Source organism: Serratia sp. PL17 (genome assembly GCF_017832355.1).
Classification (GTDB): Bacteria; Pseudomonadota; Gammaproteobacteria; order Enterobacterales; family Enterobacteriaceae; genus Serratia.
This window is the reverse complement of sequence record NZ_JAFIBY010000003.1, coordinates 399186-456856: the sequence shown is the minus strand read 5'-3', so window position 1 is coordinate 456856 and position 57671 is coordinate 399186. Positions and strand designations below refer to the sequence as shown.

At 53.1% G+C, this 57671-nt stretch carries 52 protein-coding genes and 2 tRNA genes (2 of these 54 cut by a window edge); 38 read left to right on the top strand and 16 right to left on the bottom strand.

Annotated features, from left to right (window positions below; all coding sequences use genetic code 11):
- Together JOE25_RS13755 and JOE25_RS13750 are read left to right on the top strand one after the other, a co-directional pair.
- Positions 1-199, top strand: partial view of a restriction endonuclease gene (locus JOE25_RS13755; protein WP_209636003.1) — the 3' portion only. Its footprint begins 692 nt before the window's first position; 199 of the gene's 891 nt are visible here — the last part of the coding sequence; its start codon lies off the left edge, out of view; it ends in the stop codon at positions 197-199.
- Between the two features lie 283 nt (positions 200-482).
- Positions 483-2096 (top strand): restriction endonuclease, encoded by a 1614-nt coding sequence (locus tag JOE25_RS13750; protein WP_209636000.1) that lies wholly within the window; start codon positions 483-485, stop codon positions 2094-2096.
- 279 nt (positions 2097-2375) lie between these two features.
- On the opposite strand, the gene JOE25_RS13745 is transcribed toward JOE25_RS13750, so the two are convergent.
- Entirely contained in the window at positions 2376-2783 is a 408-nt protein-coding gene (locus tag JOE25_RS13745; RefSeq protein ID WP_209635998.1) for a RidA family protein, read from the bottom strand.
- A 158-nt stretch (positions 2784-2941) separates the two neighbouring features.
- On the opposite strand from JOE25_RS13745, the gene JOE25_RS13740 reads away from it, so the two are divergent.
- Positions 2942-3544, top strand: a complete 603-nt coding sequence (locus tag JOE25_RS13740) for a TetR/AcrR family transcriptional regulator (RefSeq protein WP_209635996.1) — start codon at positions 2942-2944, stop codon at positions 3542-3544.
- A 449-nt stretch (positions 3545-3993) separates the two neighbouring features.
- Here JOE25_RS13740 and JOE25_RS13730 read toward each other — a convergent pair whose 3' ends face one another.
- Complete coding sequence (locus tag JOE25_RS13730; protein ID WP_209635992.1) at positions 3994-5202, bottom strand: MFS transporter; 1209 nt, start codon at positions 5200-5202, stop codon at positions 3994-3996.
- A gap of 103 nt (positions 5203-5305) precedes the next feature.
- Here JOE25_RS13730 and JOE25_RS13725 point away from each other — a divergent pair, with 103 nt between their 5' ends.
- Entirely contained in the window at positions 5306-6223 is a 918-nt protein-coding gene (locus JOE25_RS13725; protein ID WP_209635990.1) for a LysR family transcriptional regulator, read from the top strand.
- A 113-nt stretch (positions 6224-6336) separates the two neighbouring features.
- Here JOE25_RS13725 and JOE25_RS13720 read toward each other — a convergent pair whose 3' ends face one another.
- Positions 6337-6918 carry a TetR/AcrR family transcriptional regulator gene (locus JOE25_RS13720; RefSeq protein ID WP_209636143.1) on the bottom strand — a complete coding sequence of 194 codons (582 nt, stop codon included), beginning with the start codon at positions 6916-6918 and terminating at the stop codon, positions 6337-6339.
- A gap of 91 nt (positions 6919-7009) precedes the next feature.
- Here JOE25_RS13720 and JOE25_RS13715 point away from each other — a divergent pair, with 91 nt between their 5' ends.
- Positions 7010-8038 (top strand): NADP-dependent oxidoreductase, encoded by a 1029-nt coding sequence (locus tag JOE25_RS13715; RefSeq protein WP_209635988.1) that lies wholly within the window; start codon positions 7010-7012, stop codon positions 8036-8038.
- 216 nt (positions 8039-8254) lie between these two features.
- A complete protein-coding gene (locus tag JOE25_RS13710) occupies positions 8255-8917 on the top strand; it encodes a dTMP kinase (protein ID WP_209635987.1) in 663 nt (220 codons plus the stop codon).
- 507 nt (positions 8918-9424) lie between these two features.
- Here JOE25_RS13710 and JOE25_RS13705 read toward each other — a convergent pair.
- Positions 9425-9500 (bottom strand) — tRNA-Asn (locus tag JOE25_RS13705).
- Positions 9501-10046: 546 nt separating this feature from the next.
- On the opposite strand from JOE25_RS13705, the gene JOE25_RS13700 reads away from it, so the two are divergent.
- The 5 genes from JOE25_RS13700 to JOE25_RS13680 all read left to right on the top strand — a co-directional run bounded on the left by JOE25_RS13700 (position 10047) and on the right by JOE25_RS13680 (position 15181).
- On the top strand, positions 10047-11165 hold the full coding sequence (locus JOE25_RS13700; RefSeq protein ID WP_209635985.1) for a branched-chain amino acid ABC transporter substrate-binding protein: 1119 nt from the start codon (positions 10047-10049) through the stop codon (positions 11163-11165).
- 219 nt (positions 11166-11384) lie between these two features.
- Positions 11385-12299 (top strand): branched-chain amino acid ABC transporter permease, encoded by a 915-nt coding sequence (locus tag JOE25_RS13695; protein WP_044552474.1) that lies wholly within the window; start codon positions 11385-11387, stop codon positions 12297-12299.
- Between the two features lie 10 nt (positions 12300-12309).
- Positions 12310-13596 (top strand): high-affinity branched-chain amino acid ABC transporter permease LivM, encoded by a 1287-nt coding sequence (gene livM / locus JOE25_RS13690; RefSeq protein ID WP_209635982.1) that lies wholly within the window; start codon positions 12310-12312, stop codon positions 13594-13596.
- Positions 13593-14468 carry an ATP-binding cassette domain-containing protein gene (locus tag JOE25_RS13685; protein WP_209635980.1) on the top strand — a complete coding sequence of 292 codons (876 nt, stop codon included), beginning with the start codon at positions 13593-13595 and terminating at the stop codon, positions 14466-14468. Before livM ends, JOE25_RS13685 begins: the two co-directional genes overlap by 4 nt.
- A complete protein-coding gene (locus JOE25_RS13680; RefSeq protein ID WP_209635978.1) occupies positions 14465-15181 on the top strand; it encodes an ABC transporter ATP-binding protein in 717 nt (238 codons plus the stop codon). Before JOE25_RS13685 ends, JOE25_RS13680 begins: the two co-directional genes overlap by 4 nt.
- Here JOE25_RS13680 and JOE25_RS13675 read toward each other — a convergent pair.
- The gene (locus tag JOE25_RS13675) at positions 15178-15864 is read right to left on the bottom strand and encodes an aspartyl/asparaginyl beta-hydroxylase domain-containing protein (protein ID WP_209635976.1); all 687 of its coding nucleotides are present in this window, start codon (positions 15862-15864) and stop codon (positions 15178-15180) included. The two genes, JOE25_RS13680 and JOE25_RS13675, sit on opposite strands and share 4 nt — an antisense overlap.
- A gap of 249 nt (positions 15865-16113) precedes the next feature.
- Between JOE25_RS13675 and JOE25_RS13670 the strand changes: the two genes are divergently transcribed.
- The 3 genes from JOE25_RS13670 (at position 16114) to JOE25_RS13660 (ending at position 19637) form a co-directional block, all read left to right on the top strand.
- Positions 16114-17304: a sugar transporter gene (locus tag JOE25_RS13670; protein WP_209635974.1), complete on the top strand. Its 1191-nt coding sequence runs from the start codon at positions 16114-16116 to the stop codon at positions 17302-17304.
- A 289-nt stretch (positions 17305-17593) separates the two neighbouring features.
- Positions 17594-18022, top strand: coding sequence for a DoxX family protein (locus JOE25_RS13665; protein ID WP_209635972.1), 429 nt, complete (start codon positions 17594-17596; stop codon positions 18020-18022).
- A complete protein-coding gene (locus JOE25_RS13660) occupies positions 18015-19637 on the top strand; it encodes an MFS transporter (RefSeq protein WP_209635970.1) in 1623 nt (540 codons plus the stop codon). Before JOE25_RS13665 ends, JOE25_RS13660 begins: the two co-directional genes overlap by 8 nt.
- A gap of 23 nt (positions 19638-19660) precedes the next feature.
- Here JOE25_RS13660 and JOE25_RS13655 read toward each other — a convergent pair whose 3' ends face one another.
- The gene (locus JOE25_RS13655) at positions 19661-21190 is read right to left on the bottom strand and encodes an MFS transporter (RefSeq protein WP_209635969.1); all 1530 of its coding nucleotides are present in this window, start codon (positions 21188-21190) and stop codon (positions 19661-19663) included.
- A gap of 174 nt (positions 21191-21364) precedes the next feature.
- Here JOE25_RS13655 and JOE25_RS13650 point away from each other — a divergent pair, with 174 nt between their 5' ends.
- Positions 21365-22252 (top strand): LysR family transcriptional regulator, encoded by an 888-nt coding sequence (locus tag JOE25_RS13650; RefSeq protein ID WP_209635966.1) that lies wholly within the window; start codon positions 21365-21367, stop codon positions 22250-22252.
- 49 nt (positions 22253-22301) lie between these two features.
- Here JOE25_RS13650 and katG read toward each other — a convergent pair whose 3' ends face one another.
- From katG to amiA, 3 genes are all read right to left on the bottom strand, one after another.
- Positions 22302-24500 (bottom strand): catalase/peroxidase HPI, encoded by a 2199-nt coding sequence (gene katG / locus JOE25_RS13645; RefSeq protein WP_209635964.1) that lies wholly within the window; start codon positions 24498-24500, stop codon positions 22302-22304.
- Positions 24501-24821: 321 nt separating this feature from the next.
- Complete coding sequence (locus tag JOE25_RS13640; protein WP_209635962.1) at positions 24822-25874, bottom strand: porin; 1053 nt, start codon at positions 25872-25874, stop codon at positions 24822-24824.
- Between the two features lie 169 nt (positions 25875-26043).
- Positions 26044-26892, bottom strand: a complete 849-nt coding sequence (gene amiA / locus JOE25_RS13635; RefSeq protein ID WP_209635960.1) for an N-acetylmuramoyl-L-alanine amidase AmiA — start codon at positions 26890-26892, stop codon at positions 26044-26046.
- 340 nt (positions 26893-27232) lie between these two features.
- On the opposite strand from amiA, the gene JOE25_RS13630 reads away from it, so the two are divergent.
- The 8 genes from JOE25_RS13630 to JOE25_RS13595 all read left to right on the top strand — a co-directional run bounded on the left by JOE25_RS13630 (position 27233) and on the right by JOE25_RS13595 (position 34302).
- Positions 27233-28588, top strand: a complete 1356-nt coding sequence (locus JOE25_RS13630; RefSeq protein WP_209635958.1) for an MFS transporter — start codon at positions 27233-27235, stop codon at positions 28586-28588.
- A gap of 27 nt (positions 28589-28615) precedes the next feature.
- Entirely contained in the window at positions 28616-29017 is a 402-nt protein-coding gene (locus JOE25_RS13625; RefSeq protein WP_245209872.1) for a hypothetical protein, read from the top strand.
- 55 nt (positions 29018-29072) lie between these two features.
- Positions 29073-30152 carry an ABC transporter substrate-binding protein gene (locus JOE25_RS13620; protein ID WP_245209871.1) on the top strand — a complete coding sequence of 360 codons (1080 nt, stop codon included), beginning with the start codon at positions 29073-29075 and terminating at the stop codon, positions 30150-30152.
- 63 nt (positions 30153-30215) lie between these two features.
- Positions 30216-31226, top strand: a complete 1011-nt coding sequence (locus JOE25_RS13615; RefSeq protein ID WP_209635955.1) for an iron ABC transporter permease — start codon at positions 30216-30218, stop codon at positions 31224-31226.
- Positions 31213-31980, top strand: a complete 768-nt coding sequence (locus JOE25_RS13610; protein ID WP_209635953.1) for an ABC transporter ATP-binding protein — start codon at positions 31213-31215, stop codon at positions 31978-31980. The genes JOE25_RS13615 and JOE25_RS13610 overlap by 14 nt, the downstream gene beginning before the upstream one ends.
- 115 nt (positions 31981-32095) lie before the next feature.
- Entirely contained in the window at positions 32096-32971 is an 876-nt protein-coding gene (gene hchA / locus JOE25_RS13605; protein ID WP_209635952.1) for a glyoxalase III HchA, read from the top strand.
- Positions 32968-33687 (top strand): PA1136 family autoinducer-binding transcriptional regulator, encoded by a 720-nt coding sequence (locus tag JOE25_RS13600; protein WP_209635951.1) that lies wholly within the window; start codon positions 32968-32970, stop codon positions 33685-33687. Before hchA ends, JOE25_RS13600 begins: the two co-directional genes overlap by 4 nt.
- A 168-nt stretch (positions 33688-33855) precedes the next feature.
- Entirely contained in the window at positions 33856-34302 is a 447-nt protein-coding gene (locus JOE25_RS13595; RefSeq protein WP_209635950.1) for a universal stress protein, read from the top strand.
- A gap of 275 nt (positions 34303-34577) precedes the next feature.
- Here JOE25_RS13595 and JOE25_RS13590 read toward each other — a convergent pair whose 3' ends face one another.
- From JOE25_RS13590 to dpiA, 4 genes are all read right to left on the bottom strand, one after another.
- A complete protein-coding gene (locus tag JOE25_RS13590; RefSeq protein WP_209635949.1) occupies positions 34578-35351 on the bottom strand; it encodes a nucleotidyltransferase domain-containing protein in 774 nt (257 codons plus the stop codon).
- Positions 35352-35520: 169 nt separating this feature from the next.
- A tRNA-Asn gene (locus tag JOE25_RS13585) sits at positions 35521-35596 on the bottom strand.
- A 119-nt stretch (positions 35597-35715) separates the two neighbouring features.
- Positions 35716-38799, bottom strand: coding sequence for a beta-galactosidase (locus tag JOE25_RS13580; protein ID WP_209635948.1), 3084 nt, complete (start codon positions 38797-38799; stop codon positions 35716-35718).
- Positions 38800-38912: 113 nt separating this feature from the next.
- Positions 38913-39599: a two-component response regulator DpiA gene (gene dpiA / locus JOE25_RS13575; RefSeq protein WP_209635947.1), complete on the bottom strand. Its 687-nt coding sequence runs from the start codon at positions 39597-39599 to the stop codon at positions 38913-38915.
- 313 nt (positions 39600-39912) lie between these two features.
- On the opposite strand from dpiA, the gene citC reads away from it, so the two are divergent.
- From citC to JOE25_RS13530, 9 genes are all read left to right on the top strand, one after another.
- Entirely contained in the window at positions 39913-40986 is a 1074-nt protein-coding gene (gene citC, locus JOE25_RS13570) for a [citrate (pro-3S)-lyase] ligase (RefSeq protein ID WP_209635946.1), read from the top strand.
- Positions 40983-41291, top strand: a complete 309-nt coding sequence (citD, locus tag JOE25_RS13565; protein WP_209635944.1) for a citrate lyase acyl carrier protein — start codon at positions 40983-40985, stop codon at positions 41289-41291. The genes citC and citD overlap by 4 nt, the downstream gene beginning before the upstream one ends.
- Positions 41275-42195 carry a citrate (pro-3S)-lyase subunit beta gene (citE, locus tag JOE25_RS13560; protein ID WP_209635942.1) on the top strand — a complete coding sequence of 307 codons (921 nt, stop codon included), beginning with the start codon at positions 41275-41277 and terminating at the stop codon, positions 42193-42195. The genes citD and citE overlap by 17 nt, the downstream gene beginning before the upstream one ends.
- On the top strand, positions 42195-43700 hold the full coding sequence (gene citF, locus JOE25_RS13555) for a citrate lyase subunit alpha (RefSeq protein WP_209635940.1): 1506 nt from the start codon (positions 42195-42197) through the stop codon (positions 43698-43700). Before citE ends, citF begins: the two co-directional genes overlap by 1 nt.
- 4 nt (positions 43701-43704) lie before the next feature.
- Entirely contained in the window at positions 43705-44253 is a 549-nt protein-coding gene (gene citX, locus JOE25_RS13550; RefSeq protein WP_209635938.1) for a citrate lyase holo-[acyl-carrier protein] synthase, read from the top strand.
- Positions 44234-45130, top strand: a complete 897-nt coding sequence (citG, locus tag JOE25_RS13545) for a triphosphoribosyl-dephospho-CoA synthase CitG (protein WP_209636137.1) — start codon at positions 44234-44236, stop codon at positions 45128-45130. Before citX ends, citG begins: the two co-directional genes overlap by 20 nt.
- A 138-nt stretch (positions 45131-45268) precedes the next feature.
- The gene (locus tag JOE25_RS13540; protein ID WP_209635936.1) at positions 45269-46732 is read left to right on the top strand and encodes an anion permease; all 1464 of its coding nucleotides are present in this window, start codon (positions 45269-45271) and stop codon (positions 46730-46732) included.
- 150 nt (positions 46733-46882) lie between these two features.
- Positions 46883-48112 (top strand): bifunctional glucose-1-phosphatase/inositol phosphatase, encoded by a 1230-nt coding sequence (gene agp, locus JOE25_RS13535; protein ID WP_209635934.1) that lies wholly within the window; start codon positions 46883-46885, stop codon positions 48110-48112.
- A 104-nt stretch (positions 48113-48216) separates the two neighbouring features.
- Entirely contained in the window at positions 48217-48912 is a 696-nt protein-coding gene (locus JOE25_RS13530) for a 4'-phosphopantetheinyl transferase superfamily protein (protein WP_209635932.1), read from the top strand.
- A 49-nt stretch (positions 48913-48961) separates the two neighbouring features.
- On the opposite strand, the gene rarD is transcribed toward JOE25_RS13530, so the two are convergent.
- Entirely contained in the window at positions 48962-49843 is an 882-nt protein-coding gene (gene rarD, locus JOE25_RS13525; RefSeq protein WP_209635930.1) for an EamA family transporter RarD, read from the bottom strand.
- A 138-nt stretch (positions 49844-49981) separates the two neighbouring features.
- On the opposite strand from rarD, the gene alkB reads away from it, so the two are divergent.
- Complete coding sequence (gene alkB / locus JOE25_RS13520; protein ID WP_209635927.1) at positions 49982-50629, top strand: DNA oxidative demethylase AlkB; 648 nt, start codon at positions 49982-49984, stop codon at positions 50627-50629.
- Here alkB and JOE25_RS13515 read toward each other — a convergent pair.
- Entirely contained in the window at positions 50612-51547 is a 936-nt protein-coding gene (locus tag JOE25_RS13515) for a LysR family transcriptional regulator (RefSeq protein WP_209635925.1), read from the bottom strand. The genes alkB and JOE25_RS13515 overlap by 18 nt on opposite strands.
- Positions 51548-51631: 84 nt before the next feature.
- Between JOE25_RS13515 and JOE25_RS13510 the strand changes: the two genes are divergently transcribed.
- On the top strand, positions 51632-52261 hold the full coding sequence (locus JOE25_RS13510) for an alanyl-tRNA editing protein (protein WP_209635923.1): 630 nt from the start codon (positions 51632-51634) through the stop codon (positions 52259-52261).
- A gap of 16 nt (positions 52262-52277) precedes the next feature.
- Here JOE25_RS13510 and JOE25_RS13505 read toward each other — a convergent pair whose 3' ends face one another.
- A complete protein-coding gene (locus JOE25_RS13505; protein WP_209635921.1) occupies positions 52278-52526 on the bottom strand; it encodes a hypothetical protein in 249 nt (82 codons plus the stop codon).
- A 175-nt stretch (positions 52527-52701) separates the two neighbouring features.
- Between JOE25_RS13505 and JOE25_RS13500 the strand changes: the two genes are divergently transcribed.
- The 4 genes in view from JOE25_RS13500 to JOE25_RS13485 are tightly spaced (at most 10 nt apart) and all read left to right on the top strand, a layout consistent with a single transcriptional unit that may run on beyond the window.
- Complete coding sequence (locus tag JOE25_RS13500; RefSeq protein ID WP_209635919.1) at positions 52702-54327, top strand: TIGR04028 family ABC transporter substrate-binding protein; 1626 nt, start codon at positions 52702-52704, stop codon at positions 54325-54327.
- Positions 54328-54337: 10 nt separating this feature from the next.
- Complete coding sequence (locus JOE25_RS13495; protein ID WP_209635917.1) at positions 54338-55282, top strand: ABC transporter permease; 945 nt, start codon at positions 54338-54340, stop codon at positions 55280-55282.
- Positions 55279-56169 (top strand): ABC transporter permease, encoded by an 891-nt coding sequence (locus tag JOE25_RS13490; protein ID WP_209635915.1) that lies wholly within the window; start codon positions 55279-55281, stop codon positions 56167-56169. The genes JOE25_RS13495 and JOE25_RS13490 overlap by 4 nt, the downstream gene beginning before the upstream one ends.
- Positions 56166-57671, top strand: partial view of an ABC transporter ATP-binding protein gene (locus tag JOE25_RS13485; RefSeq protein ID WP_209635913.1) — the 5' portion only. 153 nt of this gene lie beyond the right edge of the window; only the first 1506 of its 1659 coding nucleotides appear in the window; its start codon is at positions 56166-56168; its stop codon lies beyond the right edge, outside the window. The genes JOE25_RS13490 and JOE25_RS13485 overlap by 4 nt, the downstream gene beginning before the upstream one ends.

Genomic DNA, 57671 nt, shown 5'->3' with positions numbered 1-57671 from the left:
TAAGGGTTTTTTAATTGAATTAACTGAATTAAAGAAAAGATATCTATTATCAGAAATATTACCTGAGGAATATCAAGAGTTTTACGTTGAAAGGAAGTCACGATACGAGAATGAACTTACTCTTTTTAAAATATTAAAAACAATGAAAGGTAAAATTGGAAAAGAATTGGCGGAAAAAATTTTGAAAAGAAAACAATAGGTAATAAAAATAATGAAGCGTGATCTTAGAGAAATCTAACGTCAGCTCCTCGCGCGTAAAAACCATAATGTGGCTCGGGCACTTCAGTAATAAAAATCTATTCACTTTGTTAATTAATTGAAAGCTAACCAATCACTGGTGGTAGATAGTTTTACTGATTTTCTGGGGCGTGTGAATATCAATGAAGTAAATTGAGAACAACTTAAAGAAAATCTATGCTTGCCTGTAGCAACCTTGCTAAAGTCATAGACTGATTTTCAGTGGGAGACTCTTGAGGACTGAGATGGGACGCAGATCGGGATTTGAAGGTTTTATTCGCGCGACAGCTAGAGCGGTAGCAGCAGCAGAGCGTGAGCGGAAGAGGTCAGAAAGAAATCATTTTGTTGAGGTACGGCGTTTAGAACGTGAGGCTATAAGAGAAAATGCACATATATTACGCGTACATAAAGCGGCTGAAAAAGCAGCTAAAGTCGCGTATTTAGAAGGGCGAGTGGATGAGGTGTCCGACCTGAATGCTGATTTGGAAGAGGTTATCATTGCCCTTTCAACTTTACTTGAACATACACTCGAGTTTGATGATTCGATAGATTTCTCAGCTTTAAAAAAAACGTCTCAGTTCGAAGATTTCAAAACGCCTAGGCACTTATTACCTGAGGCAGAGCCTGAGCTGAAAATTGTGAATGTTCCTCCTGCATGGAAAATGATTTTCCCGTGGGTGCAAAAAAATTATCAACGAGAATTGCAAAGTTCCGAAGAGGTTTTCGCTAGAAGAAAAGAAGAATATCTGCGAAAGGCTTCTAACCAGAAGACCGAGTTGGATTCGTTGGTCGAAGAATATCAAAAGCATAGAACTGCCTATTTCGAAGAAATTGAAAGGCAGCATGAGGAAGTTAATCAGTTTGAACTAGACTATCTGGCATGTGTCCCTGAAAGTGTACAGGCTTATTGTGAAATGGTTCTGACACGCTCTGAATATCCAGAGGTTGGTTTTCCTCAATCATTTAGACTTGCATACTTACCTGAGAATAAAGAATTAGTAGTTGAATACAGTTTGCCAGAGATATCTATTGTCCCAAGTCAGCTTGAGTATAAGTACGTTAAGACAAGAGATACCATCGAGGCAAAGGCTAGAAAAGCTAACGAAATAAAAGAACTTTATCAAAATATAATTGCAGCAATTACACTTCGAACTTTGCATGAGCTGTTCGAAGCAGATAAGGCCTCAGCCTTAAACACCGTTCTTTTTAACGGTGTTATCGAGACCGTTGATCCGACCAGCGGCCATGACATCGTCGTTACGTTGGTTTCCGCTCGAGCGCACAAAGATGATTTTATACAAATCAAACTTGAACGAGTTGAAAAAATTGCATGTCTCCGGAGTCTGGGGGCTAAAGTTTCAGGACGACCTGATGAGCTCCAAGCAGTCAAGCCCATTCTTGAGTTTGATATGGTTGATAAACGCTTCATTGATCAAGGTGACGCACTTTCAGGCCTTGAAACTCGTCCAAACCTTATGGAGCTTTCTCCATCTGAGTTCGAAGTATTGGTCTCAAACCTATTTACGCAAATGGGATTAGATACGAAACTTACCAGGGGCACAAAAGACGGTGGTGTTGATGCGGTTGCATTTGATACACGCCCAATTCTGGGAGGTAAAGTTGTTATTCAAGCCAAAAGATATAAAGACACGGTCGGTGTCAGCTCCGTCAGAGACCTGTACGGTACAATGATGAATGAGGGTGCCAACAAAGGGATTTTGGTCTGTACCAGTCAGTATGGCAAAGACGCTTATCGGTTTTGTGAGGATAAACCAATAGAACTCATTGATGGCGGAGGTCTTCTTTATCTCTTAAAGGAGCACGCTGGCGTATTTGCCCGTATTAATCCAAATTTTTAAGTAATTTTAAGGATGTCATGAAGGTAGCACATTCGTTAAGTTCATTACTTTATCTGAGCCGTTGCAAATCCATTAGTATGAAGAACTGTTAGTGTAGTAATTCCTAATGGTCCTTAGCCATAAGCGGACTGGCAAGTCCGCTTTCTCTTGGCAGACGTAGCGACCCCTTCAGTCCGACCGTTATGTGCCAGAAGCAGACGTTATGCCGGTTCTGAAACAACGCTTTTTATGGTGACGTCCTCATCCCGTTGATGAAGACGTCACTAACATTGCGGCCTGTCAATCTGCAGAGGTTGATGTTGGAATTCGGGCAATGACCTTAATTTCAAAATCGAATCCCGCAAGCCAGGTCACTCCAACGGCTGTCCAGTTTGGGTAAGGGGGCTGCGGGAAAATTGACTGTTTCACCTGCATAATTGTCGGAAATTGATTTTCCGGGTCGGTATGAAAGGTGGTGACATCAAGCAGGTCGTCAAACGTACAACCCGCTGCTGCAAGAGTCGCTGCCAGGTTATCAAACGCAAGTCGTACCTGCGCGGCAAAATCCGGCTCCGGCGTACCGTCGGCGCGGCTGCCAACCTGGCCGGAAACGAACAACATATCGCCAGAGCGGATCGCGGCAGAATACCCGTGTTCTTCATAGAGGGCATGGCGGTTAGCAGGAAAAATAGGCTCACGCTGGATCATGGAATTTCCTTTCTTAAGTCAATGTGTGATGCGGGATGCGGGATGCGGGATGCGCGGTATGCAAAATTGATTTAATATACGCGGCGTATGTTGAATTAATCACACATACGCCGCGTATGTCAAATGACATCCGTTCTGTATGTCTAAAAGGAGATCGTATGGCCACCAAACGCCGCGCCGAAACAATGGAAGAGAACCGAGCCAAATTGATTACGGCAGCGCGGAAGTCCTTTGCCGAAAATGGTTTTGCTGCCGTATCGATGGATGAACTAACCGCCAGCGTTGGCCTGACACGGGGGGCGCTATACCACAACTTTGGTGATAAAAAGGGGGTGCTTGCCGCTGTTGTTGCTCAAGTAGACGGCGAAATGGCACAGCGAGCCAAAGCCGCTGCCGCGAATGCCGGTGACGACTGGGAAAGGCTGCTGGCTGAAGGGATTGCCTATATTAAGATGGCGCTGGACACAGAAGTAAGGCGTATCGTTCTGCTTGATGGCCCGGCTTTCCTTGGGGATCCCGCGCAATGGCCGAGCCAGAATAGTTGCCTCGAGTCTACCCGACAGATCGTCATAAATTTGATCGAACGCGGCGTGCTTAAATCGGTTGACGCGGATGCTGCTGCACATCTGTTAAACAGTGCCGCGCTGAATTCCGCACTTTGGATTGCTGCGAGCGACGATCCGCAGCGGGCGCTGCCAAAAATTATAGAGGTGTTTACTCAACTGGCAAGCGGCTTACGGAATAGCTCCAATAAACTATGATGAGACGTTTATAGGGGGGAGTGAACTAAAATATTTCAGTACGCATGGGGAGTTTAAAGCCACGACTTCTTCATCTCATCAGACAAAATACTAAACAACGAAGGCGTCAGGAAACAGATCTCTTCTATCGCTCATCAGAATGGCGTTCATTAAGAAACCTGCATGCTGCGCTTGTTGTGGTCGCTCACCTAGAGCGCATGGAATTGTATTATCTGTTGATCATATTTTTCCTCATTCAAAGTTTCCGCATTTTGCATTAGACAAATCAAAGTTGCAGGTACTGTGTGATGACTGCAACTTGGCGATATCGAATGCCACTTTTGATGATTGGCGAGAATGAACGCTATCCTGAATCAGGATAGCGTTGCATCGGCCCGTTGAACGCATAGCTTAAAGCGTTCCTTAAGCTCAGTGAGCCTGTGTACCTCGTGCCAAGGGCGGACGCTATGCTAATCAATGGCGAGGTAGTCAGGCTGGATAGGACGTTTAGCCAGTTTCTTTTGAAGTATTATGACCATTACGGGAAATCCAAATGCGGCTAATGCACTTACAACCAGCAGTATGTTTAGATTTTGCGTTGTTATTCCAAGGCCAGGGAGTAATAAGGAAGACAGAAAGAATGCGAGAGTTGTTACCAGGTGCATAATTGCTGTCTGTAGTGAAGAAAAACTGGCTCGTTGTTCATCTTTAGGATAGTGGATAATAACCGACGAAGCGGACACAAGTCGGCTATATGAGGTTCCAAGAAATAAGGTTATAAATAAAAATGTATTATGATAGCCGATCGCAGGAATCAGTAGGCTTGCTACGAATAACAGCGTTGAAATTGTTGCCAGCATCAGGGCAGATAAACGTGATGTCAGGATGCCTGTTATTTTTGTAGACAGATAACCTACAACCCCTCCACTTAAAAATAATAAGGGTAAAAGGTTTTGTTGTGTTCCCATATACTGCGTCATTAACGGAGTCAAAATGGGAATAATGAGCATTGGACTAAATTGAACCAGTGCAGTACAAGAGGCGAAAAGTAAGGTTTGCATGTCAATAGACAGATTGACCTTTACGCGTGATGGGGCCGTATCCTTTGGAAGGAAAAATACTATCAACGGTAAAGACACCAGACAAAGGGAACTGATTAACCACAGCGCAGTATGCCAACCATAGTGTGTGCACAAAAATAATATAGCGGGCATTCCGACGATACTGACCATCGAAAATGATGCAATCACCGTTGCCAGTATTTTTCCACGTAAGTTTGCTGGGGCATAATTTATCAAAATACTCATACCCACGCCCATTGTCGTACCACCAACCAATCCTGCGCAAAATCGTAGTGCCAGAAGAGTGTGAAAATGAGTAGTGAGTGTTGACAAAAAGGTGAGTGCTCCGAGCAGTAACATATTCTTGATTAAGAATTGTTTTTTATTAAACAGGTCGATCCAATAAAACGCAGCAACTCCAGAGAGAACAGCACCCAGTGTGTACATACCCGAGACATAGCCAGAAAATGATACAGGAACCGCGAATCCGTCTGCCATAAAAGCAAAAACAGGCATTAACGCCATATATTCCAATGCATTAGTGAACTGGACAAAAGCGATTACAATAGCTATCCGCATGAGGGATTTATGATTAAACGTCGGTGTGACCAGTGGCATAGCAGGCAACCTATGGATGAAAGATATCCGAGTTTAACCGCTATCAATGGTGTGCATTAGATGGTAAAAATGGCACTTATTATTATCATATATGGGATAGTTGATGCGTCCGGCTCTTGATTTTAATACCCTGAAAGTGTTCATTGCAGTGGTTGAAAACGAAAGCTTTGTTGGGGCATCGAAAGTCCTTGAAATGCCGACATCAAATGTTAGTCGTTGTATTTCTCAGTTAGAAGACAGGCTGAATCTTCAGCTCATCGAGCGCAGTACCCGACATATGAAGCTCACCCAGGCGGGGCAGCTACTCTATACCCGAGTGAAGCCATTACTGGAGGCGCTTGAGCAAACTGAGACAGAATTAACGTTGCGGCAAATGCAGCTCAAGGGCCCATTACGTATCTGTATTCCCAATGAAATAGGCCCTGCATTGCTGGGTTCTGTTGTTGCCGATTTCGCCTGTCAGCACCCGGATCTGGAGATAAGCTGTGTCACAAATTTGTCAGGTTTCGAATCCTTGCGGGACGATCTGGATTTAGCTGTCATTATTACCCGTGGTCAGATGGATGACAGTGACTACATCGCCCGCCATCTGGTGACTATCCCATGTACTATTGTTGCAGCCCCCTCCGTTATTCAGCGTTATGGCACCCCTTCGCATATCCAACAATTTGAAAAACTACCCTGTATTACAACGGTAAGCGCACTGAAAGGTGCTCCCTGGCAGTTTGTCAATACAAAGGGGAGATTCGAGACGGTCAAGGTTAAAGGGCATTACCGGGTAAACAGCGGAGAGATGGCAGGGCGAGCTGCGGTAGCAGGCGTCGGTTTTGCAATTCTGTCGAAACAAGCCTGCCAACCCTACATTAACGATGGACGGTTAATCGAGGTTGAATTTGAACAATCGCCAGCCCCATTGCAATTGTTTGCACTTTATTCAGATCGGCGTTACCTACCCGCTAAAACAAGAGCACTCATTGATTTCATGCATCAGAAATTGAGCAATATATCCTTCGCAACCTAAAGCAGCGTTGAATCATCGCAGAGAGTCCAGTTGGCACAATGAATCTCTACAGCGTCCGCTTCTCGCTGTGAGTTAAACGGGTCGATGCAACGCAATCCTAAATCAAGGTGAAATTAACCCGTCAGATAACGGGTCACCAACAAAATCAATTCACATTTTATATCTGATGACATTAATTGACCGCGCCGCGATGCATCGTGTACGACACCTTCAATTGCTGAAGCCAGCACATGGCTGGCGACCTGTGCCCGCGCCGAACCTAACTGACGGGCAGTAAAAGCGGCATAATATTCAGCATAGCGACGTTCAAACTCCTGATGTGCATCACGTCCGGAGAGCGGCACTTCATCAAGCAAAACGCGATGCAAACGCGGATTAATTAAATGCGCAGCGATGATGCCATCAATCATTCGCTCAACCTCCACTGTTAATGAGTCAGCCTGCGTCGACCCGTTAGCATTGACGGTTTCAAAAACCCGCAATATCGACTCGAGATGTTGCTGGCGTATCGCTTCTGCCAGAGCCAACTTATTGGGAAAATACTGGTAAAGCGAACCAATACTGACCCCGGCGATGCGCGCCACTTCATTGGTATTAAATTTTGCCCATCCTTTTTCAGCCAATATGCGAGTAGCAACATCCAGGATGATGCCGACCAAAAATCGTGAGCGGCTTTGCTGCGGCTTTTTACGCATGTCTCGCTTTGCATCTGGAACACGAGTATTCACGTGGGGGCTCTCCGATTGATAATGCGAGCATTAACTCACATATCAAAAAGGAAATAAAATGGTCCTTACAGCGCAGTACAACAGAAAAATTAATTTGCTTAAACGCTCTTCTGGCATGCCAGGACCCGCTAATTTTGAGATTGTTGAGCATCCTGATATGGCGTGCAGCGACAATGAGGTATTGGTTCGCAATTGTTGGTTTCGGGTCTCAATTTCTACCCGCCTGATGATGAGTGAAGAGGCCGGAAGTGTAAAAGGCATTCCGTTTCCTCCCATCAACGTTGGCGATACGCTGGCAGATGCGGCCATAGGCCAGATTGTGTCTGCGCCTGCGGCTAGCGGTTTGCAACCGGGTGAATTCGTACTTCATCCGTTTGGATGGCGAGAATATGCTGTTGTCGGCATAGAACTCTGTACGCGATTAGGCGACAAGCTGTTGAATCCAGCCGCCTATTTGGGACATGGCTGGACGGCGTATGCCGCTCTGACGCGTGCGACTCAGGTTAAACCTGACGATGTGGTTTTTGTTTCGAGCGGAGCGGGGGCGATTGGCTCCATGGCAGGACAAATTGCCCGTAAGCTTGGCGCCAAACGAATCATTGGCAGTACTGGAACGCCAGAAAAAGCGTCTTGGATGAAGCGGGAATTGGGTTATGACGAGGTCATCATTCGCGGTGACGGTAATATCAGCGAGCAACTGCACCGCTATGCCCCCGACGGCATTGACTTATTTATTGATATTGTGGGCGGTGAGCAATTGGAGGCCGCAGTTTCTCACTCTCGGGAAGGGGCGAGGCTTGTTCTGCTTGGGGCATTATCCGCCGAACTTGCAGATGCAAAGTCGACCAAATATGCCCCTGTGGAAATAGATGCTTTCGCTATTATCGTCAAGGGCGTTAGGATACGCGGATACAGCGCTGACGAAAATCCGGAAGTATTTGCCGAATGGCTTTCCTGTTTGTCACAACCTTTATGGGCAGACATCGCGTTTCCCATGACCCGGTTTAAAGGACTGGAATCAGCACCATTGGCACTGAAAGAAACGTGTTCCGGTAAGGCGCGTGGTCTGGTACTCGTTGAGCTTTAAACAATATTTAAGGCCAGATTGTATTGGCTTAAAAGCTGACGCGAGTTTAACCGAAATCTAGAGGTCACAAGAGAAAAGACGGCTATATTCGGTTCGCGCTGGTGTGCCAAGCGGCCCCAACGAACGAAGCGCGGGCAGTTATTCATACGAAGGAAGTAAGATGCTTTTGCCAGATTCAAGCTTTATAAAAACCCTTTATCAATCGTCATGTGAAGAATGAGTCGTCCGCTATTTGTTTCTCTGGATGGGCCCAAGGGAGCCGGTAAAACCACACTGTTGGAAGCCATCACGAAAGTACTAAGGGCAGAGAACAAGAAGGTGATCCGGCTTTGCGAGAAGAAAAGCGATCCCTACAGGGGGGAAACAATGGCCCTTGTTAACAAACTCGTCAGAAACCCCACCCTGGAGTTGGAACTGGAGGTTTGTGAGCGCTTTGCTGATAGCCGTGCTTGGATTTCCCAGCACGTGCTGACTAAACAGCCACCGGACAGCATTATCTTGATGGATCGCTGGTACCCGTCGGATGCCGCATTTCGCCGGATGGTTCCATTTGCAGAGATTTTACAGCTTAACATTGCACGAAACGTGCGAACGCCAGACCTGCATGTCGGGGTTGTTACAGCGCCTGATATTTCATGGGCGAGGGCTGCGGCCCGATCGCGTGGGCTAAGTAGTACTGTGATTCATAAGCTGGAAGAACATGTCGCTTGTACCAAAGCGTTCGAGCGAGAAATTGCAAATCACGGCTGGGTTCTATGCCGCAATGAAGGAACCATCGAAGACGCAACGATGCAGGTGATTTCTGAGATCTACAGAGTGCTTGCATGCCCCATAGGCATCGATTTTGCGGACAGAACCTCCGCTGCAGGCCGCCAGTAATTACGGTAACCTTATTGTGTCACTCTCTACCCAGTGTGAACCTCCGATGGGTGTTGCGTCTAGAGAATCGAAACCACTCAGTATTTTCAGTCTTTGACACGGAGAAAATATTGTCGGTGAGCCCAGCTTTTTGTGACAAAAAGGGTTAGCCGGCATTTTCTTTGGGGCAAGTTCAGGAGGTTGCGTTATGTTTTTGGGCAGCCAGTAGCAGGAACACCGACGTCATCAGCAGAGGTAAAGTCACCTTGGTCGATGTTGGGAGCACTAAAATCCCTTCGTTATTATTGTGTCAGGCAGTATCCATGCTGCCCGTATTGATCCTCTGCGGCAACATTGTTCAGGTTTGAAATAAAAACCTCACTCTGCCTGGATTGATTGAGTCTCCACGTTCGATCCGCTGAGACCAGGAATGAGTTTTTTTGTTCTAACTGCTGATCCTCGTCACCGTCCAACAAACCGAAAAAGCAAAACGCCCGCTTAAGTTTCCTTAAGCGGGCGTCTCTAATATGGCTCCTCTGACTGGACTCGAACCAGTGACATACGGATTAACAGTCCGCCGTTCTACCGACTGAACTACAGAGGAATCGTGTGAACGGGGCGAATAATAACGGGGTGGTGCGGCTTTGTCAAAGCACTAAACTGCGAAAAAAGTGCGTTTGCTGTCGTAATGAGCATGTTGCGTTGTTTTTCGGCACTCATCTTGTTTATTCGCGCGGTTTATCATCCAACATTGCTGTCGTCGTTATTGCACCGATCATTGCACGTTTAAGGTGCGAGAGGCGGTATATGCGTGAACGCGCGGTGAAAACGATAGCGATTTTTACCCTGAAATCCCCACTGGAAACCTCCTGAGGGTGCTGAAACCTCGCATTTTCCCTCCGATATGTAGGATGAATGAACAGAAAATATGTATTGGCCGTCACAATGGCTAGATTTTTGCTTGTTTAAATGCGTGGAATGCGACTGCGCTCTCGCGCAAATTATTTTCGCCGTCTACACATAAAGTGACTGGTGCACGCCCCTGGGCGTTCCGCTATACCCGTCAGACTTGAAGCCGTATCGGTGTTATCGCCGCTTTGATACAGCGCCAATTATTTGGGGTCTAAAAACAGTGCTGAGGAAAACAACAATGTCATCTAAATTGATTAAAAGTCCGCTCGCTGCTCTGCTTATCGGTTGTTTAGGTTCTGCTTTTTATGCTCAGGCCGATATCGTTATCGGCGTCGCCGGGCCGTTCTCTGGGCCGAATGCGACCTATGGCGATCAGTACTGGCGTGGTGCTTCGCAAGCGGCAGCGGATATTAACGCCGCCGGCGGGATTAAAGGGGAAAAAATCAAACTGGTTCAGGGGGATGATGCCTGCGAACCCAAACAGGCGGTCGCCGTTGCCAACCGCTTGGTGGATCAGGACAAGGTCGCTGCGGTAGTGGGCCACTTCTGCTCATCCTCCACCATGCCCGCCTCCGAGGTGTATGACGAGGCCGGCATTATCGCCATCACGCCCGGGTCCACCAACCCGCAAATTACCGAACGCGGCATGGCCAACATGTTCCGCATGTGCGGGCGTGACGATCAGCAAGGGGTGATCGCCACCAACTACATGCTGAACACCCTGAAGGCCAAACGCATTGCGGTCATCCACGACAAAGACACCTACGGCCAGGGGCTGGCGGATGCCGCCAGGGCGGAGATGAATAAGCGCGGCGTGAAGGAAGTGCTGTATGAGGGGTTGTCGCGCGGCGAAAAAGACTTCAACGCGCTGGTGACCAAGATTGCGTCGGTCAAACCTGACGTGGTCTATTTTGGCGGTTGCCACCCAGAGGCAGGGCCATTGGTGCGCCAGATGCGTGAACAGGGGGTGACCGCCAAGTTCTTCTCCGGTGACTGCATCGTGACTGAAGAACTGGTGACCGCTGCCGGCGGGCCGCAGTACACCAACGGTGTGCTGATGACCTTCGGTAACGATCCGCGTCTGATCCCGGAAGGCAAAACGGTGATCGCCAAGTTCCGCGCCAGCGGTTTTGAACCTGAAGGTTACACCCTCTACTCCTACGCTTCTATTCAGGCGATCGCTGCGGCGTTCAACGCGACCGGGGGCAAAGACAGCGCCAAGGCCAGTGAATGGCTGAAGTCGCATGATGTGGATACCGTGATGGGTAAAAAGGCCTGGGACAAGAAGGGCGACCTGAAGGTATCGGATTACGTGGTCTATCAGTGGGATGATAAAGGCAAATATCACCAACTTTAAAATCCTCTGCGTCTTTCAAGCCACAGCGTTGTTGGCTGCATACGTTCACCCCAGTCACTTAGTGGACCTAAGTTTCTGGGGACTCACGTACTTGTCGCCTAACTGTAACTTGAAATCCATTGAGGATTAACGCATAAGCGGATCCGCGGATCCGCGCCGATACTTCCCTTGGGCCGCGTCTGCATGTGCTTGCGGTCCCACCAGGCGAGACTGCTCATTATGGATGTTTTCTTTCTGCAACAGTTGATCAACGGCCTGACGCTCGGCGCAGTTTACGGCCTGATCGCCATCGGCTACACCATGGTTTACGGCATTATCGGCATGATTAACTTCGCCCACGGCGAGGTCTATATGATCTCCGCCTATCTGTGTGCCATCGGGCTGGCACTGTTGTCATTCTTTGGTCTGCAATCCTTCCCATTACTGATCCTCGGCACGCTGGTGTTTACCATTGTGATCACCGGGGTATATGGCTGGGTGATCGAGCGTATCGCCTACAAACCTTTGCGCAACTCTACGCGTCTGGCGCCGTTGATCTCCGCTATCGGTATGTCGCTGATCCTGCAAAACTACGCGCAAATCAGCCAAGGGCCACGCCAGCAGGGGATTCCGACATTGCTGGATGGCGTATTCCGCCTCAACTTTGACGGCGGGGTGATCCAAATCACCTACACCAAGGTGTTTATCCTGGTCGCCTCACTGTTGGGCATGGCCATCCTCACGTACATCATTCAGCACACCCGCCTGGGGCGTATTTGCCGTGCGACCCAGCAGGATCGCAAGATGGCGTCCATTTTGGGTATCAATACCGATCGGGTCATCTCCCTGGTGTTCGTGATTGGCGCTGCGATGGCCGGTTTGGCCGGGGTGCTGATTACCATGAACTACGGCACCTTTGACTTCTACGTCGGCTTTATCATCGGTATTAAAGCCTTTACCGCCGCAGTGTTGGGAGGTATCGGTTCGCTGCCCGGCGCCATGCTGGGGGGCTTGCTGCTGGGCGTCGCGGAGGCGCAATTTGCCGGCATGGTGAACTCAGATTACAAAGACGTATTTTCCTTCGGCCTGCTGGTGGTGATCCTGATTTTCCGCCCTCAGGGCCTGCTCGGACGCCCCATGGTTGCTAAGGTTTGAGGGATAAATTATGTCGCAATCTAGGGTTCACCAAGGGCTGAACGTTAAACGCAGCCTGCTGGATGCCGTATTGGCCGGGCTGATCGCCCTGATCGTGTTCGGGCCGATCGTCGGTATTGTTCTGAACGGTTACAGCTTCAACTTTGAGCCACGCCGGCTGGTGTGGATTATCGCGGCGGTGATGGCTGGGCGGCTGTTGCTCAGCCTGTTTTTGCAAACCGCGCCGGGGCGCAAGCTATTAACGCGCTTTGACGGCGGTAATGACGGTGTCTATGTCCGGCCGATTGGGGCCAAAACTAGCCTGCGTTGGATCATCCCGTTAATGGCGGTGATCGCGCTGTTGTTCCCGTTTGTGGCCACTAAATATCTGCTGACGGTAGCGATACTGGGACTGATTTACGTGTTGCTTGGGCTGGGGTTGAACATCGTTGTTGGCCTGGCTGGGCTGCTTGATCTGGGCTATGTGGCATTCTACGCCATTGGCGCCTATGGATTGGCGCTGGGCTACCAGTATCTCGGGTTGGGGTTCTGGGCGATGTTGCCGCTGGGGGCATTGATGGCGGCGTTGGCCGGTGCGCTGCTGGGGTTCCCGGTATTGCGCATGCACGGCGACTACCTGGCGATCGTCACGCTGGGATTCGGGGAAATTATCCGCCTGGTGCTGAATAACTGGATGTCGTTGACCGGTGGGCCAAACGGTGTCTCGGTACCGGCTCCAACGATTTTTGGTCTGGAGTTTGGGCGGCGGGCGAAGGACGGCGGCGTGCCGATCCACGAATTCCTCGGCATTGCCTATAACCCTAATCTGAAGTTTATTTTTATCTATGCCGTGCTGTTCCTTGTGGTGCTGTTGGTGCTGTACATCAAGCACCGGCTCACGCGCATGCCGATCGGTCGCGCCTGGGAGGCATTGCGCGAGGATGAAATTGCCTGTCGATCGCTCGGGCTCAACCACGTATTGGTGAAGCTGTCGGCCTTTATGATGGGGGCGTCCACCGCCGGGCTGGCCGGGGTATTTTTCGCCACCTATCAGGGCTTCGTTAACCCAACTTCATTCACCTTCTTTGAATCGGCGTTGATTCTGGCAATCGTGGTGCTGGGGGGCATGGGATCGACGATCGGTGTGGTGCTGGCCGCGTTCGTGCTCACGGTGGCGCCGGAGCTGTTGCGGAGCTTCGCCGAATACCGGGTACTACTGTTTGGCGTGCTGATGGTGGCGATGATGATCTGGCGGCCGCGTGGGTTGGTGCGTATCAGCCGTACCAGCTTTGCACCGCGCAAGGGGGTGGAGCCATGAGCGATCCTATCTTGCAGGTTGAGCATCTGATGATGCATTTCGGCGGCATAAAGGCGCTGAACGACGTGAATCTGGCGGTGGAGCGCGGTTCGATTACCGCATTGATCGGCCCTAACGGCGCGGGTAAAACCACGGTGTTCAACTGCCTGACCGGTTTTTACCGCGCGACCGGCGGGGCGATTCTGCTTAATACGCACAAGCGGCCGACCGACGTGATCCAGGTGCTGGGGCAGAAATTCCATGCGGGTGATTGGATTAACCCGAAGCGGCTGGGCTCGCGTGTGTACTACAAAATGTTCGGCGGCACCCATTTGGTCAACCGCGCCGGGCTGGCACGCACCTTCCAAAACATCCGCTTGTTCCGCGAAATGTCGGTGGTCGAGAACCTGCTTGTCGCGCAGCACATGTTGAGCAACCGCAACCTGATCGCCGGTGTGCTCAATACGCCGGGTTACCGCCGGGCGGAAAGCCAGGCACTGGATCGTGCCTTTTATTGGCTGGAGGTGGTGGAGCTGGTGGACTGCGCCAACCGGCTGGCGGGCGAGATGTCCTACGGCCAGCAGCGGCGGCTGGAGATTGCCCGGGCAATGTGCACCACGCCGGAAATGATCTGCCTTGACGAGCCTGCCGCCGGGTTGAACCCGGTAGAGACGGCAACGCTGAGCCGCATTATCCGTTTTCTGCGTCAGCATCACGGCATCACGGTGCTGTTGATCGAACATGATATGGGCATGGTGATGGAGATCTCAGATCGGGTGATCGTGCTCGATCACGGCGATGTGATCGCCGAAGGTACGCCGAAAGAGATCCAGCATAACGATTCGGTGATCGCCGCTTACCTTGGTGCGGATGAAGAGGAGCTGGCGGGATGAGCAATGTGATGTTGGAGTTTCGCAACGTGGACGTGTTTTACGGCCCGATCCAGGCGTTGCAGCAGGTCTCGTTACAGGTGAACGAAGGGGAAACGGTGGCGCTTATTGGCGCCAACGGGGCGGGTAAGTCGACGTTGCTGATGTCGATCTTCGGCCAGCCACGTATCAGCGGCGGGCAGATCCTGTTCCGTGGCGAAGATATCAGCCAGCGCTCTACCCACTACGTTGCCAGCAGCGGTATTGCTCAGGCACCCGAGGGGCGACGAATTTTCCCGGACATGAGCGTGGAGGAAAACCTGCTGATGGGTACCATCACCATTGGCAATCGCTATGTGGACGAAGATTTGCTCCGTATGTTCGATCTGTTCCCCCGCCTGAAAGAGCGGCGTAACCAGCGGGCGATGACCATGTCCGGTGGCGAGCAGCAAATGCTGGCGATTGCCCGGGCTCTGATGAGCCGGCCAAAACTGCTGTTGCTGGACGAACCGAGCCTGGGGTTGGCACCGATCATCGTTAAACAGATTTTCAGCATTTTGCAGGAATTAACCCGCGGCGGCATGACCCTGTTTCTGGTGGAACAGAATGCCAACCATGCGCTGAAGCTGTCCGATCGCGGCTATGTGATGGTCAACGGGCAAATCCGCCTGACCGGCAGCGGCGCAGAGCTGTTAAACGACCCTGAGGTGAGGAAAGCCTACCTGGGCGGTGCTTAGAACTGGCGCTGGATCCAGCGCACGTTCAGCCGCACCAGTGCAATGATGCCACTGGACAGGATCCGCAGCCCGGTGGATAAATCGCGGCGGCGGATATCCAGCAGCAGCACGGTACGCACCTTATCGCTGTCGTTCCATACCTCGTGTTCGAAGGTATCGTCCCACAGCATAAATTCTCCTTCGTTCAGCCGGTATTCTTGCCCGTCCACTTTTAACACGGCGGCAGGCAGGCCATCGGCACCTTTAGGCATCGATAACACCAGATAGCCACGCAGAATGCCCCGGAACGGGCCACGGTGTGCCGGCACCTGTTTGCCGGGCGCCAGGAAGGACAGCGAAGCGGAAAGAACGTCGGGGGATGAGGCAATCAGACCCGCCAGCGTTGGGCAGCGTGCAAGATTACGCGTAATCGGCTGGCCATAGGCTTTCATGATAAACATCCGCCAGTCGCGTGCATCGTTGTCGGAGATCGACGCCTGTTCGATCATAATCTCGTGAAATCGCGGGATATTACGCAGATCTTCCGCCACGGTCAGCGCCTCTTCACGGATCTGTGGCCACTGGTCGGTAAAGCGTTGTGCATCAGGAAACAGGCGTGTGCTGTCGAGCACGGGAGCGCCCTTGATGCGGCGATCGTAAATACGGCGTAATGACAACACGGACCAATCATAGATAGCTGACATAGTGACCTCAATAGAGTAACCAGATTTCTCGCCGTCTCTTGATATTATTATTGTTTAATATGCGCCTGCCGGACGATTAATTCTTCGGTATAACACGTTTGTCCGCTAAAGGCTTGCCGACCAATAGGCCATAAGTGGCAAAAAGCAGTTGAAAAAAACACCCCAATAAAAGTGTGACGCGTATCGCATTTACCCCACCAATTGGTTAAAATATCGCTACTTCCCGCACCTGCCCGGATCCCGTTTAACATGGAACACACTCAGGTCTCTCGCTCAACCGCCTGGTTGCGCGTGGTCATTCTTGCCGTGTCGGCCTTTATCTTCAATACCACCGAGTTTATTCCGGTAGGGTTACTGAGCGATATCGCCCAAAGCTTTTCGATGCAGACCGAGCAGGTGGGGTTGATCATCACGATTTATGCCTGGATTGTTGCTGCCTTCTCACTGGTGTGCATGCTGCTGACCAGCAAGATTGAACGGCGCAAGCTGTTGATCGGCGTGTTCATTCTGTTTATCGCCAGCCATGTGTTGACCGCCGTTGCATGGAACTTCACCACGCTGGTGATCTCCCGTGCCGGTGTCGCCTTGGCCCACGCCGTATTCTGGTCGATCACCGCTTCACTGGCGATCCGCGTCGCACCCGCAGGCAAGAAAGCACAGGCGCTGAGCTTGCTGGCGGGCGGTACCGCACTGGCGATGGTACTTGGCCTGCCATTGGGGCGTATCGTTGGCCAGATCTTGGGCTGGCGTATGACTTTTATCGGTATCGCCGTTTGTGCCACCCTGGCGTTGGTGCTGTTGTGGCGTCTGTTGCCGGTGCTGAAGAGCGAACATTCTGGCTCACTGGCCAGCGTCCCCATGTTGTTTAAGCGCCCGGCGCTGGTCAGCCTGTATATGTTGACCATTATTGTGGTGACGGCGAATTTCACCGCTTACAGCTATATCGAACCCTTTATTCAGACCGTGGCTGGGCTGTCAGAAAACTTCACGACGCTGATGCTGCTACTGTTCGGTGCCGCCGGTATCATCGGCAGCCTGCTGTTTAGCCGCTTTAGCGAACGTTTCCCGTCGGGCTTTTTCATCGGTGCCATCGCGTTGCTGATGTTAAGTCTGCTGTTGCTGTTACCGGCCTCCGGCAATGAAAACCATCTGACGCTGCTGTTTGCCGTGTGGGGTATGGCAATAATGGCGATTGGCCTGTCGATGCAGGCCAAGGTATTGAACCTGGCACCGGATGCCACTGACGTAGCAATGTCGATCTACTCCGGGCTGTACAACTTCGGTATCGGCGGCGGCGCGCTGCTGGGTAACCAGGTCAGCCTGCATCTGGGTATGGGCAATATTGGTTTTGTCGCAGCCCCGCTGGCGTTGATTGCCCTGGGCTGGTGTCTGCTAAACTTCTATCGCAGTGAGCGGTTCCAACACCATCACATCCGTTAATGGCCTTCTTGCTGATAGTGGCCCTGTGACGCTTTATCGCATTGCTGGCGCTTATCGTTGCCAGCATGCAGATTGTGATGGTGCTCATTGGGGTATTCGGTCCCCAAACACGCAGCAGCGATCTGGAAAATATCTGACGGGCTTAACCGGCGTTGTGCACTGAGACAAGGCCGGTATCTTCAGTAAAAAAACTGGCGATCATGCGAAAATAATTCCGTTATCACGGCTTTCTCTCCTGCCTTAATCTTGACCCGGAAAATGTACTCATACCACGACTGGGAGACGATCTATGAGCCCGCCGACCACGCAAGATGGCACCCGAATTTCCTTTCTTAATACCCCCTTTATCCGCGGCTTAATACTCGCGGCAATTTGTGCCGCCTACATTCAGGGCGGTTTGGTCAAAGTGCTGGATTTTAACGGGGCGATGGCGGAGATGGCCCATTTTGGCCTGCAGCCGGCGGCGTTGTTTGCCAGCCTGGTGATTGTGCTTGAATTGGGGGCCTCGGCACTGATCCTGACGGGGTTTTACCGCTGGCTGGGCGCGTTGGCGCTGGCCGGATTCACCTTGGCCGCCACGCTGATGGCCAATCGTTTTTGGGAAATGAGCCCGCCGGAGCGCTTTACCGGAATGAACGGATTTTTTGAACACATTGGGCTGGCGGGCGCATTGCTGCTGGTGGCACTTTACGACCTCAAGGAGCATAACGATGGCTGAACCGGTTGAGAGCAAAGCAGCACCCGGCGGTTTCGCGCCGCTGAAGATCCCGGTATTTGCGGTGCTATGGGGGGCCACGGTATTGGGCAACGTTGGCAGCTTTATGCGTGACGTCGCCAGTTCCTGGCTGGTGACGGATTTATCCTCTAATCCGTCGGCAGTAGCGTTGATGCAAACGGCTGCCACGCTGCCCGTGTTCCTGCTGGCGATCCCGGCTGGGGTGCTATCAGACATTCTCGACCGTCGTCGTTTCCTTATTTTTGTCCAGATTCTACTGGCCTGCGTCAGTGGCACCTTGTTACTGCTGTCGCAAAGTGGTGCGCTGACCGTTGAGTATTTGTTGGTGCTGACCTTTATCGGCGGTATTGGTGGGGCACTGATGGGGCCGACCTGGCAATCTATCGTGCCCGAGCTGGTGCCGCGTGCCGATCTCAGAAATGCGGTTGCACTGAACTCGCTCGGGATTAACATCGCCCGTGCCATTGGTCCGGCGGCGGGGGGCTTGTTGCTGGCGAGCTTTGGCGCTGGCGCGGCCTACGGCGCGGACGTGCTTAGCTATGTGTTTGTCGTCGCTGCCCTGTTGTGGTGGCGCAGACCCAAGGTCGAAGATAACGGCCTTTCCGAGCATTTCTTTGGCGCTTTCCGCGCCGGCATACGTTATGCGCGCGCCAGCCGTGAGCTGCATGTGGTGCTGTTACGGGCGGCGGTGTTCTTTGTGTTCTCCAGTTCGGTTTGGGCGCTGTTGCCATTAGTGGCGCGCCAGATGCTGGGTGGTACCGCCGGTTTCTACGGCATCCTGTTGGGTGCCGTGGGGGCCGGTGCGATAGGCGGTGCGGTGTTGTTGCCGCGGCTGCGCCAGCGGTTGAATGCCGATGGCTTGGTGCTGTTGGCGGCGGTGATTACTGCGGCGGTGATGGCACTGTTGTCATTGGCCCCACCGCAGTGGCTGGCGGTCTTGCTGCTGTTGGCGTTGGGCGCGGGCTGGATTATCGCGTTGACCTCACTGAATGGGGCCGCGCAGGGGGTATTGCCAAACTGGGTACGTGGGCGTGGGCTGGCGATTTATCTGATGGTGTTTAACGGTGCGATGGCTGCCGGTAGTTTGCTGTGGGGGTTAATTGCTCAAGAGATCGGCGTGGCCGCCACGCTGCTGACGGGCGGCATTGGGTTGTTGGTGATTTCAGTGGCATTTCACCGTATTCGTTTGCCGGAGGGCGAAGCCGATCTGCAACCGTCCAACCATTGGCCGGAACCCTTGCTCAACACGCCGGTAGAGAACGATCGCGGGCCAGTGATGATCCAGATAGAGTACCGCGTGCGGGTGGAAGATCGTCCACAGTTCCTGCGGACGCTACAGCAGCTTTCACGTGTGCGCCGTCGCGACGGTGCCTATGCCTGGGGCTTGACCGAGCATACCGCCGATCCTCTGTGTGTTATGGAGTGGTTTATGGTGGAGTCCTGGGCTGAGCACCTGCGTCAGCATCAGCGGGTTTCACATGCTGATGCTGATTTACAACAAGCGGCATTACAGTTCCATATCGGTCCGGAAAAACCGCAGGTCCATCATTTCTTGTCACTCGACTTGCGGCACCTGGCGCAGCAAACGGCGAAGTAATCAACGGCTGCGGCGGGGGCTATTTACTCCGCCGCACCGTCGTGGGCATGTAAGCGCCCCAGGAGCATAAAGATCAAGAGTGCCGTTGCGGCAGAGGCGATCGCCAGTATATACAGCAAGTGACGGAAGGCCTGATCGTAGATTTGCAGCGTTAATTGGCGCTGTCCAGGTAGCAGGGTGGCTGCGCTGTTCAAGTCGCCGAGGGCGGCGCGGTTAGCCGCCTCTATCATCTGTTGGGTGTCGGTAACGCCGGGGAGTGCAGCAAACAAGCCGCCCTGAATAAGTATGGCAAGCACCGCGCCGGTGATTGCAATGGCGATGCCGTCAGCCGAAACCCGCACTGCGTTGAAAATGCCGGTCGCCATACCTGCCCGTTCTTTTTCCACCACGCTGACGGCCATTGCGTCCATCAATCCCCAGGGCAGGCCAATACCGATACCAATCAACAGCATTGGTGCTATCAAGTCATGGCTGCCATTTGCCGCCAACGCATGGCCCAACCAGCCCAGCCCGGCAGCGGCCAGCAGCAGTCCAATCCCTGAAAGTACGCCGGAAGTAAAACGGTGTGCCAGTAGTGCGGCAAGGAAGGGCACGAACAGCAGGGGAGCCGCCAGCGCAATCATGTTTTTACCGGCTTCGAGGGCACTCTGCCCATCAATGCCAATAAAACGCCCGGGCAACAGGACGATCAACACCACAAAAAAGAAGGCCGGTGTGGTTGCCAGCACCTGAACCCCAATAAAGCGGGTACTGCGGAACAACGTCAGATCGAGCATCGGCCGTGCGACTCGCCGTTCAATCAACACAAAAGCGATAAAAATCCCCAGCGACAGCAACAGTGAACCGGCCACCGACAGGCTGCCCCAACCGTTTTCAGGGGCGAGCAGGATCGCGTAGGTGAACAAGGCCAAGGCAGCGGTAAAACTGACGGCACCGGGCCAGTCCAGCCCTGCCGCATTGGGATCGCGGGACTCTGTTGCACTGAATGCCACTAATACCAACCCCGCCACAGCAATCAGTGCCGTGGCGAAAAACACCCATTGCCAGCCTGCCGTCACCACTAACCAACCCGATGCTAACGGCCCGAAAGCCAGACCAATGCCGAATGTGGTGCCCAACAGGCTGAAGACCCGGGTGCGCACCGCGCCATGAAACGTCTGCGCCAGTGACGACATCGCCCCGGCAAAAGCCCCCGCGCCTGCCAGACCTTGCGCCAGCCGTAAAATATCGATTCCCACCACCGAAGGGGCTAGGGGGATCATCATCGTCAGAAGGCCGAATGCAGCCAACCCGAAGAGCCAGACGCGTTTACGGCCATAAATGTCGGTCAGGCTGCCGGCGGCCATCATTGCGCTGCCATAAGTGAGGATATAACCATTTACGACCCAGCTCAGCTGCACGGCGCTACCACCCAGTGAATGACTGATGGAGGGCAACACCACGGCGGGGCCGGTGAAGCTCAGGGGAATAAGGATACCTGTCAGGCAGGCGGCCAATAATTGTAGCCATGCCCGAATCTCAGTGTGCTCTGCGGTGGAGGTTATTTGCGTCATGGTGCTCATCTGCATGGAGTAGGAAAGCCCGCAAGCGGGAGTTGTGCAGTGTCAGGGGCCGTGTCACGGCGGTGACTGCGTTGCCATCAAGGTAATCTCTCCCACATCGAAGAAAAATAGGCTAAATTTCCATAGATATCGGACAAAAATGTCCTGAATAAGGAAGCGTATGTGATGGACAGTCTTAATGGCATTCAGGCGTTTGTGCAGGTCGCAGAAACGCGCAGTTTTTCCGATGCAGGGCGGCAGTTAGGCGTATCGTCATCCGCGGTGGGTAAGAGTGTGGCGCGTATGGAGCAACGGCTGGCGGTGCGTCTTTTCCACCGGAGTACACGTAGCGTGACGCTGACGGCAGAAGGCGCGCTGTTTCTTGAGCGTTGCCGCCGGATCCTGGCAGAGATGGCCGCAGCCGAACTCGAACTGGCCGACAGCCGTGGCACACCCAGCGGCAAGCTGCGTGTCAGTTTGCCGCTGGTCAGTGGGCTGATGATGCCGGTGCTGACCGATTTTATGCACCAGTACCCGGACATTGCGCTGGATGTCGACTTTTCCGATCGCATGGTGGATATCGTTGAAGAAGGATTTGACGCGGTAGTACGTACCGGTGAGCCGACGGATTCGCGGTTGGTGTCGCGGCGGCTTGGCGGCTTTCAGTTAGTGCTTGTGGCGTCGCCAGCGTATTTAAAACAACGCGGTCAGCCGGAGAAGCCGGCAGATTTGCTCAATCATGCCTGCTTGCAGCACAAGTTCCCTACTACAGGGCGGCTTGAGCCCTGGCCACTGCGGGATCTTGCCTTGTCTGAGCTGCCGGCGACCATGATCTGCAATACCTCAGAAGCGTTGCTGCCGGTGGTGCAAGCCGGGTTGGGCATCGCTTGCCTGCCGGATTTTATGGTGAAGGTGGCGTTGCAACGTGGTGAACTGCAAAAGGTGTTGGAAGGTTTCGTTGAGCATCAGGGATCTTTCCGGGTCATCTGGCCCTCCAGCAAATACCTGGCCCCCAAACTGCGCGTTTTTATCGATTTTCTTAGTGAACGGTTATTCCCGGTAAAAAAGGAATAAAAAGCCCGCCTAAGTGACCTTAAGCGGGCGACGTTACTGCGGTGTGAGCTTAGGCGAGGTCGAAACGATCGAGGTTCATCACCTTATTCCAGGCGGCAACAAAGTCCCGAACAAAACTCGCTTGGGCATCTGCGCTGCCATAGACTTCCGCCAGTGCTCTCAGTTGAGAGTGCGAACCGAAGATCAGGTCTGCGCGGGTTGCCGTCCACTTGAGCGCTCCCGTTTTGCTGTCGCGGCCTTCGAATACGCCTTCCTCGCCCACCGGTTTCCAGGTGGTGTTCATATCGAGCAGGTTGACGAAGAAATCGTTAGTCAGCGCCTGTGGCCGTTGGGTGAATACGCCATGCTGGCTTTGGCTCACGTTGGCATTCAAGACCCGCAGGCCGCCCAGCAGTACCGACATCTCCGGTGCCGTTAGCGTCAGCAGCTGCGCTTTATCGACCAGTAATGCTTCGGCCGGCACGTTGAATTGACGCTGCAGATAGTTACGGAACCCATCTGCGACGGGTTCCATCGCTTCAAAGGAGTCGACATCGGTCTGTTCCTGCGTGGCATCCATACGGCCCGGCGTGAAGGGCACGCTGACAGGATGGCCGGCGTTGATCGCCGCCTGTTCCACGCCTGCCACACCGGCCAGTACGATCAGATCCGCCAGAGAAACACGTTTATTGTCCGACTGTGCGTGATTAAACGCCTGCTGGATCCCTTCCAGCTTGGCCAGCGTTTGCGCCAGTTGAGCGGGTTGGTTGATGGCCCAGTCTTTCTGCGGTGCCAGACGAATGCGTGCACCGTTGGCTCCGCCGCGCTTGTCGGAACCGCGGAAAGTGGACGCTGAAGCCCAGGCGGTGGATACCAGCACGGAGATCGGCAAACCGGAAGCCAGAATCTGGGTTTTGAGCGCGGCGATATCCTGATCGTTGATCAACGGATGATCGACTTCGGGGATGGGATCTTGCCAAATCAGCTCTTCTGCCGGCACTTCTGGACCGAGATAACGCGCACGCGGCCCCATGTCGCGGTGGGTCAATTTATACCAGGCGCGAGCGAACGCATCGGCCAGCTGCTCCGGGTGTTCATAGAAGCGGCGTGAGATCTTCTCGTACGCGGGATCGAAGCGCAGCGAGAGGTCGGTCGTCAGCATGGTCGGGCGCTGTTTTTTGGCGGGATCAAACGCATCGGGAATGGTGTCCCCGACGTCTTTGGCTACCCATTGATGGGCGCCAGCCGGGCTTTGCGTCAGCTCCCATTCGTATTCAAACAGGTGTCTAAAGAAGTCGTGGTTCCACTGGGTAGGGGTGGTTGTCCAGGTCACTTCCAAACCGCTGGTGATCGCGTCTTTCCCCTTGCCGGTGCCGAAGCTGCTCTGCCAGCCGAGCCCTTGCAGCTCTAAGCCCGCAGATTCTGGATCGTCGCCGACATGTGATGCCGGGCCTGCGCCATGGGTCTTGCCGAAGGTGTGACCACCGGCGATCAATGCCACGGTTTCTTCGTCGTTCATCGCCATACGGGCGAAGGTTTCGCGGATATCGTGGGCGGCGGCAACGGGATCAGGGTTGCCGTCCGGTCCTTCTGGGTTGACGTAGATCAGACCCATCTGCACGGCTGCCAGCGGGTTTTCAAGGTCGCGATCGCCTGAATAACGGCTGTTAGCGCCGCCGCTCAGTTCCAGCCAGATTTTTTCCGATCCCCAATAAACGTCATCCGGTTCCCAGGTGTCAGCGCGTCCCCCCGCATAGCCAAAGGTTTTAAAGCCCATGGATTCGAGAGCCACATTACCCGTCAGGATGATCAGATCAGCCCAGGAGATTTTGCGTCCGTATTTCTGTTTGATGGGCCACAGTAAGCGACGGGCTTTGTCGAGACTGACGTTGTCAGGCCAGCTGTTGAGTGGTGCGAAGCGTTGCTGACCTTCACCTGCGCCGCCCCGGCCGTCACCGATACGGTAAGTCCCGGCGCTGTGCCAAGCCATACGGATGAACAGGCCGCCATAGTGGCCAAAGTCTGCCGGCCACCAGTCTTGCGAATCGGTCATAAGGGCATGCAAATCTTGTTTGACGGCGGCCAAATCCAGGCTGTTGAAGGCGTTGGCGTAATCGAAGTCAGGGTCCATCGGATCGGAAAGGGGGGAATGCTGGTGCAGTGGCTTTAGGCTAAGTTGGTTTGGCCACCAGTCCTGATTGGAAGGGCCGCGGCGTGGTGCATTCAGTTTACCGCCGCCGGAAAACGGGCATTTACTTTCAGTTGTCATGGTGCGCTCTCTGCTTCTGTAGGTTCGCTCGTCAGGCCCTGTCTGTCCTATACCTGAGGAGCGGTTAACGTGACATCGCGGGCCAATGCACGCGTCGGGTGTTGTGCTAAATAACATAACCTCATTGAATACATTGGGTTTTCATCTTCTGAGCCGGTAAAGAGCGAAGAAACACTCATGGATAAGCTTAGTCAGCGGCTGCGGATAGATAAAATAGGTATAGTTGAATGTTGTGATAGTCCCTGACTATTCATTACCCGAGCATTGATAGCCATGAATGCGTTTGAAACAGGACGCTGACCCTAAGCTGTTGTTCTTCACTTACCAGTGATAGCTTATGCCCACCTCGAGTTTGTCAGACACATCGACGTCGGCGCCGTTTTTACTCATGTTATTGAACTCATAATTGATAAATGCCTGCATGTTCTTATTAAAGAGCCAACTGAAACCGATTTCTTCGTAATTCAATACACTCTCGTGTTTTCCCGAGGAGTTTTGTATAAGGCGCGTATAGCCAACGTTGGGCTGGAACTTGTCCGTCAGCCGGTATTTAGCGAGGATTTCATAGCTGGAAGATGAGCCACAATTATCGGATGTTTGTGGTTTTATGGCGCTATCGCTTTGTGTAAACACGGCAGCGAGATAGGTTCTTTTTTTTGCATATTTCACCCCTTCTGCCAGAGTATTTATTTTTCTTCCGTAATCGGCATTATTATTCTGCTGCTGAGTAGATAAGGATGATGATGCTGCAAAAATAGTGGTGATCGCCGGCGTCAGTGCGTAACTGAAAGAGGCGGCGATACCATTACCATTCTGCTTACTTATTGTCTGTTCATCACTATTGCTTTTGAATTGATACTGGAGTGCGATAGCGGCGTTACGCTGTAAAATTTTTAATTTTTTACGGTAAGTCAGTAGGTTGAGTGCTCGGCCACGCATAAAATTATCTATATAGTTGTAAGACATTTCTCTGAATAATGGTGAACGGTCAGTAAGGGAGGTTACGTCATATAAGGCGCCCCAATTCCTACCTATATTTATACTGCCCAATGCTGGGTTTTCCATACCTAAGTAGGCGAGTCTGGTGCTGTTCCTGCTGGCGTCGGCAAAACTGACGGTATATTCCCAGTGCGCATAGGCTCTCCAGTGCTGGCCGAGATTTCTTTTTCCTAACAGACCAAAGTAGATATAACTACGGTCACCATCGTTGCGAACATTACTGCTGGAATAACGTCTGGCAATAATGGTGCCGTAAAAATCCAACCGCTCCTGACCATTGTCTTTGAGTGTAATCGCAAAGGTGTTTGAGCAAAAAAATATCGATAGTGCACAAAGGCACTCGGCTAACTGGCGGGGATAAATGCGTACTAACATCAGCGGAAAAATCCTTTATCTTCAGAAGTTGAAGTGAGGAAATTGAGTGAATAGCATTTTTTGCTATCGTAAGTGAACGCTCAATTCCCCTCTTATTTTTTTGCTCAACATATTGCTTCTGAAAGTAAAAGTATTTTAGGGTGGGGTGATATTTTATTATTGTATTTTATCAAGCATTTTGTATATGAGTGAAGTAACTCAAGATGCCGTTGGTAATCGCTGTGGCGATTTTATGTCTGAATACCGCCGTTCCAAGCAGTTTTTCCTCTTGAGGATTGGTAATGAACGAGGTTTCAACGAGCACAGAGGGAATATAGGGCGATTTCAATACCACAAATGCCGCCTGTTCCGTGTTTTTGGAATGCAGATGATGCATTGGCGCAATGTGTTTAATGATGTGAGAACCCAGGAGAAGGCTTTCTTTTACTGTTTCCGTCTGTTCCAAATCGAAAAGTATTTCTTGTAAATAATGATCTTTTTTAATGACCGCAGGGCTGGCGAGATCGTCGGCCGCATTTTCACTGTTCGATAAGTACTTTGCCATCGCACTGCTGGCGCCTTTATTAGATAGCGCGAAAACGGAAGCACCGCAGGCGGAAGGGCAGGTGAAACCATCCGCATGGATTGACATAAAAAGATCGGCATTGTGTTGATGGGCAATTTTTACGCGGTCATAAAGCGGAATAAAAACATCGTCGGTACGTGTTAGGTGAGCATTAATTCCATGCTGAATGAGCAAGGCACGAACGTTTTTTGCAATATCCAACACCACATGCTTTTCCTGAGAACCCGCGTGTCCAATGGCGCCTGAATCAATACCTCCATGACCCGGATCAAGCACGACCAGATATTTCTTGTGTGGTTTTTTAGCGTCTGGAGCCATCGGTACTTTCCTTGCATGCTGCAGGCCCTGTGCATGAGCTTGCGAAATCTTGATATTTGATGCCAAGACCGCCAGACCGGCCAAAATAACCGTGCGTCTGGATGCTGTGATTTGTAATGATTTTTTCTTATTCATTGGGCCACCGTAGAGGATATACGTTGATATAACGTTATAACATAACAATTTTAGCGGCTCGACTTATCGACTGTTAGCACCCGTTAATTTCTATTTCATTTCATGAATTTCTCTAGTCTTATAATCCGTATTTTTCTGTTTAATTAGTGTTATTGTCTGTAGTTTTTATGTTTTTAAATTGTTAATTTCAAATTTGAAACATTATGCAATCAATTATTTCAAATGATAATTTTTATCATTTGAAAATGTTATGTTATAACGTATAAATCAAGAGTGATCCTCAGTAAGGAACAACGATTGTCTTTGGCATAAATGCAGTTTCTCTTCCAGGGGAGGTAAAATGAATATAAAACCCTATAAAAAAGACAAATTGAATGTTGTGGCTGTGCTTGCCGTATCCCTGAGCACCGTCATCGCTATGCTCGATAGCACTATCGCAAATGTGGCGCTCCCTATCATCGCGAAAGATTTTGCCGTGTCGGAAGCGGCTTCAATATTGATCATCAATGCATATCAATTTGCGGTTATTGCTTCTCTACTGCCATTTGCCGCATTGGGGAGAACTATTGGTAATAAAAACATCTTCATGGCCGGCGTAATTCTATTTGCATGCTCTTCTATGGGATGCGCGTTGTCAGAAACGCTAGATACGTTGACGCTATTCAGAGTTGTGCAAGGCTTTGGCGCAGCGGCTATTCTCAGCGTCAATGCGGCACTGATTAAGGAGATTTATCCGGACAAATTATTGGGCCGGGGGCTGGGGATAAACGTCATGGTAGTTTCCGTATCCGCAGCGGCAGGGCCATCGATCGCCTCAACAATATTGTCTCTGGCCAATTGGAACTGGTTATTCACTATTAATGTTCCTATTGCTTGCCTTTCACTGTTGCTGAGTGTTATCTCCTTAACCCCTAAGCCCCAGCGCAATGTAAATTTTGATACAGGAGGCGCTCTTTTAGTTTTTGCGCTGTTTATTTTTTTCTCGTCATTTACGTTGAGCATGACGAAGAGTTCTTTCTTGTCGGCAGCAGCTAGTTTTGTAGTTTTCGTTGCATTGGCAGTACTGCTTTACCTGAATCAACGGCGGAAACAAGCTGCGGCGATGATTCCAGTGACGATATTTCGTAACGCTACGCTGACGCTGTCACTATTGATGTCGATGTTTTCTTACAGCACACAGTTGCTGGCCTACGTGTCGCTGCCTTTTTATTTTCATAGCATATTGCAAAGAAACGTAGTGGAAATCGGTTTACTGCTGACAGCATGGCCATTAGCGACTATGGTGACATCCTTGATTTCTGGCGATCTTATCAAAAAATATGATCCCAATATTATTGCAGTAGCAGGACTATTTTTCTTGCTTATGGGCATGGTGTTGATGGTTTATCTGCCAGATACTCCTTCAAATACGGCGATCGTTTGGCGTGTAGCGATTTGCGGCATCGGTTTCGGGTTGTTTCAGTCACCCAATAATTTCTTGATCATGACGGCGGTATCACACGAAAACAGCGGTATTGCCAGTGGATTATTGGGCAGTTCGCGGTTAGTGGGGCAAATCGTCGGTTCCGCCATGGTAGCAATATTCTTTAATTTTTATGGCTGTCAGGCAACGAGCATAAGTTTGGTTTCGGGCGCTGTTTTTTCATTTCTTTCCCTAATGGTTAGCTATATGCGTTTTAAATCAACACGCTCTTAATCATGCATAAATAAGTTAGAGGTTTCAATGAAATTGGCAAATTTGGCTCCTTTTATCCTCGGATTGGTGATGATGTCGCTTTGCGGTTGTACCACATACAACCCAGTAGCATTACAGCAAAAGGCTATTGGACAAGAGGGGAGTTATTACCATCTTCAGCCACAGGTCTATATTGGTGACCACCTGAAGTATGGATTAAAGGATGGCAGTGGTGGCGAGATGAACGTGGCGAAAATTGAACCCAATGCCATTATTGCCGATACGGGGGAAATAATACCTTTTACACAGATTTCTTTCCTTGAACGGCAGGATATTTCTAAAGGCAAGACGGCTGCGCTGGTTGGCGGTGGCGCTGTCGCCACAACCGCAATTGTTATTGTGGCCGGATTAACCATTCTGGCAGCGGGCATCACTGCTTCGGTAGCCTAATGACGCTGAAGAGGCTAAAACAAAAAAATTCTATCAATGAGACAATGCGAGGGGAATGATGATCAGTAAAATAAAACTATTTGCTACCATCTTGTTGGCGGCATTTTCATTACCGACGACTAGCAGCGCCAACGGAGATATTACGACAAAAATTGCCGGAAAAGACACTGAAGTACTGCACCCGGTTTCTGGTAAATATAACCGTATTGTTATCACCGGCAATTGTCCATTTGGTGTGATATTGGCTAATGATTCAGCCTATAAACATGTCATCGGCGTTGGCCCTTGGGCTTTTACGCATTCCGACATGAATGTACTGAAAGATATGAAACCGGATATCGGCAGGATCACCACAGACTTTATCAATAATGACTATACGGTCAATATGGAATCGTTGATGAGCCTTAAACCGGATATTATTTATTACTATGGTAAAAGTCAGGATGATCACTTGGAGCGGGCAGGGGTGCCCGTCATTAATCTCGACGCTGGCGGGAAAACCAAGTATGAACCGATGGTAACCCAGGTTTATTGGGAGAATAAGTTTGCGGAAACGCTTGGATTACCCCATACGCATAAATTCAAAAGCGCTTGGGAAAACATGTTGACGATGATCCAACCTTATGCTGCGGATATCAGGCAGCAACATGTCAAAGCATTGTATCTTGAAGAAAGCGATGGCAAACAGCTCAAGGTGAGTGGCCCTCACACCTATGGCGATACCTACCTGAAAATGGCAGGAATGGAGAATGTTGCTGGTAGTTTACAGGTCAGCGGTGATGCTGGGCGTTACATAAATGTCTCGATGGAGCAGATAATGCAATGGGATCCTGACGTGATTTTTGTTGTCTTCGGCAGTGCCAACGCTCTGTTGGAAGGTAAAATCCCAGGTCAGGACTGGAAAGAACTCCGAGCAGTAAAAAACGGCAAGGTTTACTCAACGCCGGTAGGGATACATAACTGGGGGGGACTCTCTGCAGAAACATCGCTGTTGCCATTATTTATGATCAGTAAATACAATCCAGAATATATTAGTGCTGAAAAGCTGAAGGATATAACACGAGATTATTATGAAAAGATGTTCTCTTATGCCATACCGGAACGTTTATTGAATGAGGTTTTGGCTCAGAGATAATTCGCGTAAATTATTTTATGGTGAAAAATATAATAATTAAACCTCTCTATGGAAGTAATGGTTATGCCTGATAGAAAAAAATATGCCGCCATAATGGCTGGGCTATCTGTGGTTTTATGCCTTGTTGCCGTCGCCTCATTATTTGTCGGTAGATACTCTTTGTCGGTTGACGAAATAATGCAGGTTTTATTACATGCGAAATTGTCTGCAAAGGATGAAGCCAACTACTCCGTTATTTTTAGTTTGCGTATGCCAAGAGTCATCGCGGTGATGATGGTCGGTGGGGGATTATCGGTTGCTGGTGCCACTTTTCAAGCCGTGTTGAAAAATTCACTGGCTAGCCCGGATGTGCTGGGAACCTCCTCGGCCTCTGCTTTTGGCGCAGCTCTTGGCATACTGTTTAGTTTTCCTTTTGCGTTGAGTTCGTTATGTTCATTATTTTTTGGCATATTGAGTCTAGTGCTTGTGTTTGGTATCTGCCATTTAAAAAAACGGCAGGATGAACTTACCACTATTCTGTCAGGAATTATCATCGCTTCGGTATTCGTGTCTTTTATATCAATAATTAAGTATGTGGCCGATCCACAGGATACATTGCCGGCCATCGTTTTTTGGCTGATGGGCAGTTTTGCGTCAGTGCTTAAAGAGCAAGTTTACTGGCTTATTCCACTGTATGCGATCAGTTATTTTGCAATCTATACGTTAAGGTGGAAAATGAATATTATCTCGTTGGGGGATGATGAAGCAAAAATCGCGGGTCTTAATCCGCAGCGGATAAAAGTAGCATTACTTTTTTTATCCGCAGTATTGGTCTCTGCTTCAGTCACTATTGCTGGTGTTGTCGGTTGGGTTGGGCTGGTTATCCCTCATCTGATTCGAAGCGTGCTCGGTTGTAACCACGGTAGGCTGATTCCTGCTTCGGCGCTTGGTGGGGCATTATTTCTGTTGATTATTGATAATATTGCCAGGAGCGCCACTTATGCGGAGATCCCTATCGGAATTTTGACCGCGCTCATTGGGGCTCCGTTATTTGCACTGCTTTTCATTATGAGTCGTAGATATGATAACAGTTGAACAATTGTCCTTTGGTTTTAAAGGATCAAGAAAAGTTATAAACAATATTAGCTTCCATCTTGAAAAAGGAGACATCCTTTGTGTGATGGGGCCAAATGGCGCAGGGAAAACGACACTGTTGAAAAGTCTATCGGGTATCTATCAACCGGTATCCGGTGCCTGCGTGATTGAGGATATTGATAACAGAAAAGCACGGCTCGCTTACGTTCCTCAGGCGAAGAAATTACATTTCTCTTACAGCGTTCTCGATTTTGTTTCTTTTGGTTGCTCACAGCGAAAAGGTTTTTTTTCGAAACCAGGTAAAGAGGATTTCGATAGGTCCTCAGAAATTTTGAATAGGCTTGATGTTGGTAGGCTCAGAGGGAAATGTATTAATCAGATCAGCGGCGGTGAGTTGCAAATGTGCTATTTTGCTAAAGCGTTAGTTGCGGAACCTGATGTGATTGTTCTTGATGAGCCAGAATCTAATTTGGATTTTCAAAACCAAGCGAAAGTTATTGATATGCTGTGGGAGTTATCAAGAGAGAGAAAGGTTACTGTAATTTTTAACACGCATTTTATCAACTACGCGGAGAGTATTTCTGATAAATGCTTATTAATGGATAAAGAACACTATATATTTGGTGAAAAAAATGCTCTTCTTCAAGAGGAGTATCTGGAAGAATATTTCCAGGTGCCCGTAAGAAAATATCGTTATGAGGGCGAAGGAGGGCCTGATGAAGCGTTTGTCATCAGACCACATAAGTTGAACTGACATGTGATATCAAGGTCGAAAAGTTTTATTAAGGGATATCCCTCATTGCGGTTCGGGTTTCTCTTAATTAAGCTGAAACAGCAGCACAAATCGTAACCCAAATAAGGAGATAATCATGACTGATTTACCCTCTGCGGATCGTAATCCTACCCCTGATATCGCGGAAGAAAATGCTTTCTTCCCATCACCTTACTCACTGTCGCAGTACACGTCGTCAAAAACTGATTTTGACGGTGCCAGCTACCCCAACGCGTATCGGGGGGGAAAATGGAAGGTATTGATGATCGCCTCGCAGGAGCGTTATTTGATGATGCAAAACGGCAAATTCTTTTCTACCGGCAACCATCCGGTCGAAATGTTGTTGCCGATGTACCACATGGATCTTGCCGGTTTTGAGATAGATATCGCCACGCCGTCGGGCGATCCGGTCAAACTGGAAATGTGGGCCTTCCCTGGTGAAGATGAAGCGGTCAAAGCCACATATGAAAAATACCGTAGCCAGCTCAAGCAACCAAAAAAACTCTCTGATGTGGTGAAGGACTTGGACGCCGGCAATTATATTGCCGTCTTTATTCCGGGTGGTCACGGGGTGCTTAATGATATCCCCTTCAGTGAAGACGTTAAGAAAACCCTGTTCTGGGCGCACGACAATGATCGTTACGTTATTTCGCTTTGCCACGGCCCGGCCGGTTTACTGGCTGCTGGGCTTGGTGAGGGCAAAGACGATTTCTTGTACCGTGGGTACGAAATGTGCGTGTTTCCTGATGCGCTCGATACCGGCGCTAATATTGATATCGGCTATATCCCAGGCCCGATGCCTTGGCTGGTGGGCGAGCGGTTGCGTGAATTGGGCGTTTCAATCCTTAATACCAATATCACCGGTAAGGTGCATAAAGATCGGCGGTTGTTGACCGGTGACAGCCCACTGGCTTCCAACAATCTCGGCAAGCTGGCTGCACAGACGCTGTTGGCCGATGTCGCTGGGCGATGAGCGTGGACATTGCTCAAGAGGCCTTTCTCACTGCACTGGCTATTGAGCGTGCGGACACCCTCTCTGTTATTCAGGAGAGGGTTCGCGCCTTCGCAGCTCCGCAGGGTTTTGACCGCTTCGTGCTATTTTCTACTGCCGTCAGGGAAGATGAGGGGGTTGATCGCATCTACTGGGTCGAAGGCAATTGGTTCGGCGACGGCGAAGTGGTGGATGCTGTAACCTATCTTCGGCACTGTCCGGTAACCCGGCATATGCTGCAGGCAACAGAGCCTTTTTTCTGGAGCAAGGTGCAGACGGAAAAGGGGAGTTGCTATCAGATTGTTCGCATGCCTCGCGGCCCAGGCGTTCATGGGGTACAGGTCCCGATATTCGGCCCGTCCGGGTTGGAAGGTGCGGTCAGTTTCGGCGGTGAGTGCATTGAAAGCTCTCCGCCAATTCGGTTGGCGATGCTAATCGTGGGCACGGCGGCTTTTGTCTCTGCGCGCAGGTTACTTGAGTTGCCAGCAGAGGCCACGCTTGGCAAGTTGTCGGCGCGTGAGCGTGAAGTGTTGGCATGGACGGCTGCCGGGCGGCGCCAGGCCGACATCGCTGCCACGTTGGGGCTGTCGGAGCGAACGGTGGAAAACCACCTGCGCCGAATACGCCGGCGGCTCGGCGCAACCACGACCGCTCAGGCGATCGGCGTAGCGATCCGCAACGGTGAGATTGAAATGTGATGCCAGACCAAAAAAACCAGTTGGGTTTATCCCGGTGGATTTTTCTGAGCATTAAATACGCGTTTATACTTGTAAGGCGTAAGTGTATTAAGGATTGCAGGTTTTGACTGGCAGACATCTGGAGGGTAAAGACGCAACTGCCGGAGTGATGCTGTTGAGAGGTGATGTATGCACATTTACAAGCATGCGTTGTTGTTGATCCAAAATGAGACGGACGGTCAGCTCATGTTGGCGCATGCCGAACGTCTTGCGAAAGAAATGGGCACCTGTATCACGTTAGGGCATATCAGCGAAGATTATAGAGAGTTGGATTACACCAGCGATGCCTTAACCAAGGATCGTCAATCACATGAAGTGATTGAAGCTAAGGCGATGCTTAGCCGTCTGGCAGGGTCTGCCACTTTTGACGTCAAGGTAAAGTCGATCGTCAGTATCCATAGATTCAAAGACGTTCAGGCAGTGATCGACAGTGAAGGGATAGATCTGGTTATGCTGGGTCATGAAAACCGCTTTTTGGGTGTTTATACCTCCTTTTCTTTCGAATTCATCAACCGTTTAACCATTGATGTGCTGATTGTTCATGTTCCCCCCGAGCCAATAATTTCATCGCCTTGAGGGCGCGGGTGAGCAGGTGGGTCTTATCTGGATGTGGGGATAAGCGGCAGACAGAGTCACGCCGCGCCAGGCTTTTGCCAACGAGTTTCAGATAGGCTTCAAATAATGTCTGCTTTTGGCGATGATTGCCCCTGAAAGTATCGAGTCTGGCTCGCGCTGCTAATCGCAACCTAAGAATTGCCACTGCGTGATTGCAGGGCAAAAAGCCCGATTAGTTTCCTAAGCGGGCTTCTCTAAATATGGCTATTTAAGAGGTTATTAACAAGAACATCTGGTTAGGCTTTTTGGCTATTAAATTCGGAGCTAAGCCAGCGGGCAAATGCCATAACCCGTTTTTCGAAGTCAGCTATGCCCCCTCGGGGTTCAGTACTCATTTCCAGTAAGTAATCCATATCTTCCGCTAATGCAGGATACCGCGAATTAAATTTGGTGCGGTACTCCTGGAGAGAGTCCGGCCAGTCATTATCCTGTTCACTGCGAAGGATATTGGTTGCTCTGACAAGCTTTCGCGCAGCCGAGCGCTGAAGCTGCAACTTTTTGTTTTCGTCAGAAGATGTTTTCATTTGAATCACTAGCTTGCCCAGAACCTGCATAAAGTCACCGTTCACGGCCACTGCAATAGCTTTTGAAGGTTTGAAAGCTTGAAAGCGATGGCTCAAGTCCTCTCCATAAACGCAGTGACAGTGATGTTTAATCCAGTATCCCCAGCTGAGTACATTATCTGGATCGAGAACCTGTCCCAGCAGACCACAATCAAAATCAATTTTACTGATAACTGGATTGTTTTTTTCAAGAATAGACTGAACAGTTGCAAATTGCTCTTTAGTAGCCTGATCGGGTTCATGTTTGAAAATGACTGTCATATCCAGATCAGACTTACCTGCCTCTGCCCTGCCTTCAGCTACACTTCCGTATACGTATAGACTGTGTATAAGCTCAGGAAAGCAATGGGTTAGATTTGTCACAACACATTCAATTATATGTGAGAATGCAGGTTGGATTTCCGCGCGTTTTGGCTGGGAGATAGAATCGTTATGATCGACGGCCATCCTTGCTCCTTTTTGCTAAGGTTATTTTTCCTGATAACAGGCATTTTGAGCCTGAAACTCTCGTCTCCAAACTATTATGCCTCAACGTCCGTTCCTCGCTCAAAGCTGCCATTCAAAAAAAACAAAAGCAAAAAGCCCGCTTAGTTTCCTAAGCGGGCTTCTCTAAATTTGGCTCCTCTGACTGGACTCGAACCAGTGACATACGGATTAACAGTCCGCCGTTCTACCGACTGAACTACAGAGGAATCGTGTGAACGGCCGGAATCATAACGGGGTGTCGGCAGCATGTCAAAGGTGGATTACGCATTCTGTGACTGTTTGCTTACAGAATGCGCAACCCGTTGAGGTTTTGGCAGATTTAGCCCTATTCTGCGCGTTTTAGACGCAGTTGATAGTGGTAATGGCTGCGGTCAAGCAGGTAATCGGCATTGACGCTCGGGCTCCAGGAATCGTCGCCGCCAACCCCCATATGCACGCCGTCCAGATTCAGCCAGGTACCGGCTTCCGGCTTTAGCAGGTGCTGGTGGCTGCACGCCATCAACTGCTGCAGGCCATAGCGGCTGAGAGAGAAGTGGAACAGCCCATCAATCTGCCAGTTGCCATACTGCAGGTTACGGGTGTCGCAGCGAAGGCCGTTTTCACCGGGGAAGATGTATGGCGTGTGCAGGTCTGCCAGCGGCAGTTGCCAACGGCCAAACTGCGCGGCGAGGCGACGATCCGGGTAGTTCTCATGCGGCCCAAGGCCCAACCATTGTGCCTGCGGGTGGATGTCTGCCAGTTGGCAATTCAGGCCAATACGTGCCGGTGGTGGCAGGCTGGCGGCGATATCGACGTCGACACTGACGCTGAGCGCGCCTTGGCTGTCGAACAGCCACTGCTTGCGGCTGCATAACAGCGTTTGCCCATCAACCCCAAACCGATGTTCGCTCACCACGCGCACGCTGTCACTCAAGCGATCGGCCTGTAGCAGCGTGCAGTGCTCCTCCAGACGGTACATTCCCGCCAGCTTCCAGCGTTCGACCCAGGCGTTGGGATCAATACGTTCGACTTCGCTGATGCCGATGTCATTATCCAGCGGTGCGCGGATAAAATTATCGCGCAGCGGGGTCAGCAATAGTGGGCTGCCGTGTTGCCACCACTGGGTTAAACAGCCGTTGTCGCGTGTAAACTGCCAGCGTTGGCTGCCATGGCTGATGTCGATCGTCTGGTCATTTTGGCTGAGCTGTGGGGCTACGCCGTTCGGTGCGAGCGGTGGAATATGCAATGTGCGGGGGACCAACCATTGATCCCAGGCGCAGCGGTGGTTCGCTTCGGACCAGTCGGTAGCTTGCGGTTGCACCACTTCCACATTCAGCCACAGTTCACCGGGTTGATGAAGCATCGGCAAACGGTCGATCAGGTGAATGCTGGCGCTGCCCTGCGGGGGTAAGGAGAGATCAAGGCTGCCGCTGGCACGCTCTGTGCCATCCAGCTCCAGCCGCCAGTTCAAGCGTTCATTATCGGTATGGCGGAACAGATACTCGCTGCTGACGGTCAGCGTCAGCGTATTGGCGTCGAAGGTAAATTGGAAAAATTGCTGCGCCCGTTGCGCTTCAAACAGCGCAGGGTGTGGTGTGCGATCGGGGAATACCAGCCCATTAAGGCAGAATTGTCGATCGTTCGGCGTATCGCCAAAGTCGCCGCCGTAAGCCCAGTATTCCTCACCGTTTTCATCACGGCGAGTGAGCGCCTGATCGACCCAATCCCAAACGAAGCCCCCTTGTAAACGCGGATACTGACGGAACGCCTGCCAGTAACGGTCAAAGCCGCCGAAACTGTTGCCCATCGCATGGGCGTATTCACACAGGATCAAAGGACGGTGTTCATCCGGCAGGCCGATCCACTTCTTGATCGACCATTTGGGTACGGCAGGGAAAGGTTGATCCTGATCCACGCGGGCATACATTGGGCAGAGAATATCTGTTGCGGCACTGTTGGCTCCGCCACCTTCGTATTGTACCGGGCGGGTGGGATCCTGGCTTTTCACCCAGCGGTAGAGCGCGTCATGGTTGCTGCCGTGCCCAGACTCGTTGCCCAGCGACCAGATAATGATGCAAGGGTGGTTACGATCCCGCTGCACCATACGCGCTACACGTTCGCTCATTGCCGGTAGCCACAGCGGATCGTCAGACAACCGGTTCATTGGCTGCATGCCGTGGGTTTCAATATTGGCTTCGTCAACCACATACAACCCATAGCGGTCGCACAAGCGGTACCAAAGCGGGTGGTTCGGGTAGTGTGAACAACGCACCGCATTGAAATTGTGCTGTTTCATTAACAGAATGTCATGGCGCATCAATGCCTCATCCATGACCTGACCGTGCTGCGGATGATGTTCATGGCGATTGGTTCCGCGGATCAATAACGGCTGCCCGTTAAGTTTCAGCAGGCCATTGCTGATGTCTACCTGACGGAAGCCGACGTCGTAAGCTTCTACCTCGATGATTTCCCCTTCCGCCGACAGCAGAGCAAGCGTTGCACGGTACAGCGTGGGGCTTTCCGCGCTCCATAACGCCGGTTGTTCTACCGGCAAGCGCAGAGTGGTGCGATCGTCATAGGCACCCCGTTCGTCGATAATCTCGCTGCCGAACGCCTGGGTTTTCTCCCCCACGAGCTGGCCATTTCGCCACAGCTGCAACTGCACCCGCTGCTGCGTGGGTCGATTGACCTGTACTTCTGCCACCAGTTCGCCACGGCGAAAACTGTCGTAAAGCGGGGTGGTAATGCGAATATCGCTCAGATGCGTGGCCGGCTTATGCAGCAGGGTAACGTCGCGGAAAATCCCGCTCATACGCCACATGTCCTGATCTTCCAAATAGCTACCGTCGCACCAGCGCAACACCATCACCGCTAGCCGGTTTTCGCCCGCCTGCAGCCAGGGGCTGAGATCAAACTCGGCGGGCAGGCGGCTGTCTTGTGAATAACCGACCCAATGGCCGTTGCACCACAGATAAAACGCCGAGTTGACGCCGTCAAAAACTATGCGCGTTTGTCCTTCAGCCAACCAAGCGGGTTCAACCGTAAAGAGCCTGGAATAGCAGCCAGTCGGGTTCTGTTCCGGCACTAGCGGCGGATTAACCGGAATGGGATAACGCACGTTGGTATAGATTGGCGCGTCATAACCGGCAAGCTGCCAGTTGGATGGGACGTTAATCCGGTCAGCGTTGCTCAGATCCTGCCGCAGCCAGGCTTCGGGCACCGCCTGTGGGCGGGTGAAATAGCTAAAGTGCCAGGCGCCGTTCAGCGTTTTCTGGCTGTTGCTGGGGCTATCGTCACGCGCCGCGTTCAGATCGCGCCAGCTCGCAAAAGGCGGGTGCGCAGCCAGCCGTTGATAATGGGTGCAGGCCGGATTTTGCCAGTCACGGCGGGCAATAAGGTCTTTCAGGGAAGGCGGGGGCAGTGCACTCATCGGCGATCGTCCTGTCGGCGGTTTAGAGGGACATCATGCCAAATAAGATGCTGAGGAGTACCAAAAAAGTAAAGCGGTTACATTCAAGCTTGCAGGGCCGATCAAATAACCGCTTATTCAGGGGGCGGCAAACGGTAAATCCGCTGTGGGCGGCCCACCTTGCCGTAAATGATTTCTGCGCGTAGCTGCTGTCTGGCGGTGCAAAACTCCAGATAGCGGCGTGCAGTTGTGCGGCTTAACCCCATTTTTTGCGCAACGCTTTCAGCCGTGTGGCTCTCCGAAGGCGTCTCAAACAAGGCGCGGATTTTAACCAGCGTTAACTCATCGATGCCCGCCGGCAATGCCGTCTGAGGCTCACCACGGGCATAGGTATTGAACATCTGATCGATACGACGTTGATTAAGGCGTGCCTTATCCTTCAGCGCCTGGTGCCGCTGGCTAAAGCGTACCAGCGTGTGGGTCAGACGATCATAGGCCAGCGGTTTGATCAGGTAGTCAAACACCCCATGGCGTAATGCTTCGGCGACGGTGTCCATATCGCTGGCGGCGGTGATGAATACGATACCGCCGGTATACCCGTTCAGCGTCAGTTCGCGCAGTAACTCAATACCCTGGCCGTCAGGCAGGAAGTTATCCAGCAGGATCAGATCCGGTTTGAAGCGGTCGGTCATCATGCGGGCCTGCGCCAGGGTGCCGGCCAGCCAGATTTGCCGGCAACCGCCGTTCTGCCGGATAAATTCTGCATGCATCTCCGCCAACGGCGTTTCATCTTCAACGATCAGTATGTTCAACCATTCCATAGTCAACCTACGATTGAAATAAATATGCTAAGTAAATGTAAGTGAATTGCACCATCAAATAAAGATTTTCTCAGTAATAAACACCATAAAAATAATTAAGTAAATAAAGAACATTAAATAACTTATTAACCGAAAGGTGTTTGTGAAATAGGTCAATAATTCGCTATTTTTTTCTGTTTACCATTGTTTTATCAAATGCTGCTTACGATTTTATCTTCATGGTTTTTAAGGTTTTAATTTCCTTTAGAAATGTTAATTCACATTATTTTTTGTATTTATTTTGTTATTTAATAGTTAACCCAGAGAGCGTGTTATGTTGGGCGACACCGTATTTAATCGAGTCAAAAGGTCAGATCACAAAAGTATCGCGCAGATTAATGCTTTCCTGCGCAGTAACGATCTGAATATTGACACCACGGTTGAAATATTTATTACCGTTACGCAAAACGATAAGTTGGTCGCCTGCGGCGGCATTGCAGACAATATTATCAAATGCGTCGCCATCAGCCCGCAAATGCGCGGTGAAGGGCTGGGGCTGACGCTGGCAACCGAGCTGGTGAATCTGGCGTATGAACGCCATCACACCCAACTGTTTATCTACACCAAAATACAAAATGAGCCGCTGTTCCGCCAGTGTGGTTTCTACCCGATTGCCCAGGTGCCGGGCATCGTGGTGTTGATGGAAAATAGCCCGTGCCGTTTAAAACGCTATGCAGCACAGTTGGCAGAGCAGCGTCGGCCGGGCAATACCCTTGGCAGCATCGTAATGAACGCCAACCCCTTTACGCGCGGGCATCAATATTTGGTGCGCAAGGCGGCAGAAAAGTGCGACTGGCTGCACCTGTTTTTAGTGAAGGAAGACACCTCACGTTTCAGCTACGAAGACAGACGGCGGTTGGTGTTGGCGGGCACGGCGGACATTCCCAATCTGACCGTGCATGAAGGCTCCCAGTACGTCATTTCACGTGCCACATTCCCCTGTTACTTCATTAAAGATCAGGGCATTGCCGACGACTGCTACACCGAAATCGATCTGAAGATCTTTCGTCAGTATCTGGCACCCGCGCTGGGTATCACCCACCGTTTTGTCGGCAACGAACCCTTCTGCGCCGTCACCGCAAAATACAACCGCGATATGCGCTACTGGCTTGAAACCCCAGCCTTGCCCAGCCCGCCTATCACGCTGGTAGAAATTGAGCGTTTGCAATATCAGGGCGTGGCGATCTCCGCCTCTTGGGTCCGCAAACTGCTGGCCGCGGGCGACTTTCACGCTGCCGCGCCGCTGGTTCCGCCAGACACCCTTTACTACCTGCAAGATTTGCAAACGCAGCGCCGGGCCAAACCGGCGGCAAAACCCTTTGAATCCGCACAATCAGGTGAAAGATGAAAATTATCCGAGAAGCAATGGCCGGCACGCTGGAATCCAGTGATGTCATGGTACGCATCGCGCCCGCAGAGGGGCCGGAACACGATCTGCTGATCGCCAGCAGCGTGGAAAAACAGTTCGGTGAAGCCATTCGACAAACGCTGCTGGAGGTGTTGCAGCACTACCAGGTGGAGCCGGTGCAGGTAATGGTTGACGACAAAGGCGCACTGGACTGCGTGCTGCGGGCCCGTCTGGAAACCGCGCTGATGCGCGCCAGTGACAATGGTCAATTGCCGTGGGGGGTGCGCAATGAAAACGCTGAATAAACACCGCGTGCGCCGCAGCATGCTGTTCGTGCCCGGTGCCAATGCGGCGATGGTAAGCAACGCCTTTATCTATCAGGCCGACGCGCTGATGTTTGATCTGGAGGACTCGGTAATTCTGCGCGAAAAGGACGCGGCACGGCGGCTGGTGTATCACGCGTTGCAACACCCGCTGTATCAGGAAGTGGAAACCATAGTGCGCGTTAATGCACTGGATTCTGCCTATGGGCTGGCGGATTTACAGGCGGTGGTACGCGGCGGGGCGGACATCGTGCGCCTGCCGAAAACGGACAGCGCACAAGACGTGGTGGACATGGACCGTGAAATTGCGGCTATCGAGGCCGATTGCGGCCGCCCGGTGGGCAGTACCGGTCTGCTGGCGGCGATTGAATCGGCGGCAGGGATCACTCAGGCGGTGGCCATTGCCCATGCTTCGCCACGCCTGATAGGCATCGCGCTGGGGGCGGAGGACTACGTGCGTAATTTGCGTACCGAACGTTCGCCAGAGGGCATTGAACTGCTGTTTGCGCGCTGCTCGCTGCTGCAGGCGGCACGGGCTGCCGGTATTCAGGCCTTCGACACCGTGTATTCCGACGCCAATAACGAGGCGGGTTTCTTGCAGGAAGCGGCGTTGATCAAACAGCTTGGGTTCGACGGCAAATCTCTGATTAACCCTCGGCAGATTGAACTGCTGCACAACCTGTATGCGCCTACGGCCAAAGAAGTGGCCCATGCCCAGCGGGTGGTGGATGCCGCCGCAGCAGCAGAACAAGAAGGGCGCGGGGTGGTGTCGCTCAACGGCAAAATGGTCGACAGTCCGGTGATTGAACGTGCGCGGCTGGTGTTGCAGCGCGCAGCGCTTTCCGGCATTCGCGAAGCGTCGGCTCAGCACGGAGAGGAAGCATAATGAAACGTCAACAACGACTGATGACTCTGAATAACCTGGCGGATCTTCGCTGCTATCAGGATGTCTCCAAGGCCAACCAACAGGCGCGCAAGCCGCGTGATATCAAACGCTGCGACACGCTGGAACAGGCGGTGCGCCGCAGCGGTTTGCAGGACGGCATGACCATTTCTTTCCACCATGCGTTTCGCGGCGGCGATCTGGCGTTGAATCAGGTCATGGAAACGCTGGCGGCGATGGGCTTTCGTAACCTGACGCTGGCCTCCAGCTCGCTGAGCGAATGCCATGCGCCGCTGGTGGGTCATATCCGTAATGGCGTGGTGAACCGTATTTACACCTCCGGCCTGCGCGGTCCGCTGGCGGATGCCATTTCGCGCGGCCTGCTGGCCGAGCCGGTGCAAATCCACTCCCACGGCGGCCGGGTAAACCTGATCGAATCCGGTGAGTTAACGATAGATGTCGCTTTCCTCGGCGTGCCGGCGTGCGATGAATTCGGCAATGCCAATGGCTACAGCGGCGAAGCCTGCTGCGGCTCGCTGGGCTACGCCAAAGTAGATGCCGACGCTGCGGGCACCGTAGTGCTACTCACTGAAAAAATCGTGCCTTACCCGCATCATCCGGCCAGCCTGGCGCAGGATCGGGTTGATCTGATCGTGCAACTCGAGCGAGTGGGCGATGCCGACAAGATTGGTGCTGACGCGACGCGGATGACCTCCAATCCGCGTGAATTGTTGATTGCCCGCCGTGCCGCTGAGGTCATCGCCGGCTCCGGCTACTTTACGGAAGGGTTCTCGCTGCAAACGGGTACCGGCGGTGCCTCATTGGCGGTGACGCGTTTTCTGGAAGACAAAATGCGCGCACGCGGCGTGCGGGCGGGTTTTGCGCTCGGTGGCATCACGTCGACCATGGTGGATTTGCATGAAAAAGGGCTGATCGCCAAATTGCTGGACGTGCAGAGCTTTGACCGCGCGGCGGCGATGTCGTTAGCGCGTAACCCGAGTCATATCGAAATCAGCGCCAACCAATACGCCAATTTCAGCTCGAAGGGGGCCTCGGTCGATCGGCTTGACGTGGTGGTGCTGAGCGCATTGGAAATCGACACTGGCTTTAACGTCAACGTGCTGACGGGCTCCGACGGCGTGCTGCGTGGCGCCTCCGGCGGTCACTGCGACACCGCCGCGGCTGCGCGGCTGGCAATCATCGTGGCGCCGCTGGTACGTGGCCGCATCCCAACGCTGGTAGAGCAGGTGACCACCTGTGTGACGCCGGGTTCCAGCATCGACATTTTGGTTACCGATCACGGTATTGCCGTTAACCCGGCGCGACCGGAGCTGGCACAGCGGCTGCAAGAGGCCGGGCTGCCGGTGGTTGGCATCGACTGGCTGCGGCAGCGCGCGCTGTTGCTGACCGGTGAGCCGCAGCCGATCACCTTTACCGACAAGGTGGTGGCCGTGGTGCGCTACCGCGACGGTTCGGTGATCGACGTGGTGCATCAGGTGGCGGAGTAACCCTATGTCTCGTGTCCCGCCCGAACTGGCGGCCAACCGCGCAGTGAGCCTGCCGGAACTGCTGACCAGTCGCGAATGCCGCCAGGCCCGGCAACAGGCCTGGCTGTCGCAACATCAATCCACACTGCTGGTGCTCACGTTGGTGGTGCCTGGTGCGATAAAAGACAGCGGGCTGACGCGCAATATCTTCAACCTGGGGTGGCTGGCGCTACAGCAAATGTGGCGCCAGCAGGGTTGGCAGTGCCTGCATGCAGAAACGCTGGCGCTGTCTACCGGCTGCGAAGGTTTTATGGCGCTGCACGCCGATGCCCAACGGGTAAAGGACTGCGCCATTCAACTGGAGGTGCAGCAGCCGATAGGCCGCTTGTGGGATATCGACGTGCTGGACACGCAGGGACGCATTTTGTCGCGTCGCAGCCTGGGATTGGCGGAACGCCGCTGCCTGTTGTGCAGCCAACCGGCCAAAATCTGCGCCCGTCAGCGGCGGCACAGCAGTGACGAGTTACTGCAAGAAATGGAAAGGATGCTCAATGATGCGCTCTCACCCCGTTGATCACGCCAGCTTCACGCCTCAACCCGCGGTTAGCGGCTTCGCTCATACCGCCTACCGTGCGCTGTTGGTGGAAGTGAACCTGACACCCAAGCCGGGGCTGGTGGATCGCCATAACAATGGTGCCCACCGGGACATGAATATTGGCCATTTCTACCGCAGCGCCCGCGCTATCGGCATCTGGCTGCCGCGTTTTGTCCGTCAGGGCCGTGATGATGCATGTCGTCCGGTTGCCGAACAGCTCCTACGGCTGCGCCCACTCGGCCTGGCCTGCGAAAACCACATGTTCCAGGCCACCGGCGGCGTTAACACCCATAAAGGCAGCGTATTTTCGCTCGGCCTGTTGTGTACCGCTTTCGGTCGCCTGTCCCAGCAGCAAAAAATCATCGACGCCGCCACTTTGTGCGCCGAAGTGGCGGCAATCTGCCGCGGTTTGGTGAGTAGTGAACTGCAACAGCACAACGCATTGCAGACCGCGGGGCAAAGGTTATTTGCCCTGCACGGCCTGAGCGGTGCGCGCGGCGAGGCTGAATCCGGCTTCGAACGGGTGATTAACGGCGCGCTGCCGTTGTATCTGCAGCGCCTGAGTGCCGGGTGCGATGAGCAGACGGCGCTGATGGACAGCTTGCTGTGGCTAATGGCCAACAACGATGACACCAACGTGGCCTCGCGCGGCGGTATCGAAGGCTTGCGCTGGTTGCAACAGCGTGCCGCTGAACTGTTGCAACAGGGGGGCGCGCAGGGTGAACAAGGTATGGCGCGTCTGCGGCAGTTCGATACGGACTGCATCGTACGCAACCTCAGCCCCGGTGGCAGCGCCGACCTGTTGATCGTCACCTGGCTGCTGGCTCAGTTACCGAACTATACCCGTCATTCTTGAAGCTGCATCTGTGTTGGCTGCACCCGCGCACCCCAGTCACTTAGTCGACTAAGCTCCCGGGGATTTACGGCTTTGCCGCCTTGATGCAACTCCAATTATTTTGGTTATAAAAACAATGATGCTCTTCAGGAGAAACTTATGTCCGAAACCAAGGAAAAAATCTGGAAAGCGCTAACGCCTCTACTGGTGTTGGCGATCCTGCTATGGATACCCACGCCCGACGGTATGCCGCCGCAGGCATGGCGTTATTTTGCCATCTTCGTGGCGATGATTGTCGGTATGATCCTGGAGCCTATTCCGGCGACGGCGATCAGCTTTATCGCCGTGACCCTGAGCGTGCTGAGCGCCAACTGGGTGCTGTTTGGTGCGCAGGAATTGGCAGAGCCCGGTTTTAAAGCCGGTAAAGAGGCGCTGAAATGGGGGCTGGCAGGGTTCTCCAGTACCACCGTCTGGCTGGTATTCGGTGCGTTTATTTTTGCACTCGGGTATGAAGCTACGGGGCTGGGACGACGCATTGCCCTGTTTTTGGTTAAGTTTATGGGCAAACGAACGCTGACGCTTGGCTATGCGGTGGTGATCATCGATATCCTGTTGGCACCTTTCACCCCATCCAACACTGCGCGTACCGGCGGTACGGTTTTCCCGGTGGTGAAAAACCTGCCGCCGCTGTTTGACTCCTTCCCTAACGATCCCTCGTCGCGGCGCATCGGCGGTTACCTGATGTGGATGATGGTAGTGGGTACCAGCATCAGTTCCTCAATGTTCGTTACCGGTGCCGCACCCAACGTGTTGGGGATTGAGTTCGTCAGTAAGATTGCCGGGGTGCATATCAGCTGGATGCAGTGGTTCCTGGCGTTCCTGCCGGTGGGACTGTTGCTGTTGATCATCGCGCCGTTGATCTCCTATTACCTGTACAAACCGGGCGTAACCCACAGTAGCGAAGTGGCGACCTGGGCGGATACCGCATTGGGTGAAATGGGCAAGTTGACGCGCAAAGAATACACGCTGATTGGTTTGGTGCTGCTCAGCCTGTGCCTGTGGGTGTTTGGCGGTAAGGTGCTTGACGCAACAACGGTTTGCCTGTTGGCGGTCTCACTGATGTTGGCGCTGCACGTGGTGTCCTGGAAGGAGATCACCAAATACTCCAGCGCCTGGAACACACTGGTTAATCTGGCGACGCTGGTGGTGATGGCCAACGGCTTAACGCGCTCCGGTTTTATCGACTGGTTTGCCCAGACCATGAGCACCCACCTGAACGGCTTTTCGCCCAACATGACGGTAGTGGCGCTGGTGCTGGTGTTCTATTTTGCTCACTACCTGTTTGCCAGCTTATCCGCGCACACCGCCACTATGCTGCCGGTGATCCTGGCGGTCGGCAAAGGTTTGCCGGGGGTACCGATGGAGCAGCTCTCGATGTTGCTGGTGTTGTCGATCGGTATCATGGGCGTACTGACACCCTACGCGACCGGCCCAGGGGTGATCATCTATGGCTGTGGCTACGTGAAGTCGAAAGATTACTGGCGTATGGGCGGTATTCTCGGCGTGGTGTATATCGCGGCTCTGCTGTTGATCGGTTGGCCAATCATGCGTTTGTGGCTGTGATGTCCTAAATTCTCAGCGGCCATCGGCGTATGGCCGCTGAGCAGACCTGTGCCTGTGATGCCCATCACACACTTTCAGCGTTAACCTCTCCATCATAGCGAAGCAATAGCTAACACATTAAAAATAATCATAATCCTGGAGCCTCTGCGGATGAAAATAAAAACCTTATTGCTGTGCTTGCCTTTATTAATGACCGGGACTGCCCTGGCGGAAACCAACGACTACCAGCTGGAACAGGTATTGGTGATGAGTCGCCATAACCTGCGAGCCCCGCTGGCCAACAACGGCAGCGTGTTGGCGCAATCCACGCCTAAAGCCTGGCCGGCCTGGGAGACGCCGGGTGGCCTGCTGACCACCAAGGGCGGGGTGTTGGAAGTGTATATGGGGCACTATTTTAATGCGTGGCTGAAGCAGGCCGGGTTACTGCCGCAGGAAGGCTGCCCGACCGCCGGCAGCGTTTACGTCTATGCCAACAGCTTGCAACGCACGGTCGCGACCGCGCAGTTCTTTACCAACGGTGCTTTCCCGGGTTGCGATGTCGGCGTGCATCATCAGGACAAGATGGGGGAGATGGATCCGACCTTCAACCCGATCATCACTGACAATAGCGAGGCGTTTAATCAAAAGGCGCTGGGTGCCATGAATGCCGAACTGGCCTCGTTGAAACTGGACGCAGCCTATAAGCAATTGGAAAAAATCATTGATTACAAAGACTCCAGCGCTTGTAAAACCGACAAGCACTGCGATCTGACCAAAGAAGCCAGCAAAATGAGTGCGGTACCGGGTAAAGAGCCGGGCGTGGCCGGACCGCTGCGGGTGGGTAACTCGCTGGTGGATGCCTTTATGCTGCAATATTACGAAGGCTTCCCGATGAAGGAGGTGGCTTGGGGCAAAATCACCACGCCACAGCAGTGGAAGCAGCTGGCGCAGTTGAAGGACGGCTATCAGGATTCGCTGTTCACCTCGCCGGTGGTGGCACAGAACGTCGCCAAGCCGCTGCTGACCTACATCAATGGCGCATTGATTGGCGAACGCAAGCCGGACTCGCCGAAGGTGACGGTGCTGGTGGGCCACGATTCCAACATTGCGTCCTTGCTGTCGGCGATGGAGTTCCAGCCGTACCAACTGCCGCACCAATACGAGAAAACGCCGATTGGCGGCAAGCTGGTGTTCCAGCGCTGGCACGATAAGAAAAACGATCGCGATTTGCTGAAGATTGAGTACGTGTATCAATCTTCCGATCAGTTGCGTAATGCCACCCCGCTGACGCTGAAAACCCCGCCGCAGCGCGTGACAATGGCGTTAAAAGGTTGCCCCGTTGATAAACAGGGCTACTGCGCCTGGAGCGACTTCGAAAAAACCATGAAAGACATTCTGTAATCCTGCCGTTCCTCTCCTTCGGTTGCGGGGGAGAGGAATAATCATTGTTGCCCTTGGGTTCGGCGTCTAAAATTAGCGGTCGGCGTACTCACCATGGATGACACGTGTTCTCATCTTTTATCCCCAGCATTGAATGGTTGCACCTGAACGATTATCCGGGGCAGGTCGCGCGCTGCCGATTTTTATTGGCAAACTATCAGGACAGCTGTTTCGCTGATATAGGCATGACGATCCCCGATCATTTAACGAAAGCGGTGCCAAAAAGGCGGGCTGAGTATTTGGCCGGGCGTTATTTGGCGCGGGCATTGTTGGCGCCGCAGGGATTTGCTGATTTCACCTTGTTGCGCGGTGAAGACCGTGCGCCGCAGTGGCCACCGGGTATTGCTGGCGCTATCAGCCATAATGCGGATACTGCGCTTTGCGCCGTGCATCTGGAGCCTGGGTTGGGGGGAGTAGGTGTAGATGTCGAAACGCATATGCCCACTGCGCGGGCTGAAGAACTCTGGGGCGCTATCGTGAGTGAAGCAGAGTACGACGTGATACGCACTCTGCCATTGCCCTTTAACCATGCGTTGACGTTGGTATTCTCTGCCAAAGAAAGCCTGTTTAAAGCCTTGTATCCGCAGGTGCGCAGCTATTTTGATTTTCTCAATGCGCGGCTGGTGGCACTCGATACACAACGCCAGGCCTTTGAGTTAGAACTGCTCAAACCGCTCACACCGTCTTGCCATATCGGCCGCCGTTTCAGCGGGCGTTATTGGCAAGACGGTGACGACGTCACAACCTTTATATTTGTATAAATTACAATTTAATCAATTGATTAAGTGCGTTGCACTGTCACGTCAGGCGCTAGATCCGCCTTCTGCGCAACAGATGGCGGGCACCTTCCGACACCAATAACAACACCGCCAGCCAGATGGGGATATAGGTCAGCCATTCATCCCGGCCGATGCTCTCGCCCAGCAACAGTGCCACTACCACCAGCAATACCGGTTCCACATAGCTCAGCAGACCGAACAGGCTGAACGGCAGCAGGCGGCTGGCGAGGATATAGCATATCAGCGCAGCGGCGCTGATGACCCCCAGCAACGGAATTTGCCAATAGAGTGTTGGGCTGATACTCAGCGCCGCCAACGGCCCGTCTCCGCCGAAGGCGAACCCGGCCGCGACAGGTAGCATCAACGCCAGCTCACACCACAACCCACCAAGATTATCGGTGCCGAAACGGCGGCGCAGAATAAAGTAAACCGGATAGCCCAGCGCCACCACCAGTGTGGTCCAGGAGACGCCGCCGACCTGGTAGAGTTCATTACCGACGCCGATAATGGCGCAGGCTACCGCCAGTTTTTGCAGCAGCGAAAGCCGGTCACGGAATATCAAGCGGCCTGCAAGTACCATTGTCAGTGGCAGCAGGAAATACCCGAGCGAGACCTCCAGCGCTTTGCCATGCAGCGGTGCCCATAAAAACAGCCAGAGTTGAACCCCCAACAACGCCGAGCTCAGCGGCAGAAACAGCAGGCGGCGCGGCCGTTGTTTTATCCAGCGTAGCGTCTCGTTCACCCTGCGCCAGTCGGCGGAAAACACCATAAACAGCGTTAAAAAGGGGACCGTCAACAGCGTCCGCCAGCCAAAGACTTGCTCGCCGTTGAGCGGTGTGAGGGTCGACGTGTAGTAATACATCACGCCGAACAATATCGAGGCGATGACGGAAAGCACTATCCCTTTGATCACAAGCATCCTGAAAAGTTATTGATTTGATTGCCGGTACTCTAGAGAAGTTTAGCGCCGACAACAATGCTGCGTATCACACTGGACAATTGCCGGTGACGGGGTAGAATTGATACTGTGTATTAATACAGGTGTTTTACAATGACGCTCGATCTTTTTGAAGACGCTGTACCGCCGCCGTGGCGCGAACAGATCGCCCCGGGTGCGGTAGTGATGCACGGTTTTGTGCGCGATCATGGCCCGGCGTTGCTGGCTGCGGTTAATGGGGTGATCGCCCAAGTACCCTGGCGGCATATGACCACGCCGGGCGGCCACGTGATGTCGGTGGCAATGAGCTGGTGCGGTAACGGCTGGAGTAGCGACAGCCGCGGCTACCGCTATTCTGAACGTGACTCGCGCAGCGGTAAACGTTGGCCACCGATCCCGGATATCCTGATGGCGCTGGCAGATGAAGCGGCGCAACAGGCGGGCTTTGCCCCCTTTGTACCGGATTCTTGCTTAATGAACCGCTACGATCCAGGCAGCAAACTCTCATTGCATCAGGACAAAGACGAGCATGATTTTGGCTCGCCGATCGTCTCCGTTTCACTGGGGCTACCGGCGGTGTTTCAGTTCGGCGGCATGCAGCGCAGCGATCGGGCTCAGCGCATCCCCTTGGCGCACGGCGACGTGGTGGTGTGGGGCGGCCCGTCACGCCTGTGTTTTCACGGCATAATGCCGATCAAAGAGGGCTACCATTCATTGGTGGGGCCACACCGTATCAATATCACTCTACGCAAGGCGCTTTAACTGTGGCTCTTTAGCCAGACACGCGACCAGATAGTCGATAAACACCCGCAGCTTGGGTGGCAGGTGTTGATTGGGCGCATACAACAGCCACAGGCCACCGTGGTAACTGCTGAGGAAGTCCCATTCCGGCAGTACTTGCACCACCTCACCGCTGTCCAACGCCTGTCGGGCCGTAAAATACGGCAGGCTGCCAATGCCAATATGCTGTTTTACCGCATCCAATCTTACGCCAGTATGGTTAGCGGCATAACGACCGCGCACATTGACCGCTACCGTTTTACCGGCTCGTCGGAACTTCCAGCGGGCATCGTTGGCGGTTTCCCCCAGGTAAATGCAACTGTGGTGCGCCAGGTCCTGCGGGTGTTGTGGCGTGCCATGCTGCGCCAGATAGGCGGGCGTGGCACACAGCAGGTGTTCGATAGTCATCAACTGCCGGCCGATCAAGCCGGGTGACGGCCGCTCGGTAATGCGCAGAGCCAGATCGACCCGATCGTCAATTAAGTCCATATAACGGTCTTCCAGCCGCAGGCGGACGTCCACCTTGGGATAACGGCGTAAAAATGCCGGTATATGCGGGTGCAACACAAAGCGGCCCACGGCCTTGGGCACGCTGACGCTGATCAGCCCCTCTGGCTCTACCGTCCCGCGTCCGCTGAATTCCATCACCGATTGGGCGGCGTCCAGCATGCTGCGACAGCGTTGAAACACCTCTTCACCTTGCTCACTCAGGCGTAGCTTGCGCGTGGTGCGGTGCAGCAGTTGTAATGCCAACGCCTGTTCCAATTTGGCCAGGCTACGGCTGGCGGCAGAAGGGGAAGTGCCTAATCGGCGAGCGGCGGCGGAAAAACTGCCGCTCTCTACGACCTGAACAAATACGGCCATTTCGGCCAGCAGCGAATGAGAGAGATTTGTGCTCACAGCGCAAAGGTCCATTGTAATGTTGACGGATTATCCTTTGATTATGGCACGAATATAATAGGCTCTCTATTCAGGAGAAAAACCATGACCGAACGGCTTTATTATTACAGCGACGACTTACAAGGCGAAGCGCAGGTGCTGGCCTGCACCCCGATTGAAGAGGGTGGATACGCGATAGAGCTGGACGCCACGCTATTCCACCCGCAAGGCGGTGGGCAACCGGCCGACGGCGGTCAACTTGGTACTGTCCCGGTATTACGCGTGGCACAGCAGGGCGACAAAGTGCTGCATTTTACCGCTGAACCCTTGCCCACAGGGCCGGTGAAGGTACAGATTGAGGGTGAACTGCGCCGATTGCATACCCGTTGGCACTCTGCCGGGCACCTCATCGGTTGGTTGGGTGAAACGCGTGGTTGGCAACCGGTGAAGGCACACCACTGGCCAGGCGAAGGGCGGATCACCTTTGCACCGGGCGCGGAGCCGCAAACGTTGGATCAGGATTTCCTGCAAGCGGAACTGGCGCGGCTGATTGCGGCAGATTTACCGCGTAAGCAAGTGGCGGTTGATGGCCTGCGTCAGGTGGGGTTTGGCGCGTTGCCGACCTATGGCTGCGGTGGTACCCATGTGTCTTCGCTGGCCGCGCTCGGCACCGTCAACATCACTGCGCTAAAAGTGAAAAAAGGGCAACTGATTGTGCAGTACGAATTGGCTTAAAACCCTTTCCGGGCGGCTATTTTGCCGGCCCGTCCTGCCGTAGCATGGTGCAGAAGGCGCACTGGCATCCCGCCTGCGGCAGCGCTGCGCAGGTGCCGATGTTGACTGCTTGCGCGTCCATTGCGTGAAAACCATAAAATATATTCTCGATATTATTTTCCGCTGTGCGCGCCTGTTCTGGCTGCGGTTCAGGCACTTTGGACTGAAACGCGTCTGCCCGTCCGGCCAACAGACCAAGGAACAGCAGCGAAAGCTGAATCTTCATTTTGCATCTCCCGGTTTGGTTTCTGATACGTTATAACAAAACACCCTTTCTGCCAACCGTCGTCGCCTTGTGCATTTTCCACCATTGGTTAGCGAAATTAGTTCGTTCAACTCACCGCCGATTTGGTTTGTTATCTAACCCATAACATTCCGAAATAAAGAAGGCGTGACATACGATGTTTAATTTCTCTTTCAATAGATTAACCAGCGGAATAACAGTGGCACTGGGCTTGCTGACGGCCATGACACCGGCACTGGCGTCGGTGCAGGGCGGCACGCTTGTCTACCTGGAACAGCAGGCGCACACCAACCTTTATCCGCCTTCCGGCGGCTTCTACCCCAACGGCGGCATCCTCAACCAAATCACCGACAAACTGACCTACCAGAATCCCAAAACGCTGGAGATTGAGCCGTGGCTCGCCGAGTCCTGGAGCAGCAACGCCGACAAAACTGAATACACGTTCAAGCTGCGACCGGGTGTGACGTTCTCTGACGGTACGCCGTTGGACGCCAACGCAGTGGCGAAGAATTTCGATACCTATGGCTTGGGCAACAAAGAGAGGCGTTTGCCGGTTTCCGAGGTGATCAATAACTACGATCGCAGCGAAGTGATCGACTCGCTAACCGTCAAATTTTACTTCAAACGCTCATCGCCGGGTTTTTTGCAGGGTACCGCCACCATTGGTTCCGGCCTGGTTTCTCTCAGCACCTTAAACCGTAACTATGACGAGCTGGGCGATGCGCGCCATATTATCGGTTCCGGCCCGTTTGTGGTCAGCGGCGAGACGCTGGGACGCGAAGTTGATCTGAGCGTGCGCAAGGATTACCGGTGGGGCCCAACCAAACTGGCCCAGCAAGGGCGCGCTAATCTGGATGGCATTAAAGTGATCGTAACCGGTGAAGACAGCGTGCGTATTGGTGCGCTGCAGGCCGGGCAGGCGGACTTTATCCGCCAGATCCAGGCCTACGACGAGAAGCAGACGCAAGATCAGGGCTTCATTATCTACGCGGCCCCAACGCGTGGCGTCAATGACAGCGTCGCCTTCCGCCCGGACAACCCATTAGTGAGCGATCTGCGCGTGCGTCAGGCGTTGCTGCACGCCACGGACAGCAAACAGATCGTCGATACGCTGTTCTCGGTTAACTACCCGCAGGCCAAATCGGTGATTGCCTCTTCCGCCGCCGGTTTCGTCGACCTGTCCGCCAAGCTGAAATTCGACCCGGAGCTGGCCAACCGTTTGTTGGATGAGGCGGGCTGGAAAAAGGGCAGCGACGGTCTGCGTGAGAAGGGCGGCAAAAAACTGCTGCTGAACATCTATGAATCGCTGCCGCAGCCGCAGAACAAAGCGGTGCTACAGCTCGTTTCGCAGCAGTGGGGCAACGTGGGGGCGCGGCTGAACATTCTGGCAGGCGACGCTGGCAGCAAGGTAGCCGATAACCTGGATCCACAAAAAACGCCCGCGGCGGTAGTGGAAGTGGGACGGGCGGATCCCGACGTGATTAAAAGTCAGTTCTACCCGACCAACCGTGATGCGCTGTTGCAGCAAGGAGGGACGGGCAAAAACAGTACGTTCAACGATGACAAGCTAAACGCGTTGCTGCTGGGTATCGCTTCTGAGGTGGACGCACAAAAACGCCTGCAAATTGCCGGCGAAGCGCAAAACTACCTGCTCGATCAGGCCTATGTGATCCCGTTCTTCGAAGAACCGCAGGTGTTTGCCGGCGTGCCTTATTTGAAAGGGATCAGTTTCGAAGCTGTCGGCCGCCCGAGTTTTTACGGCGCCTGGTTAGAGAAACACTAAGGGGGCCACGATGAGCCGATATTTGGCACGGCGTATTGGGCAGGCGCTGCTGGTACTCTGGGCGACCTTTAGCCTGTCGTTTATCTTGCTGCAGGTGCTGCCTGGCGACGCCATTTTGATTAAATTCCAGAACCCGGACATGGGCTTAAGCCCTGCGCAGATCGCCGATATGCGTGCCGCCTATGGTGCCGACGTGTCGCTGTGGCAACAGTATTTACATGCACTGGGCAACGTGCTGCGTGGCGACCTGGGCTATTCCATCCAGGCCGGTGTGCCGGTCACCGAACTGTTGGCCACTCACCTGCCCGCTACGCTGCAGCTGGCGATACTGGGGTTTACATTGGCGCTGATTCTGGCATCGGCCATTGCCTTTCTTTCCAATTTGACCGGTTTTGGCTGGCTGAGAGCAATACTGCAGTCGTTGCCGTCGCTCTTTGTGTCGGTACCCACCTTCTGGTTGGGTATCGCGCTGATTCAGGTTTTTTCGTTCCAACTCAAACTGATCCCGGTAATTAATCCCGGTGAGTGGCAAGGGCTGATTCTGCCGATTGTCACGCTGGCAGTGCCGATCTCCGCGCCGTTGGCACAGATCCTGATCCGCAGTATTGATCAGGTGCAGACCCAGCCGTTTGTCGCCGTAGCCCGTGCCAAAGGTGCCAGCCGCAGCAGGGTGCTATGGCGTCATGTCGCCCGCAACGCCATGCTGCCTACGCTGACGATTGCAGGCATTCTGCTTGGCGAGCTGATTGCGGGGGCATTGATCACCGAAACCGTATTTGGTCGCAGCGGGTTGGGTCAGCTCACCTTGCAAGCGGTACTTAATCAGGATGTCGCGGTGCTACAGGCCGTTGTGGTGATTTCGGCCGCCGCTTTCGTCACCCTTAATCTGCTGGTGGATCTGCTGTTCCCGCTGTTGGATCCCCGCCTGAAAACCCACACAGGAGCCGCCGTATGAGCAGTATCTCTTTTGAGAAAGCTATCGTGCCGGAGCGTGATCTGGGCAGCATGGAAAGCGAAGGTTCGTTACCGGCCAGCCGGCCACGCCGTCGCCGTGTGTCGTTGACGTTGCTGCTGGCCTGGGCCGTGATCGTCATTGCGGTATTGTGGGCGCTGGCTCCACAGTTATTTACCGCGTACAGCGGTACTGAAGGCATTGCCGGTGCTCAACGGTTGGCGCCGGGAGGCGCGCACTGGCTGGGTACCGATCAACTGGGGCGCGATCTGTACGCACGCATTGTCTACGGCACTTCGCAGACGCTGTCCGCCGCGCTGGTGGCGGTCGCTCTGGGCTTGTTGCTGGGTACATCGCTTGGGTTGATTGCCGGTGCGCTAGGGGGGATCGCCGATGAGGCCGTGATGCGCTTCATCGATGTGTTGCTGTCGATCCCCGGTCTGCTGCTGTCGCTGAGCATTATTATTTTGTTGGGGTTTGGCACGGTTAACGCGGCAATTGCCGTCGGGATCACGTCTGTCGCCAACTTTGCTCGGCTGGCACGCGCAGAAGTGGTGCGGGTACGTCACAGCGATTACGTTGAGGCGGCCTATGGCAGTGGCGGCAGCTTTTGGGCCGTGCTGTGGCGGCATATCTTGCCGAACTCACTGACCTCGGTTATCGCTTTCTCGGCGCTGCAATTTGGCAGCGCCATTCTGGCGATCGCCACGCTGAGCTTCCTGGGCTACGGCACCCCGCCGCCAACGCCGGAATGGGGGCTTTTGATCGCCGAAGGGCGCAACTACATTTCGACCGCCTGGTGGTTGACGGCCTTCCCGGGGCTGGCGGTGGTAGCGGTGGTGTTGGCAGCCAACCGCATCAATCGCGCATTAGGGAGACCCCAAGCATGAGCCTTCAGACTGCATTACAGCGATCGTCGGTTGTGCCGGTGTTGGAATTGGATCAGGTGTCGATAGCCTACGGCAGCCAGCCTGTGGTTCATCAGGTATCGTTCTCCATTCAACCGGGAGAAGTGGTGGCGCTGGTGGGCGAGTCAGGGTCGGGTAAAACGACCACCGCGCAGGCGATCATGGGTCTGCTGACAGAAAATGGTCGTCTGGAGCAGGGGGCCATCCGTCTCAACGGTACCGATATCAGCCACTGGTCGCCACGGCGTTTGGACGCTGTGCGCGGCGCGCAAATCAGTTTGATCCCGCAGGATCCGTCCAGCTCACTCAACCCGGTGAAAACCGTTGGCGAACAGGTGGCGGAGATCCTCAACATTCATTGTCGGTTGCCACGCAAACACGTCCAGCAGCGGGTGGTGGCATTGTTGACCCGAGTAGGGTTGACGCACCCTGAATTACGCGCTCGTCAGTACCCGCACGAACTTTCCGGTGGCATGAAACAACGCGTTCTCATTGCGATTGCCATTGCTTTGCAGCCGGCGTTGATTATTGCCGATGAGCCAACCAGTGCACTGGATGTGACGGTGCAAAAACGCATTCTCGATCTGATTGATGAGTTACGTCAGGAATGTGGTACGGCGGTGTTGTTGGTGACTCACGATCTGGCTGTGGCGGCGGAGCGTGCCGATCGGCTGCTGGTGTTTCGTCATGGCCGGGTACAGGAGCAAGGGGCGACCGCCGAGGTGCTGCGTGCACCTGCTTGCGATTATACCCGCCAGCTGTTTACCGACGTACCGTCGTTGGCCCGCGCCGCGCCGCCACCTGGCCATGTCCCGCAAGAACTGGCGATCCAGGTCAATGGGCTAGTGAAACATTTCCGCCTGGATGGCACCGGTCGCAAAACGCACCCTGCGTTGGATCAGGTGTCCTTCAGCGTACCGCGCGGCACCACGCATGCCTTAGTGGGGGAATCCGGGTCAGGCAAGACCACGCTGGCACGTTGTTTACTCGGTTTTCAAAGGCCGGATTCCGGGCAAATTATGATCGATGGCGTCGATTTCACCCAGTTGAAAGGCGAAGCGTTGCGGCAGTTCCGCCGCCGTATTCAACTGGTGTATCAGAATCCATTCGGCTCGCTCGATCCATCGCAAACCCTGTATCAGGTGATTGAAGAACCGCTGCTGAACTTTGAACCACTGAGCAAAGCAGAGCGTTATCGCCGGGTGCGGGATTTGTTTGAACGGGTTGCGCTACCGAATGAATTGCTGAGTCGTAAACCCCGTGAACTCTCCGGTGGTCAACGACAGCGGGTGGCGATCGCCCGGGCGCTGGTGTTGCAACCCCGCGTGCTGGTGCTGGATGAGGCGACGTCGGCATTGGATGTCCGGGTACAGGCGCAAATCTTGCGGCTGTTGCAGGATCTGCAGCAGGAACTGGGGCTGACCTATTTGTTTATCTCACACGATCTGGCCACGGTGCGGCAGATTTCACACAGCGTTTCGGTC

Excerpts from the sequence above, each read along its gene's own strand:
- JOE25_RS13750 (WP_209636000.1), top strand. The coding sequence starts at position 483 with ATGGGACGCAGATCGGGATTTGAAGGTTTTATTCGCGCGACAGCTAGA.
- JOE25_RS13745 (WP_209635998.1), bottom strand. The coding sequence starts at position 2,783 with ATGATCCAGCGTGAGCCTATTTTTCCTGCTAACCGCCATGCCCTCTAT.
- JOE25_RS13740 (WP_209635996.1), top strand. The coding sequence starts at position 2,942 with ATGGCCACCAAACGCCGCGCCGAAACAATGGAAGAGAACCGAGCCAAA.
- JOE25_RS13730 (WP_209635992.1), bottom strand. The coding sequence starts at position 5,202 with ATGCCACTGGTCACACCGACGTTTAATCATAAATCCCTCATGCGGATA.
- JOE25_RS13725 (WP_209635990.1), top strand. The coding sequence starts at position 5,306 with ATGCGTCCGGCTCTTGATTTTAATACCCTGAAAGTGTTCATTGCAGTG.
- JOE25_RS13720 (WP_209636143.1), bottom strand. The coding sequence starts at position 6,918 with ATGCGTAAAAAGCCGCAGCAAAGCCGCTCACGATTTTTGGTCGGCATC.
- JOE25_RS13715 (WP_209635988.1), top strand. The coding sequence starts at position 7,010 with ATGGTCCTTACAGCGCAGTACAACAGAAAAATTAATTTGCTTAAACGC.
- JOE25_RS13710 (WP_209635987.1), top strand. The coding sequence starts at position 8,255 with ATGAGTCGTCCGCTATTTGTTTCTCTGGATGGGCCCAAGGGAGCCGGT.
- JOE25_RS13700 (WP_209635985.1), top strand. The coding sequence starts at position 10,047 with ATGTCATCTAAATTGATTAAAAGTCCGCTCGCTGCTCTGCTTATCGGT.
- JOE25_RS13695 (WP_044552474.1), top strand. The coding sequence starts at position 11,385 with ATGGATGTTTTCTTTCTGCAACAGTTGATCAACGGCCTGACGCTCGGC.
- livM (WP_209635982.1), top strand. The coding sequence starts at position 12,310 with ATGTCGCAATCTAGGGTTCACCAAGGGCTGAACGTTAAACGCAGCCTG.
- JOE25_RS13685 (WP_209635980.1), top strand. The coding sequence starts at position 13,593 with ATGAGCGATCCTATCTTGCAGGTTGAGCATCTGATGATGCATTTCGGC.
- JOE25_RS13680 (WP_209635978.1), top strand. The coding sequence starts at position 14,465 with ATGAGCAATGTGATGTTGGAGTTTCGCAACGTGGACGTGTTTTACGGC.
- JOE25_RS13675 (WP_209635976.1), bottom strand. The coding sequence starts at position 15,864 with ATGTCAGCTATCTATGATTGGTCCGTGTTGTCATTACGCCGTATTTAC.
- JOE25_RS13670 (WP_209635974.1), top strand. The coding sequence starts at position 16,114 with ATGGAACACACTCAGGTCTCTCGCTCAACCGCCTGGTTGCGCGTGGTC.
- JOE25_RS13665 (WP_209635972.1), top strand. The coding sequence starts at position 17,594 with ATGAGCCCGCCGACCACGCAAGATGGCACCCGAATTTCCTTTCTTAAT.
- JOE25_RS13660 (WP_209635970.1), top strand. The coding sequence starts at position 18,015 with ATGGCTGAACCGGTTGAGAGCAAAGCAGCACCCGGCGGTTTCGCGCCG.
- JOE25_RS13655 (WP_209635969.1), bottom strand. The coding sequence starts at position 21,190 with ATGACGCAAATAACCTCCACCGCAGAGCACACTGAGATTCGGGCATGG.
- JOE25_RS13650 (WP_209635966.1), top strand. The coding sequence starts at position 21,365 with ATGGACAGTCTTAATGGCATTCAGGCGTTTGTGCAGGTCGCAGAAACG.
- katG (WP_209635964.1), bottom strand. The coding sequence starts at position 24,500 with ATGACAACTGAAAGTAAATGCCCGTTTTCCGGCGGCGGTAAACTGAAT.
- JOE25_RS13640 (WP_209635962.1), bottom strand. The coding sequence starts at position 25,874 with ATGTTAGTACGCATTTATCCCCGCCAGTTAGCCGAGTGCCTTTGTGCA.
- amiA (WP_209635960.1), bottom strand. The coding sequence starts at position 26,892 with ATGAATAAGAAAAAATCATTACAAATCACAGCATCCAGACGCACGGTT.
- JOE25_RS13630 (WP_209635958.1), top strand. The coding sequence starts at position 27,233 with ATGAATATAAAACCCTATAAAAAAGACAAATTGAATGTTGTGGCTGTG.
- JOE25_RS13625 (WP_245209872.1), top strand. The coding sequence starts at position 28,616 with ATGAAATTGGCAAATTTGGCTCCTTTTATCCTCGGATTGGTGATGATG.
- JOE25_RS13620 (WP_245209871.1), top strand. The coding sequence starts at position 29,073 with ATGATGATCAGTAAAATAAAACTATTTGCTACCATCTTGTTGGCGGCA.
- JOE25_RS13615 (WP_209635955.1), top strand. The coding sequence starts at position 30,216 with ATGCCTGATAGAAAAAAATATGCCGCCATAATGGCTGGGCTATCTGTG.
- JOE25_RS13610 (WP_209635953.1), top strand. The coding sequence starts at position 31,213 with ATGATAACAGTTGAACAATTGTCCTTTGGTTTTAAAGGATCAAGAAAA.
- hchA (WP_209635952.1), top strand. The coding sequence starts at position 32,096 with ATGACTGATTTACCCTCTGCGGATCGTAATCCTACCCCTGATATCGCG.
- JOE25_RS13600 (WP_209635951.1), top strand. The coding sequence starts at position 32,968 with ATGAGCGTGGACATTGCTCAAGAGGCCTTTCTCACTGCACTGGCTATT.
- JOE25_RS13595 (WP_209635950.1), top strand. The coding sequence starts at position 33,856 with ATGCACATTTACAAGCATGCGTTGTTGTTGATCCAAAATGAGACGGAC.
- JOE25_RS13590 (WP_209635949.1), bottom strand. The coding sequence starts at position 35,351 with ATGGCCGTCGATCATAACGATTCTATCTCCCAGCCAAAACGCGCGGAA.
- JOE25_RS13580 (WP_209635948.1), bottom strand. The coding sequence starts at position 38,799 with ATGAGTGCACTGCCCCCGCCTTCCCTGAAAGACCTTATTGCCCGCCGT.
- dpiA (WP_209635947.1), bottom strand. The coding sequence starts at position 39,599 with ATGGAATGGTTGAACATACTGATCGTTGAAGATGAAACGCCGTTGGCG.
- citC (WP_209635946.1), top strand. The coding sequence starts at position 39,913 with ATGTTGGGCGACACCGTATTTAATCGAGTCAAAAGGTCAGATCACAAA.
- citD (WP_209635944.1), top strand. The coding sequence starts at position 40,983 with ATGAAAATTATCCGAGAAGCAATGGCCGGCACGCTGGAATCCAGTGAT.
- citE (WP_209635942.1), top strand. The coding sequence starts at position 41,275 with ATGAAAACGCTGAATAAACACCGCGTGCGCCGCAGCATGCTGTTCGTG.
- citF (WP_209635940.1), top strand. The coding sequence starts at position 42,195 with ATGAAACGTCAACAACGACTGATGACTCTGAATAACCTGGCGGATCTT.
- citX (WP_209635938.1), top strand. The coding sequence starts at position 43,705 with ATGTCTCGTGTCCCGCCCGAACTGGCGGCCAACCGCGCAGTGAGCCTG.
- citG (WP_209636137.1), top strand. The coding sequence starts at position 44,234 with ATGCGCTCTCACCCCGTTGATCACGCCAGCTTCACGCCTCAACCCGCG.
- JOE25_RS13540 (WP_209635936.1), top strand. The coding sequence starts at position 45,269 with ATGTCCGAAACCAAGGAAAAAATCTGGAAAGCGCTAACGCCTCTACTG.
- agp (WP_209635934.1), top strand. The coding sequence starts at position 46,883 with ATGAAAATAAAAACCTTATTGCTGTGCTTGCCTTTATTAATGACCGGG.
- alkB (WP_209635927.1), top strand. The coding sequence starts at position 49,982 with ATGACGCTCGATCTTTTTGAAGACGCTGTACCGCCGCCGTGGCGCGAA.
- JOE25_RS13510 (WP_209635923.1), top strand. The coding sequence starts at position 51,632 with ATGACCGAACGGCTTTATTATTACAGCGACGACTTACAAGGCGAAGCG.
- JOE25_RS13505 (WP_209635921.1), bottom strand. The coding sequence starts at position 52,526 with ATGAAGATTCAGCTTTCGCTGCTGTTCCTTGGTCTGTTGGCCGGACGG.
- JOE25_RS13500 (WP_209635919.1), top strand. The coding sequence starts at position 52,702 with ATGTTTAATTTCTCTTTCAATAGATTAACCAGCGGAATAACAGTGGCA.
- JOE25_RS13495 (WP_209635917.1), top strand. The coding sequence starts at position 54,338 with ATGAGCCGATATTTGGCACGGCGTATTGGGCAGGCGCTGCTGGTACTC.
- JOE25_RS13490 (WP_209635915.1), top strand. The coding sequence starts at position 55,279 with ATGAGCAGTATCTCTTTTGAGAAAGCTATCGTGCCGGAGCGTGATCTG.